The sequence below is a fragment of the Castellaniella daejeonensis genome (assembly GCF_039523555.1).
Taxonomy (GTDB): domain Bacteria; phylum Pseudomonadota; class Gammaproteobacteria; order Burkholderiales; family Burkholderiaceae_B; genus Castellaniella; species Castellaniella daejeonensis.
Map to the genome: position 1 here is coordinate 1 of NZ_BAAAFN010000008.1, position 55,983 is coordinate 55,983.

Genomic DNA, 55,983 nt, shown 5'->3' on the forward strand with positions numbered 1-55,983 from the left:
CTGCAGGCGCAGGCCGACACCCTGGCCCGCCTGGTCGCCACCTTCACCCTGAGCCAGGAAGAGAACGCCAGCACCGGCGCGAACGCCCGTGCCCAGGCGGGCGCCTCGGCATCGTCCGCCCAGGGTGCCGAAGCGGGTGCCGCGCGGCCGGCACAGCCGCCGCGCCTGCCCTCGGCTGCGCCCGAGAAGGTCGTCAGCCCCGCGCCGCAGCGCCCCCGCAAGAGCGCGCAAGCCGATGCGACGGCCGTCCATCCCGAGCCCAGGGCCGCCCTGCGCGCCCCCGGCAAGCCCGCGCCGGCCACGGCCGACACCGAGGAGTGGACCGAGTTCTGACGCGCCCGCTGGGGCAGGCAGCGGAGCGGTGCGGGATGGCCCGGCGGTCGGGCCCGTGCCGGCTGTCCTGCGTCAGCGGTCCCTGCCGGGAAGCATCCGCGTCAGGGTGCCGTCGCGGTCGATGAAATGGTGCCACAGGGCGCCGACGATGTGCAGCACGGCCAGGCCAACCAGGATCGGGCCGGCGAATCCCGCATGGACCGTATGGATGGCTTTGGCTGCCGCCTTGTCCTCGTCCATCCAGACCGGGATGGAGAACAGGCCGAAGACGCTCACGGATTGTTGTGCGAACTGCGACATCAGCAGGCCGGCGATCGGCAGGGCCAGCACCAGGACGACCATCGTCCAGTGGACCACCGCCGCCAGCCGCAATTGCCAGGCCTGTCCGATGGGTTGCGGCCGGCCGGTGTTCAGCCGCGTGATCACCCAGACGATCATCAGGGCCAGGGCGGTGACCCCGAAGCTCTTGTGGAAGAACATGAATTGCCCCTTGGCGGGGTCGCCGCGCTCGTAACCGCTGGCAATGATCACGCAGGTGACTGCCGCGGCGATGACGATGAACAATGCCCAGTGCAGGAATTTGAGTGGCGGGCTCCAGACAGTGATATTGGCAGGCATGTGGTCCCCCTGTCGGTCTCTGGCATCCGTGCGGACGGATGGCATTCCGGCCATCCGCGGGTGCGGATGCGCCGCTGCCGATGACAAGATACAGGATGGATCGCCGGAATGGAATGGCGATCCATCCCCGTTCATCCGGGCCGGGCGCGGACGCGGGTGCGCCTGGGGAGGGGGGCGGCGCGCCAGGCGTAAACACGCTACAATTCAGGGTTACTCTTTGCAGAGGCAGGCCTCTTTTTCCCATGGAAAGGCGGCGGGCCGCTGTAGAAAACATCCCGGTTTGACTGGATCGACGACACCAATGAGCCACACTCGCAAGCGCCTCGTCATGGGCAATTGGAAGATGCACGGCAGCCTCGCCGCCAATGCGGCGCTGCTTGAAGGCCTGGTCGCGGGCGCAACGCGCGCGGGCGATGCCCAACTGGCCGTGTGCGTTCCGTTTCCCTACCTGGCGCAGGCGCGCGACGCCCTGGCCGGCACGCCGGTGTCCTGGGGTGCCCAGGACGTCAGCGTCCACGCGCAAGGCGCCTACACCGGTGAAGTCGCTCCCGCCATGCTGGCCGACTTCGGCTGTGCCTGGACATTGTGCGGGCATTCCGAGCGCCGCGCCATGCACGGTGAATCCAGCGCCCTGGTCGCTGCCAAGGCGGCGTCCGCGCTGGCGGCGGGGCTGACCCCGGTCGTCTGCGTGGGCGAGACCCTGGACGACCGGGATGCGGGCCAGGTCGAATGCGTGATCGGCGACCAGCTCGATCCGGTACTGGCACTGGGCACCCAGGCCCTGGCCCGCATGGTCATCGCCTATGAGCCCGTATGGGCCATCGGCACCGGCCGTACCGCCACGCCCGAACAGGCCCAGGCCGTGCACGCCTTCATCCGCGCTTCCCTGACGCGGAGCGGCGCCGGGCAGACCCGCATCCTCTACGGCGGCAGCGTCAAGCCCGCCAATGCGGCGTCCCTGTTCGCCCAACCCGACATCGACGGCGCCCTGGTGGGCGGCGCATCGCTCGTCGCCGACGAATTCCTCGACATCGCGGCCGCAGCCGCCTGATCCGAGAACACCCATAAGGTCCGGAGTCCTATCATCATGCAATGGCTTTCCTCGATCCTGCTGACCCTGCAGGTCATTTCCTCGATTCTGGTCATCGTGCTGGTCCTTCTGCAGCAGGGCAAGGGCGCCGACATGGGCGCCGCCTTCGGCAGCGGCTCGGCCGGCAGCGTGTTCGGCTCCGCCGGCGCGGCCAACTTCCTGTCGCGCGCCACCAAGTGGGCGGCCATCGTCTTTTTCGTCACGACCGGCGGTCTGGCCTGGGTGGCCCACCATCCTGCCGGCTCGCCCCTCGAATCGGGTGTCATGCAGGGCTTCACGGCCCCGGCCAGGGAAGCCGCCCCGGCGGGTTCGGCCGTGCCCGATGTCGGCGGCAGCGCCGTCCCGTCCGTGCCCGCAGCGCCTTCTTCGGGTGCCGCGCCGTCCGCCCCGGCCGCTGCAGTGCCCACCGTGCCGTCCACGAACGATGCCTCGGTGCCGTCCGTGCCGGCTGCTCCGGCCGAAAAACAGTAAGTCGGCCCGCACCGGGCCCGGTGCATTCCCTGCAGCCGGACTGGGGCATTTTTCATGCTAGAATTCCGGTCTTTGCCGCAGGGCAAAATGCCGTCGTGGTGGAATTGGTAGACACGCTATCTTGAGGGGGTAGTGGCGAAAGCTGTGCGAGTTCGAGTCTCGCCGACGGCACCACCGAATCGCAAAACCCGCATGGGCCTGAACCATGCGGGTTTTTTCATTGGTGTTGGCGGATGCAGGCCGGGGGCTCGGAGCCATGCAGGATCTTGGGGCCTCAGGGCACGAGCAGCATGCTGCCGATGCTGCGCCCGGCCTCCAGGTCCGCATGCGCCCGCGCCACGTCTTCGAGCGCGTAGGCGGTGTCGATGGTACCGCCGATGCCTAGGCGCAGCATGTCCATGACCGCGGCAGCCGCCGTCCGGTAGGTCGACAGGTCGGCGGCATAGGCCATGAAACTGGGGCGCGCCAGCGATAGGGAACGTCGGGGGCCGATGTCCTCGAGATTGAGGGCGGGGATGGGGCCCGCCGCCTGGCCGATGCTGGCGACGGTGCCGAATGGCCGCACGCACGCGAGTGTCCGCGCCAGCATGCCGCCGCCGATGCCGTCATAGGCGACGTCGACGCCGCGTCCTTCCGTCAGGTTCCGGACCTCGCCGATGAGATCGGCGTCGCGGCCTACGATGACATGGTCGGCCCCCGCCTGGCGGGCCAGCTCGGCCTTCTCCATGGAACTCGTCGTGCCGATCACTGTGGCGCCCAGATACTTGGCCCAGCGTGACAGGAGCGCGCCTGTGCCGCCGGCCGCGGCATGGATGAGGGCCGTGGTCCCGGGGCCGACCGGGAAGATCAGGGTCAGCAGCATGTGGGCGGTGATGCCGCGCAGCATCGAGGCCGCGGCCGCATTCGCCGGAATGTCGTCCGGCAGGACGATGGCGCGTGTTTCCGGCAGCAGTCGCGTCGAGGCGTAGGCGCCGACGGGGGCGCCGGCGTAGGCCACGCGGTCGCCGGGCGACAGACGGGTGACGCCGGGACCGGTAGCCTCGACCACGCCGGCGCCTTCGACGCCGAGCGTGGAGGGCAGCGGCAGCGGATAGAGTCCCGTCCGGTGGTAGATGTCGATGAAGCTGACGCCGATCGCCTCGTGACGGACGCGGATTTCGCCCGGACCAGGATCGGCCGGAGCGTCGGCCGACACACGCAGTTGATCGATGCCGCCGGGGCGGGCGATCTGGATTTTCTTGTCCATCTGGATCTCTCCTGTGTTGGGATGGAGGGATCATTCCACACACATGAATGGAAATAAATTCCCTATAATTTTCCATTCAATGTGAAAAATTTGACATTCATGGACTGGGAAGATTTGCGATATTTCGCGGCGCTTGCGAACACCGGTTCACTGTCGGGCGCGGCGCGTTCGATCGGCGTCGAGCATGCGACAGTCGCGCGTCGCGTCGCTCGCCTGGAGCGGGAAACCGGGTTGAAGCTGGTGGATCGGCGTGGGCGTCGTTTCCTGCTCACCGCCGAGGGCGGGAAGATTGCGTCGATCGCGCGGGCGATGGAAAAGAACGCCGACGCGATCGAACGCGTGAAGGCCGCACGGTCGTTGGCGCTTGAAGCCGAGGTCGTGATCAGTGCGCCGCCCGCTTATGCCTCGGCGCGGCTGGCCGGACCGTTGGCGGACCTTCGCAAGCGGCACCCCGGCATCCGGGTCAGCATGATCGGCGAGAAGCGCCAGGCCTCGCTGGATCGCCGGGAGGCCGATCTGGCGATTCGCCTTTCCCGCCCCACGGCGGGCGATCTGACGGCGTTCAAGATCGGTGAGGCCCTGTTCCGGCTTTATGCCAGTCCTGCCTATCTCGCCGAGACGCCGGTTGGCGCATGGGCGTTCGTCGCCTATGAGCAGGGCATGGATGCCGCGCCTCAGCAAGCCGAACTCCTGGCGATGCTCAAGGGCAGGCCTATCGGACTGCGCGCCAGCACCCTGGAAATGCAGACGGCCTTCATCCTGGCGGGCGGCGGCGTCGGCATGCTGCCCGATTTTGCGGTAGAGGGCCTGGACGGGCTGGTCGTGGCGGATCCGGCCATGCTTCCTCTCGTCCGGGATATCTGGCTGGTCGTCCATACCGACATGCGGCATGCACCGGCCATCCGCGCGGTCATGGATTGCCTGGGCCGGTTTGCCCGTCCATCCCGACCAACGAATGAGGGTATGCAGACATGAGAACGACCTCCGAGCCGCCTCCTGCGCCGGGGTCACATTACCGGCCGGGCCAGGCTGGGCACGCGTTCAAGCCGGAAACGGTCCCCATCGCCGGTGAACAGGTCATCGCGAGACATCGGAACAGCGCGTTCATCGGCACCGAACTGGTGGCCGACGGCTGCTTCGCCTTCTCCGGGGCGGATTGGAACGGGACCGTCAGGAGCGCCGAAGAGGTGCACGCGATGTCGCTGGCCAACCTGGACGGAGAGTATTGCACGGTCGTTACGTCGGACGCGCTGCTGGGCCTTTAGGGGCCTGTTCGCACCAATTGCGGGGGCGCGCCGGAGGCGAGCCTTCGTGCGCTATAGTGGCGCTTTGCAGGCGAGGATGCCGAACCCGCCATGGCGGGCCTGCCACCCCCGGAGAAGCGCGACAGCTTATGTTCATCGAACTCGTCAAAGGAGTTTCCCTGCTGCTGGCGCTGTGCTTTCTCCATGGCGTGAACGTTCGGCTATGGCGTTCGCGGCCGCTCGTGGGGCAGGTGCTTTCGGGTGCCATCTTCGGCGGTATCTGCGTGATCGGCATGCTGACCCCCCTGGTGCTGAAGCCGGGCGTCATCTTCGATGCGCGCTCGGTGGTGCTCAGCATGGCGGGCCTGTTCGGCGGTCCGCTGGTGGCCGGGATCGCGGCGGCCATGGCGGCTGCGGTCCGGCTGCTGCTGGCGGGCGAGGGCGCGGCCGTCGGCTTGCTGGTGATCCTGCTGTGCGCCGCGTCGGGCCTGCTCTACCGCCATGCGCGCATGCGCGGGTGGCTGGGGGTGGATACGATCACGCTGGCGTGTTTCGGACTGCTCCTGCATGCCGCAGTGCTGGGGTTGTTCTAGTTCCTGCCGGCCGATGTGGCGCGGCACTTCAATGCGCTGGTGGCACAGCCTTTCCTGATCGCGTTCACGCTTGCGACGGCGGTGCTGGGCCTGCTGTTGCGCGACATCGAGGAACGGCTGTCCACCGAGCGGGCCCTGGCGGACACGGCAGCCCGGCTGCGGGCCATTTCGCGAGCCATTCCCGATGTGTTGCTGGTACTTGACAGCGAGGGGCGCTATGTCGAGGTGCTTTCCCGCGATGAGGGCACATTGATCGCCCGCGCCTCGGATCTCGTCGGCCGCCGGCTGCATGAAGTCCTGCCGCCCGAGCAGGCCGACGGCTTCATGGACCTGATCCGCGAGACGCTGCGGTCGGGCCGCACGCACAGTATCGAATATGAAATGCAGACGCGCTCGGGCCGGAATCACTTCGAGGGGCGCGTCCAGGCATTGGGCACCCTGGTGAACGGCTTGCCTGCCGTGGTCTTCCTTGCACGCGACATCACCGAACGCAAGCAGGCCGAAGGCGCGCTGCGCGAATCGGAACTGCGTTTCCGCTCGGTGCTGCTCAATATCCCCTCGATCGCGGTGCTGGGCTACCGTGCCGGAGGCGTGCTGAGCTACTGGAACCGCGCGGCGGAGCGGCTCTACGGCTACACGGCCGAAGAAGCCATGGGCAGGCGCCTGCCGGATCTGATTGCGCCTTCGGCCCTGCGCGGCCTGATGGGTGCGGACATCGACCGCATGTTCGCCACCGGCAGGGTGATCGCCGCGCGCGAGACGCGGTTGCGGCGCAAGGACGGGGCTCCGGTGGATGTGTTCTCCAGCCATGCGTTCGTCGAACTGCCCGGCCAGCCGCCCGAAATGTTCTGCTTCGATGTCGACATCTCGGATCGCAAGGCTGCGGAAGAGGAAGCGCGTCACCTGGCGTTCTACGACGCGCTGACCGGGCTGCCCAATCGCCGGCTGCTGGTGGAACGCCTGCAGCAGGCGCTGGCGGAAGGATCCCGCGCGGGCCTGATCACCGCGGTGTTCTTCCTGGACCTGGATGATTTCAAGACACTGAACGATACCCGCGGCCACGAGGTGGGCGATCAGTTGCTGCGCCAGGTGGCCGGCCGCCTGCGCGGCAGCGTGCGCGAGCGGGACACCGTCGCCCGCCTGAGCGGGGATGCCTTCGTGGTGGTGGTGCCGGGGCTGAGCGCCGGCGCGCAGGCTGCTGCGGACCAGGCGCGCGCGCTGGGCGAACTGCTCCTGGCCCGCCTGCGAGAGCCTTGCGATCTGGCAGGGCACGAATATCACTTTTCAGCCAGCATCGGCGTGGCGCTGCTCGATCGCGCCGCGGAGTCGGTGGACGAGGCGCTCAAGCAGGCGGACATGGCGATGTACCGCGCCAAGGATGCCGGACGCGATACGCTGCGTTTCTTCGATCCGGATATGCAGCAGGCCGTGACGCGCCGCGCGACGCTCGAGGCGGATCTGCGCGCCGGTCTGCGCCAGGAGCAGTTCCTGCTGCTCTACCAGCCCCAGGTGGACGGCGAGGGGCGCATCACGGGCGCCGAGGCGCTGGTCCGCTGGCAGCATCCGGAACACGGGCTGGTGCCGCCGTCCGAATTCATCCCCATGGCGGAAGAGTCGGGGCTGATCCTGCCGCTGGGTAACTGGGTCATGGAAACGGCGCTGAGGCAGCAGGCCCGCTGGCGGGAAGACCCCGTGCTCGGGCGCCTTGACCTGTCCATCAATGTCAGCCCACGCCAATTCCGTCAGGACGATTTCGTGGCGCGGATCCTGGCGCTGCTGCGAGATACCGGCGCCGACCCCGCGCGCATCAAGCTCGAACTGACCGAGAGCCTGCTGCTGCACAGCGTGGACAGCGCGATCGAGACCATGCGTGCGCTGCGGGCGCACGGACTGGGCTTTTCGCTGGACGATTTCGGCACGGGATACTCTTCGCTGAACTATCTCAAGCGCCTGCCGCTGTCGCAGATCAAGATCGACCAGAGCTTCGTGTGCGGCGTGCTGCGGGATCCCAGCGATGCCGCCATCGCCCGCTCCATCATCGCGCTGGCCGACAGCCTGGGGCTGGACGTGTTGGCCGAAGGCGTGGAAACCGAGGCGCACCGCCGTTTCCTGCTGGAACATGGCTGCCAGGCCTTCCAGGGGTTCCTCTTCGGACGGCCGATGCCGCTCGAGGCGCTCGAACGGCAGGTCCGCCAGGGCCGTTGAACCACGCCGCCGCCCGGCACCCGGCCGGGATGTCCGGTGGGTGCCGGGCGCCGCGAACGTGCGTCAGTAGTGGACCTTGCGCAATTCCACCGAGGGGATCTTCAATTGCCCCCGGTATTTCGTGACGGTGCGGCGCGCCACGAGAATGCCGTGGCGCGCCAGCCGCTGGGTCAGGTCCACGTCCGACAGTGGATGGGCCGGATCCTCCGCCTCGATCAGTTCCTGGATCAGCGCGCGCACCGCGCTGGCGGAGCAAGAGCCTGCGCCTTCCGTACCCAGTTCGCGGGAAAAGAAATGGCGGAATTCGTACAGACCCCGTGGTGTGATCATGTATTTGCCGGCCGTGGCACGGTGTGGACACGAAGATTGCCCGTATTTTCAACACCTATGGCCCGGGCATGGCGCTGGACGACGGCCGGCTGGTTTCCAATCTCGTCGTCCAGGCACTGACAGGCTGCTCGATGACCCTCTATGGAGATGGCAGCCAGACGCGTTCGTTGTGCTACGTGGATGACCTGATCGAAGGCCTGGTGCGCCTGATGGAGAGCCCGGCCACCTTCCGGGGGCCGGTGAACCTGGGCAATCCCAGCGAGACTCCGGTGCTGGAAGTGGCCGGCGTCATCAGGGAACTGACCGGAACATCGGCGTCCGTGGTGCATCTGGCCCTGCCGCCGGATGACCCCAGGCGCCGCTGCCCCGACATTACGCTCGCGCAGCACCACCTGGGCTGGTGGCCCGTGACCGGCTTGCGGGAAGGCCTGCGCAGGACAATCGCCGATTTCGTCGCGCGGATCAAGTCGGCTTGAGTCCTCCCGCGGTCCGGCTGCTCAGGCCCGTAGCGGCTTCAGCGCCGTCGCCCAGCGCAGCAGTTCGTCCAGCAGCGCGGTGGCGGATGCATCGATCAGATCGTTGGATGTGAAATCGCCGTTTTCCTGGATGTGTGTGGCCACCATGGGGATGGCGACGCCTTCGACCATGGGCATCATCTTCAGGGTGGTGACCTGCGGCTTGACCGACTGGACCGAGCGCAGGCCGCCCGAGACCCCGCCATAGCCGACGAAGCCGCAGGGCTTGTAGTTCCATTCCTTGTAGACGAAATCCAGCGCATTCACCAGTGATGGCGGTGCGCTGTAGTTGTATTCGGGCGTGACGAAGATATAGGCATCGGCGCTGGCCACGCTGGCGCTCCAGCGCTTGGTGTGGTCGTGCGTGTATTGCTGCATGCGGGGATGGACCGGCTCGTCGTAGAGCGGCAGATGGAAGTCGGCCAGATCCACCAGTTCGACGTCGAACTGCCCGTGATTGTGGGCGAATCCGTGAAACCAGCGTGCGACGGCGGGGCCGACGCGGCCCGGGCGGGTGCTGCAGATGATGACTTGAAGCTTGAGCGGCATCGTGTGTTTCCTTGCATGAAGCGTTGGAGAATGCTGGCAGTGGTTGTTTCCGAGAAGGATCGGGCGGTGGGTGGCAGCATCAGCCCGCGCCTTCCGGCAGCGGGATGAATTCACGGTCGTCGCCCACGGGCAGTTTCATGCGCTGGGCACGCCAGTCTTCGCGGGCCTGCTCGATCCGGTCGCGCGAGGATGACACGAAATTCCAGTGGATGAACCGTTCCCCGACGGGATCGCCGCCAAGCAGCATGACGGTGGACGGACCGTGGGCCTGGATCCGCGCAGCGCGGCCCGGTTCCAGGACCAGCATCCGCCCCTCGGACAGCCGGTAGCCGTCCAGTTCGATTTCTCCCCGGGCGACGTAGACGGCGCGTTCCGGATGGTCCGTGCCCAGGGAGCGGCGCGCGCCGTCGGCCATGTCCCAATGCAGGTAGAACAGGGGAGAATGCGTCTTGACGCGGGCGGTCGCGCCTTCGATGGTGCCGGCGATCAGCCGGCCGGAAACGCCGTCTTCGCTGAATTCCGGCAGCTCGGCCGCGCCTTGGTGATGATGGAATTCGGGTGCCGTTTCCTCGTGTTCGCGAGGCAGGGCGACCCAGGCCTGGATTCCGTGCATGGTGGCGCCGTGGGCTCGGGCGTATTCCAGTCGTTCGCTGTGGGTGATGCCGCTGCCGGCGGTCATCCAGTTGACTTCGCCGGGGCGGATTTCCTGGTTCGATCCCAGGCTGTCGCGATGAGTGACGGCGCCGCTGTACAGGTAGGTGACGGTGGACAGGCCGATGTGCGGATGCGGCCGGACATCCAGCTCGCGCGGTGCGCCGCGCGCCACTTCGAGCGGACCCATGTGGTCGAGGAAGATGAAAGGCCCGACCATGCGTCGCTTGCGGTAGGGAAGTACGCGTCCGACGATGAAACCGCCGCCCAGGTCGTGCGGGCGGCAGTCGATCAGCAGGGTGGCGGTCATGGTGTCCTCGCGCGGGCCGGTGGAGGCGGCCCCGCGATTACGATACTACAGCCTCGTGTTTGCGATGCCGATCGCTACTACATGTGGCTGGGCAGCCAGGTGGCCAGCCCTGGAAAGTACCACAGGGTGACCAGCAGCAGCACCATCAGGCTGAAGTAGGGGGCGCAGACCCGGGCCAGGTAGGTGATTTCCTTGCCGGTCATGCTCTGCAGCACGAACAGGTTGAATCCCACCGGCGGCGTGATCTGGGCGGTTTCCACCGTGATCACGAGGAAGATGCCGAACCAGACCGGATCGATGCCGGCTGCCTGGATGATGGGCAGCACGACGCCCATGGTCAGGACGATGGTGGAAATGCCGTCCAGGAAGCAGCCCAGCACGACGTAGAACAGGGCAAGCGCCACGATCAGCATGCCGGGCGACAGGTTCAGCCCGCCGACGAATTCCGCCAGCTGGCGGGGCAGGCCGATGTAGCCCATGGACAGGGTCATGAAGGCGGCGCCGGCCAGGATCAGGGCGATCATGCAGTACAGGCGCGTGGCGCCCAGCAGGGAATCGCGGAACGATTTCCAGGTCAGGGTCTTCTGCCAGGCCGACAGCAGGAAGGCGCCGATGACGCCGATGGCCGCCGATTCGGTGGCCGTGGCCACGCCGCTGTAGATGCTGAAGATCACGCCCAGGATCAGCAGGACCACCGGAATCAGCTGGCGCGACTCGCGCAGCTTTTCGGCCAGGGAAAGCCCGGCCGCCGATTCCGGCACGCGCTCGGGTCGCAGCAGGGCCCAGCCGGCGATCCAGCCGCTGAACAGCAGGGCGAGCAGCAGCCCCGGAATCACCCCGGCGATGAACAGCTTGGCGATCGAGGTTTCCGCCGCCACACCATAGACGATGAGGATGATGGACGGCGGGATCAGCAGCCCCAGGGTGGCAGGACCGCCCAGCGAGCCGATGATCTGCGCGTCGGGATAGCCGCGCTTCCGCAGTTCCGGCAGGTTCATGCGGCCCACCGTGACGCAGGTGGCGGCCGAGGACCCGCAGACCGAGGCGAAGATCGTGCAGCCCAGCACGTTGGTGTGCAGCAGGCGTCCGGGCAGCCGGTTCACCCAGGGAGCCAGGCCGCGGAACAGATTTTCCGAAAGATTGGTGCGATACAGGATCTCGCCCATCCAGATGAACAGGGGCAGGGCCGTCAGGGTCCAGCTGCTGGTGCTGCCCCAGATCGTGATGGCCATGGCGTCGCCCGCTGCGCGGCTGGAGAAGAACTCCATGCCGAACCAGGCCACGCCGGCCAGGGTCAGGCCGACCCAGACTCCGCCGCCCAGCAGCGCAAAGAGGACGACGATCAGGGCAATGCTGGCCGTGATCTCATTCATGGTGGAGCTCCTCGGTGGCGGCGGCCGGGCGCTTGCCCGACAGTTCCAGGACGAACTCGTCCAGGAAGGCGATGAAGAAGATCAGGGTGCCCACGGCCATGGGGATCTGGGGGATCCACATCGGCGTGGCGTCGATGCCCGTGGAGATGTCCTGGAAAGACCAGGATTGCCACACCAGGCGTACGGAGTACAGGGCCAGAAAGCCCGACAGTGCGACGGCAATGAGCAGGGCGATGATTTCGAGCGCCCGGCGTCCCTTGCCGTGCAGCATGCTCAGGACCAGGGTGACGCGGATGTGTTCGCCGTGCTTCAGCGTGCTGGCCAGTGCCAGGAATCCGGCGCCGGCCATGGCGTAGCCTGCGTAGGCGTCGGCGCCGCCGATCGGAAAGCCCAGCAGGCGGCCCAGGATCATCAGGGTCACCATCAGCAGCACGCCGATCATGCACAGGCCGGCCAGCCAGCCGCTGGCGGTGTAGAGTCCATCGAGAAAGCGGCGCATGGCAAGTTCCTATGGATCGGGGAACCGCGCGCCGTCCGGCGCGCGGTGGCGGCCCGACGGGCCGCCGGGGTGTGTATCAAAGGCTGGAACGGTAGGCGTCCAGGATCTGCTTGCCTTCGTCGCCGGCCTTGGCGGTCCATTCCTGGATGACGGTGTCGCCCACCTTGGCCAGGTCGGACTTGAGCTGGGCCGAAGGTTCGACGATTTCCATGCCGCCGGCCTTCAGCTTGGCGATGGAATCGGCGTCGACCTTGCGGGATGCTTCCCAGCCGCGCTGCTCGGCTGCGGCTGCGGCCTTCATCAGGGCCTCGCGCGAGGCGGGGGACAGGGCCTCGACGGCTTTCTTGTTGGCGACCACGGCGTTCTTCGGGATCCAGGCGCGCACGTTGGTGAAGTATTTCAGGTTCTCGTAGAGCTTGTTGTCCGCGCCGGTGGCGCTGGATGTGATCAGGCCTTCGATCACGCCGGTGGCCAGCGCCTGTGTCAGTTCGGCTTCCTGGATGGTGACGGGCTGGGCGCCGACCAGTTCGCCGATGCGGGCGGTGGTGGGGCTGTAGACGCGCCATTTCATGCCTTTCAGGTCGGCGCCGGAATTGATGGGCTTGTTGCTGTAGATGCTCTGCGGAGGCCAGGCCACGGCATACAGCAGCACCATTCCCTGCTGGTCCAGCTTCTTTTCCAGGGCAGGCTTCTGGGCCTGGTAGAGCTTCCAGGCTTCGTCGTAGTTGCTGGCCAGGAAGGGCAGGCCGTCGACGCCGAAGGGTTGCCATTCGTTCTGGAAGCTGACCATGAAGAATTCACCGGCCTGGGCCTGGTTGCCCTGCACGGCACGCTTGATTTCAGGCATCTTGAAGAGGGATGCGCCGGAATGGACGGTGATCTTCAGATCGCCCTGGGTGGCTGCATCCACGTCTTTCGCGAACTGGGCCAGGTTCTGCGAGTGGAAATTGAAGGCGGGATAGGCCGAAGCCAGGTCCCACTGTGTGGCGGCCTGAACCTGGGCGGTAAGGCCCAGACCGGCGACCAGGGCGGTGGCGAGGAAAATGCGACGCTTCATGGAGGGCTCCTGGAGAATGATCGGAAGGACATCGCGCGCGGCCGCGAGCCGGCCCGGACGATGGCTGTTGACAAAGATAGACCATTGACGGTCCTGCGTCGATCAGGGTTATCAACAATAATATGGAGTTTGTAGTTGATGTAGTCTCTGATCGTTGGTTTATTTTATATATATTGTTGAACAATCTTGAGCGAGGCATGTCCATGGACAGTCGGCCGGACACGCCGCGGGCAGGGGCCGGGTCATTCGACGTGAGCGGAATAGACGGACAGCACCATGCGTTCGGACTGAGTCAGGTAGTTTTCCAGGTGACGGGCCGCCGCCGCCGTGTCGCCGAGTTCGAACAATTCCAGCAGGCGGGCGTTCAGATCGACGAAAGGCGCATGCAGATATTCGGGATCATCCAGCAGGCCGAAGGCCAGCCGCAGTTCGGCCGAGATATCGGCGAACATGGTCGAGAGGCGCGCGCTGTCGGCCAGGGCCACGATGCTTGCGTGGAACAGCATGTTGGCCGAGCCGACTTCCAGCCAGTCGCCCGCATCACGCATGCGGCGCGCGTGCGCCAGGGCCTGTTCCATGCGCTTGTGCGCGGGGTGGCGTGGCCATGCCTGGGCCAGGGCCTGGCACTCGATCAGGCGGCGCACGCGGTAGATGTCGATGATGTCGGCGATCGACGGCACCACCACGGAGACCCCGCGGTTCGGTTCGTGCCGCAGCAGCCCTTCCTTGGACAGGATCCGGAAGGCCTCGCGCAGGGTGTTGCGCGAGACTTCCAGTTGCTCGCTCAACCCGGCCTCGGACAGCCGCTGCCCGGCCCGCAGCTGGCCCTGAATGAGTTGCTGGCGGATGGTTTCGGCGACCGTGTCGGTCAGGCTCGGTGTGGCGGCAGGGCTGGGATAATGACGGGAGTGCATGGTTATCCTGGAAATCGCGGCGCGGGCAGGGCTTCCTGCCGTGGGCCATCGGGGCTCGGCCCGGATGGAAATGAAACATGGGCCGGCGGATTGTTCAACGATTCGTCGTCCGTTTTGCAATCATAAGGAACGCACATGGACTTGAACAGCGATCTCGGCGAAAGCTACGGCGCATGGCGCATGGGCGATGACGCCGCCATGCTGGATATCGTCACCAGCGCCAACGTCGCCTGCGGCTTTCATGCGGGGGATCCGGCCGGCATTCTGGATACCCTGCGCGCCGCCGCGGAACGCGGCGTCGCCATCGGGGCACACGTGGCCTATCCCGACCTGGCCGGCTTCGGCCGTCGCAACATGGATCCGGCCAGCCGGGAACTGGTGGCCGATGTCATCTACCAGATCGGCGCGCTGCAGGGCCTGGCCGCCGCCGCCGACACCCGGGTGACCTACGTCAAGCCGCATGGCGCCCTGTACAACACGATTGCGCATGACAGGCGCCAGGCGGATGACGTCATGACCGCCCTGCTGGAGCTGGATCCGGGTCTGGTCCTGATGGGACTGGCCGGCTCGCCCCTGCTGGACTGGGCGCGGGAGCGCGGCCTGCGAGTGGTGGCCGAGGCGTTTGCCGACCGGGCCTACACGCCTGAAGGCGTACTGGTCTCGCGCCGCGAGGCGGGCGCCGTGCTGCACGACCCGGCCCAGGTCGCGGACCGCATGCTGGACCTGGTGCGCACGGGCGAGATCACTGCGATCGATGGCAGTCGCGTGCGCCTGCAGGCCGATTCCATCTGCGTGCATGGCGACAGTCCGGGGGCCGTCGCCATGGCGCGCGCCGTGCGGCAAAGGCTGGAAGCGGCCGGAGTCGATCTGGCGCCGTTCGCCGCTGCGCGGGCGTCATGATCGCGCCGGACCGCTGCCAGCCGTGCGTGCCGGTTTCCGGACCCGGTGTTCGGGGGACTGCATCGTGATTCCCCTTCGCTGCCTGCCTGCCGGCGATGGCGCCGTATTGGCGGAACTCGGGTCACTGGACGAGACCCTGGCGTTGTTCCAGGCGCTCGGCGAGCGCCCCGAAGGGGTGGACGACGTGATTCCCGCCGCCCGGACGCTGCTGGTGCTGTTTCGGCCTTCGGCCCTGGCGCCGCAAGCCGTGGCCGCCTGGCTGCGGCAGGCCGCCGCACGCCTGGAAACGGCGCTCACCGGAAAAGGGGATGACGGCCGGCCGCATCCGCCTGAGGTACCGGCCGCCGCCATCCGGCGAGTCGAAATTCCCGTGCGCTATGCGGGCGAGGATCTCGATGCCGTGGCCGAATTGCTGGGCCTGGGCCGCGCGGAACTGATCGAGCGCCATACCGGCAGCGACTATCTGGCGGCCTTTGCCGGTTTCGCGCCGGGCTTCGTCTACCTGGCGGGCGGCGACCCCTGTTTCCATGGCGTGCCGCGCCGCGCCGCGCCGCGCGTGCGCGTGCCGGCGGGGTCGGTGGCCGTGGCGGGGGATTTCAGCGCGGTCTATCCGTCCGACAGCCCGGGCGGCTGGCAGCTGCTGGGCGTCACGCCCCTGCGGATGTGGGACATGGGCCGGGCCGAGCCCGCACTGATCCAGCCCGGGTTCCGGGTCCGTTTCCGCGACCTGGCTGCTGCTGGCACTGTTTACAGTCTGCCGGAGCATTCCGGGTCCGCCGCAGATGCGGACGGGATGGCCGGAGATCTTGCCGGCGGCCGCCAGGCACCGGATCGCGAAACGCCTGCTTCGGCTGCGCCGCACGCCTGCTTCGAAGTCCTGGCCGCCGGTCTGCAGACCCTGGTCCAGGATCTGGGCCGGCCCGGCCTGACCGGCATGGGCGTGTCCTTGTCCGGGGCGCTGGACCGGGGTGCGCTGCGCACGGCCAACCGGATCGTGGGCAATCCGGCCACTGCGCCCGTGCTGGAGAACGCCCTGGGTGGACTGCGCCTGGTTTGCCGGGGGCGGGCCGTGGTGGCCGTCACGGGCGCCCGGGCAGCGCTGACACTGAGAACGGCGGCGGGAGAACGACTTCCGGCGCCGCTCTGCCGCCCGCTGGCGCTCGACGACGGCGACCAACTGCAGATCGGCGCGCCGGATGCCGGCGTGCGCTGCTATGTGGCCGTGCGCGGCGGCTGGGACGTGGCGCCCGTGCTGGGCAGTCGCGCCACGGATACCCTGGCGGGAATCGGGCCGGCGCCGTTGCGCCCGGGCGACCGCCTGCCGGTGGGCGCCGACCTGGAGGGGGTGCGGCTGGCAGCGGTACTGCCGTGTGGCGAAATCCCGCCGGTGCTGCCCGGCCGCGGCGATCTGGTCACCCTGGAGGTCGTCCTGGGACCGCGTGCAGACTGGTTCACTCCGGAGGCGCTGGTGCTGCTGGCTGGACAGGAATGGACAGTCACGCCGCAATCCGACCGGGTTGGCATGCGTCTGGCGGGGGCGGAACCCCTGGCGCGCAGCCGCCACGGAGAACTGCCCAGCGAAGGCACGGTGGCCGGTGCGATCCAGGTGCCGGCCGGTGGCCAGCCGGTCCTTTTCCTGGCCGATCATCCATTGACCGGCGGCTATCCGGTGATCGGGGTGGTTGCCGCCCGTCACCTGGATCTCGCTGCCCAGATCCCCGTGGGCGCCCGCCTGCGCTTCCGGCCCATCGGGCCATTCGAGGAAATCCTGCCATGATTCGTAAAGTCCTGATCGCCAACCGGGGCGAGATCGCCGTGCGCGTTGCGCGCGCCTGCGCCGATTATGGCGTGCGCTCCGTCGCCGTCTATGCCGACGACGATGCCGATGCGCTGCACGTGCGTCGGGCCGACGAGGCCTGGGCGCTGCAGGGGCGCCGTCCTTCCGAGACCTACCTGGATATCGGCAAGTTGCTGGCCGTTGCGCAGCGCGCCGGAGCCGATGCCGTGCATCCAGGCTACGGTTTCCTGTCCGAGCGCGCGGAATTCGCGCGCGCGGTCATTGATGCGGGCCTGACCTGGATCGGCCCGCCGCCCGGGGCTATCGAGGCGCTGGGCGACAAGGTGGCCGCCCGGCGAATCGCCCAGGCCGCGGGCGCGCCGCTGGTTGCCGGGACCGACGGGCCGGTCGCCAGTGCCGCTGAAGCACTGGCCTTTGCCGAGGCCCACGGCCTGCCCATCGCCATCAAGGCAGCGTTCGGCGGCGGCGGGCGTGGCCTGAAAGTCGCGTGGCGGCTGGACGAGGTTGCCGAGTTGTATGAATCGGCCGTGCGCGAGGCGACGGCTGCATTCGGCCGGGGGGAATGCTTCATCGAGCAGTTCCTGGACCGGCCCCGCCACATCGAGGCCCAGGTGATCGCCGACGCCCATGGGCGGGTGGTGGTGCTGGGCGATCGTGATTGTTCGCTGCAGCGGCGCAATCAGAAGCTGGTCGAAGAAGCCCCCGCGCCCTTCCTCACGCAAGAGCAGCGCGCCCGCATCCACGATGCCTCCCGCGCCATCTGCGCCCGTGCGGGCTATGTCGGCGCCGGAACGGTGGAATTCCTGCTGGCGCGCGACGGCCGCATTTCCTTTCTCGAGGTCAACACCCGCCTGCAGGTCGAGCACCCCGTGACCGAGGAAACTTCCGGCCTGGACCTGGTGGTCGAACAGCTGCGCATCGCCGACGGCCTGCCCCTGTCCGTCGAGTCCACCCCCGCTCCGCGCGGGCACAGCCTGGAATTCCGCATCAATGCGGAGGATCCGGGGCGTGGCTATCTGCCCGTTCCGGGCCGCGTCGTGCGTTTCGCGCCGCCCTCCGGGCCGGGCGTGCGGATCGACAGCGGCGTGGAGTCCGGCTCCCTGGTCCCGGGCGTGTTCGACTCATTGATGGCCAAGCTCATCGTCAGCGGCGCCACGCGGGAACAGGCATTGGCCCGTGCGCGCCGCGCCCTGAGTGAATTCGAGATCGAAGGGGTGGCCTCCGTGCTGCCTTTCCATCGCGCCGTGGTGGATCAGGACGATTTCGTCGGCGAAGACGGCTTCCGCGTGCACACGCGCTGGATCGAGACCGAGTTCACCGTCGATCTGGCCGATGCCCCCAGGCCTGCGGCACCCGGCACGCCGCCTCTATTGCGTACGTTCGTCGAGATCGACGGTAGGCGCGTCTCGCTGGGTCTGCCCGCGGGGGCAGTGCCGGCCTGGGGCGCGCTCGCGGGCGGGTCCGGCCCCGATCCGGATGACGCTGCTCCAGCGGCAAGCGGCCCGCAGGATGCAGGCCCGGGCGGGTTGGCGGCGCCGATCAGCGGCGCGCTGCTGGCCTGGAAAGCAGGCGACGGGTCGGCAGTCGAGGCCGGACAGGTGCTGGCCGTGATGGAAGCGATGAAAATGGAAACCCAGGTGCTCGCGCCCTTGGCCGGTGTCCTGCGTCAGGCGGTTGCGGAAGGCGCGTTCGTCGAGGCCGGCAGCCTGCTGGGGCGGGTCGAGACGGCGTAGCCGGGCGCGCCGCCCTTGGCGGCTTCTCCTGGCGGCTGGGGTAAAGACTCCGGCTGCCCGGCCGTAGATGACGGTGCGGGCGCGCCGGTTCGTTTTCGCGAGTCGGGGCCTGCGGCAGAGACGGTGCCATGGACTTGCTCGATCCCCTTTCTTCGGCCTTGCCCTCTGTGGCCCCCCTGACGCCCATGGGCGCCAAGGCGATGGCCGGTGGCGCCTTGGCGAATCCGCCATCCTCGGCCCAGCCCGCAATTTCCAGCCTGGGGCGAGCGTTGTTCGAAGCCGCTTCCGGGACGCAGTCGAGCGCCACGGGCCGCTACCAGGACATCGAGGACAGCGATCTGCCCGAGGCCGTCAAGAACCTGCTGCGGATGATCCGCGATTTGCGGGCCAAGCTGGCCCAGCTGATGCGGGAGCTGCGGGCGGTCCAGGCGGACGACAGCATGAATCCGGAAGCCAGGCGCATCCGCCTGCAGCAGATTCAGGCGCAGATGAGCGCGCTCAATGGCGCGCTGATCGCTGCCACCCAGAAGCTCGCCGCCCTGATGCGGGACATCAGGCTCGGCAAGGGGCAGCAGATGGCCGCCGCGCAACTGGCGCTGCGCTGAACGGCCGCTGAGTTGCCGCCGGGCGGCGCGCGGCCGCCATCGGCGTGCATGCCTTCAGGACGGCAATGCGGACAACACGGTCTCGATCGCATCCGTCAGCCGCCGCAGGTCGTCCGGCGTCGTCGTGAAGGCGGGCGTCAGGTAGACGATATTGCCGAAGGGGCGGATCCATGCGCCCGCCTCCAGGAATTGCCGGCACAGGGCGGCACGGTCTGGCGTGCTGTGCAGTTCCACCGCGCCGATGGCCCCCTTGACGCGAACCTCGCGCACGCAGGGCAGGGCCGCGCATGGCGCCAGGCCTTCGCGCAGTTGCCCTTCGATCGCCCGGACCTGGGCCAGCCTGGGTTCTCGCTCGAACAGGTCCAGGGAAGCCAGCGCGGCGGCGCAGGCAAGCGCATTGCCCATGTAGGTTGGCCCATGCATCAGCGCATGCGCGGGATCGTCGGACCAGAAACCCTCGAAGACGCGCCGGCTGGCCACCGTGGCGGCCAAGGGCAGGGTGCCGCCCGTCAGTGCCTTGGACAGTGTGATGATGTCCGGCTGGACGCCCGCCTGCTCGAAGGCGAACATCGTGCCGGTGCGCCCGAAGCCGGTGAAGATTTCATCGAAGATCAGCAGGACATCGTGGCGGTCGGCCAGTTCCCGCAGCCGCGCAAGCACGAAAGGTTCATGCATGCGCATGCCGCCGGCGCCCTGCACCAGCGGCTCGACCAGGATGGCAGCCATGTGGCCGGCGTGTTCGCGCAGCCATGCGTCCAGGGCATCGGAGGATGCATCGTCGAGGGGAAGATCGTGCAGGTCCTGGTGCGGGATGATGCCGTCGAAGGCGGCGTGCATGCCCACCCCGGGGTCGCAGACCGCCATGGTGCCGAATGTGTCGCCGTGGTAGCCGCCCCGGAACGCGACGATGCGGCGTCGTTGCGGCTCGCCCTGGTTGAACCAGTACTGCATGGCCATCTTCAGCGCCACCTCGACCGAGACGGACCCGGATTCCGTGAAAAAGGCGCGGTCCAGCCCCGGCCCCAGCAGGACGCACAGGCGCTTGGCGAGCTTCAGCGCGGGTTCGTGCGCGAGTCCGCCGAACATGATGTGCGGCAGGCGGTCGAGCTGGTCGTGCACGGCCCGGGCGATATGCGGATGGTTGTAGCCGTGGCAGGCGGTCCACCATGAGGCGATGCCGTCGATCAGGATGCGCCCGTCGGCCAATTGGATGCGGCTGCCCTGCGTGCGGACGACCGGTGCGGGCATGGCCGCCGTCTTCATCTGGGTGTAGGGCAGCCACACGTGGCGCTGGCCTTCGGTCAGCCAGTCTGGAAGGGGTGTTTTCATGTTTTGTTGCAATTGAGGTGAAATCGAGGCCGGTGCCAAGATGGCAGTCCGATGAAGTCCGCTTGAAGTGAGTTGGCGGAAAATCCACCCAAAACCGTTCTTCGCCTATCTTCTTTGTAAATGCAGTCAAAATAAGTTTACTTCATTCATTTTGATATTATCGCCTCCCGATGGGTTTTCATTCCGGGGGCGGGGCGACATGGCGCGGGACCGATTCGATCCTTTCTTCGAGCGCTATCTTCGCGCGGCGCAACAGGAGCACCTGCGGCGTTCGATACGTGTTTTCGGCCATGCATTCCCCGGGCGGCGCGTGCAGGGTGGGCGCGAGATCCTGGACTTCTGCAGCAACGATTACCTTGGGTTGTCCCTGCACCCGGACCTGATCGCCAGGGCATGCAGCTACGTCCGGAACCACGGGGCTGGGGCGACTGCGTCGCGGCTGGTCTGCGGGACGGGCCCGGCCTGCACCGAGGTCGAGGCCAGGATCGCGCATGCCAAGGGCACGCAGGCCGCACTGCTGTTTTCCTCCGGATGGCAGGCGAACGCGGCGGTCCTGCCGGCGCTGTTGCGGGTGCTGGGCAGCGATGCGCAGGTCTATGTCGACCGCCTGGCCCATGCCAGCCTGCACCAGGGATGCCGCGCTGCGGGGATCCGGCAGATCCGGTTCCGCCACAACGACCTGGACCACCTCGAGGCCCAGTTGCAGGCGCGGGCCGGGCAGCCCGGACAGCGCATGATCGTGACCGAAAGCGTGTTCAGCATGGATGGAGACCGCTGCGACGTGACGGCACTGGCCGGACTCGCGGAGCGGCACGGGGCCTTCCTCTACCTGGACGAAGCCCACGCCACGGGTGTGCTGGGACCGGACGGCATGGGGTTGTCGAGCCTTGCCGGGGGGCGGGTCGATCTCGCCATGGGAACATTCAGCAAGGCGCTGGGCAGCTTCGGTGCCTACGTCGCCGGATCCCGTGCGCTGTGCGACTACCTGATCAATGCCTGTTCAGGTTTCATCTACACGACCGCGCTGCCGCCGGCCGTGCTGGGCGCCATCGACGCCGCGCTGGATCTCGTGCCCGGGATGCAGGCCGAGCGCGCGTCGCTGATGGCCAAGGCCGACGCGCTGCGGCGCGTCCTGCAGTCCATGGGGCTGGACACGGGCGCTTCGAGCACCCAGATCGTGCCTGTCCTGGTCGGCGACGAATGCCGGGCGCTGGCCTTGAGCCAGGCTCTGGAAAGATGCGGCGTGCTGGTCACCGCCATCCGTCCGCCCACGGTGCCGCGCGGCACCAGCCGCCTGCGCATCGCACTCAGCGCGGCGCACAGCCACGCGGACATCGGCAGGTTGACCGATGCTTTGTCGCAGGCATTGGAGGCCACGGCATGAATCCGGCGGGTGCGCCGGACGGCCGTGGGCATGACCAACCGGGCGGCATGATCGCCGCGCCGCGCGTCGCCGGGGCGTTCTCGCCCACGACACCCACGCTTGTGTTCGTGCACGGCTGGGGGTTCGAGTCCGGTTTCTGGGATGTGCTGCGGGCCCGATTGCGCGCCTGGCCGCAGCATGCGCTGGAGCGCGGCTACTTTTCCAGCTTGCCGGAGAACGATGCCTTGCCCGGGGGGCCGTTCGTCGTGATCGGTCATTCGTTTGGCTGCATGCGCATGCTGGCCCGGTTTTCTCCGCCTGCGGGTGCCCTGCCGCGCGCCTGGGTGGCCATCAATGGGTTCGCCCGCTTCTGCGCCGGAAGCGATTTTCCGCAAGGCGTGGATCGCCGCATATTGCGCCGCATGGCAAGCCGGCTGCGTGCGTCGCCGGCCGCCGTGGTCGACGAATTCAGGCGGCGTTGCGGCGCAGGTCCGGCCGGCGCCTGCCCATGTCCGCCGACGCTTGTCCGCGATCTGCGGACGATGCAGGAACTCGACCTGCGCGATCGCCTGCCGGGGCCGGAGGCGCCATGGCTTGCGCTGTCGGGGGCCGAGGACCCCATCGTGCCTGCGTCAATGGCAGGAGAAGCCTTGCCCGGCAAACCCATCGATTGGCTTGCGGGTGGCGGGCATTTGCTGCCGCTGCAGGCCCCGGACTGGTGTGCCGAGCGCATTGCGGGATTCCTGGAGCGCAACGGTCTGGCGCCGCCGGCCGCCGCGCGCGCATTCTCCCCGGCCGCCGCGCCCGCTGCTTCCGGCCGCCTTGTCGGCACCGAACGGCCTTCCGGCGTGGGTGCGCGTTTCGGTGCAGCGGCGGCCCGCTACGATCGCCATGCCGAAGTGCAGCGCGAGGTGGCCGCCCGGCTGGCGGCCCGGATCGGCATGCTGGAGTTGCCGGAACGTCCCCGCATCCTGGAAATCGGCTGCGGCACGGGCTGTCTCACCCGCCTGCTGGGCGAACGCTTTGCCGAGGCGGACTGGACGGTCACGGATCTGTCCCCCGGGATGGTGGACCGGGCCCGGAGCCGGTTGCGCCTGGGCGGTACGGTCCGCTACCGGGTCATGGATGGCGAACATCCAGCGCTGGCAGAGGATGCCGGACGCTATGACCTGATCTGTTCCAGCATGGTCCTGCAGTGGTTCGCCGATCCCGCCGGGGGGCTGGCGCGGTTGGCGGCCTTGCTGGCGCCGGGCGGGCATCTGGCCGTTGCGTTGCCCGTGCATGGAACGCTTGCCGAGTGGGATCGGGCGCACGAGGTCCTCGGGTTGCGTTCACGGATGATTCGTTTTCCCCAGCCAGGTGCACTGCGCCTGCGGCGCAGTGAACTGGCGGGACGGGTGGGCCTGGAGCGCATTGTCGCCGAATGCGGCGGCGCTGCGGCCTTCCTGCGCGGGCTGAAAGGGATCGGGGCGACGGCGCCCAGGCCGGGGACGCGGCCATTGCCGCTGCAACTGCTGCGCCGCGTGTGTGCGGAATTCGACCGCACCGGCGCGCGCTGTTCTTACCGGATCGCATTCGGTCTGTGGCGCAGGACCGGTGTGCCGATGGAAGGGAGGACATCCGCATGAATCCGCATGAATCCGGACGAAGGGCGCGCCCGGGCGTGTTCGTGACGGGCACGGACACCGACGTGGGCAAGACCCTGGTCTCGGCGATCCTGGCCAAGGCGTGGGGCGCTGATTACTGGAAACCGTATCAGACGGGGATCGCCGCCGCGGCGGGCGATTCCGAAACCGTCGCGGCACTGCTCGGCCCGGGCGGCGGGCATGAGCTGCATGCGCCGGCCTGTATCCTGCGGGCGCCGCTGGCTCCGTGGGCTGCTGCCCGGGCCGAGGGTGTCGCACTGGATATGTCCGCTCTGCGCCTTCCCGGGACGAACGCGCCGCTGGTGGTGGAGGGCGCGGGCGGGCTGTATGTGCCGGTGGATGAACACAGCATGATGATTGATGTGCCCGCCCGCCTGGCATTGCCCGTGGTGCTGGTGGCGCGCAGCACCCTGGGCACGATCAACCACACGCTGCTCAGCCTGCATGCCCTGCGCGCGCGGGGCTTGCCCGTGCTGGGCGTGGTGATGAACGGGCCGCCGTCGCCCGGCAATCGCGAGGCGCTGGAGCGTTTCGGGGGCGTGCGCATCATTGCGGAAATTCCGCCTCTGGCCCGGGTCGATGCGGCCGCAGTCGCTGGCATGGCCCGGCGCATCCCTGCACTGGATGTCCTGATGCGCGGCGTCGAGATGCCGGATGCGCGGCCGGGCGCCTGACGGCGGAACGGGGCGCCCCGGCCTTCGTCAGGCGGCCTTGCCGGCCCCTGCCTGCGCGGTGCCGTTGCGGCGCCATTCCACCAGACCGATCGTGATGCCGCTGGCGCAGACCAAGGCGATTCCAAGCCATGACACCAGGTCGGGGAACTGGCCCCAGATCAGCCAGCCCAGGGCGGCGGCGCTGACGATCTGGAAATAGACGAAGGGCGCCAGCAGCGAGGCGGGCGCCCGCCGGTAGGCCTGGATCTGCAGGAAATGCCCCCCGCAGCCCCAGAAGCCCGTGCTCAGGAGCACCAGCCATTGCATGGGGGTGAGCCTGCCGACGAGCGCCGAGATGTCCTGCCAGTAGAGAGGCAGGGCCAGCGTCATCACCACGCTGCCCACGGCTCCGCTCCAGATCAGCGTCGTGTAGGGATCGTCGACCGCCACGCGGCGCGAGGCGATGTATTGAGAGGCCAGTGCGCAGGCCGTCATCAGGCCGAACAGCGTGCCTGCGGGGTCCAGGCCCGAACCCGGCCGCACCACCACCAGCACCCCGAGGAGCCCGATCCCTGCGGCGATCCAGCGCGACAGGAAGGGCGGCTCCTTGAGCGCCCAGGGCGCGATCGACAGCACGATCAGGGGCGCCAGGAAATTGATGGCGGTGGCCTGGCCCAGCGGCAGGAAGTGCAGGGTGGTGAAGAACAGCATGGTGGCGGCCAGCATGGACAGCCCGCGCGCCGCCTGCGCGCGCGGCCGGCGGCAGCGCAAGGCCTTCCAGCCCCGCACGGGGATGATGACGATCAGGGTCAGCGCCATGTGCACCCCGTAGCGCACCAGGCACACCACCCACAGCGTCACGCCGATGTCGGTGCCCATCAGGTACTTGCCGCTGGCGTCCAGGCCAGACAGCGCCCACATGGACGCAACCAGAAGGAGAACGCCCGCCAGTGTCTGGCGGGCGGGGGTTCCAGTGCAGGAAGGGGGCAAGATTCATCTCCGGCGTGGCGGTCAGCCTCGCTACTATAGGCCATTCCCGTACCTGGAATGGAACTTGCTGCCCCGTCCGGCCGCATCAACTGGAATGGGGGGCACTCATGGACGCAATCCTGCTCGCGCGCATCCAATTCGGGTTCACGATTTCATTCCACATTGTCTTTCCCGCCATCACGATCGGGCTTGCCAGCTATCTGGCGGTCCTGGAGGCCCTGTGGCTGGCCACGGGCAGGTCCGTCTACATGACGCTGTACCGCTTCTGGCTGAGGCCATTCGCCGTGGCATTTGCCATGGGCGTGGTGTCCGGCATCGTCATGGCCTACCAGTTTGGAACCCATTGGAGCGGATTCTCGTGCTTCGCCGGCGCGATCACGGGGCCCCTGCTGACCTATGAAGTACTGACTGCCTTCTTCCTGGAGGCCGGATTCCTGCGCGTCATGCTGTTCGGCCTCAAGCGGGTGGGGCCGGGATTGCACTTTCTTTCGACTTGCGTGGTTGCGCTTGGGACGCTGGTCTCGGCCACTTGGATCCTCGCTTCCAACAGCTGGATGCAGACTCCGCAGGGTCATGAAATCGTGAACGGCGTCGCGGTTCCGGTCGACTGGCTGAGGGTCATCTTCAACCCGTCCTTTCCTTTCCGGTTGAGCCACATGGTTACCGGCGCTTTTCTCGCCACGGCGCTCATCGTGGGCGGCACGGGCGCGTGGCACCTGCTCAGGCGTCCCGGCAATGCGCCGGCGCGGTCGATGCTGTCGATGGCGATGTGGATGCTGCTCGGCACGGCGCCCGCCCAGGCCGTGATCGGCGATCTGCACGGCCTCAACACGCTGGAGCACCAGCCCGCGAAACTGGCGGCGATGGAAGGGCATTGGGAACCGGGGGCGCCTGGCGAGGGCGTGCCGCTCATTTTGTTCGGCTGGCCCGACATGGATGCAGAGATGACACGCCATGCGGTCGAGATTCCCCGGCTCGGCAGCCTCATCCTCACGCACAGCTGGGATGCGCAGATTCCCGCGCTGAAGGATTTCCCGGCGGCCGATCGCCCCGATTCGACGAGCGTGTTCTGGACTTTCCGCATCATGGTCGGCCTGGGCCTGTTGATGATTGCGCTGGCCTTCTGGGGCGCGTGGCTGCGCCGGAGCGCAAGGTTGTACGGGCATCGGCGCTTCCTGAGGTGCACCGTGGCCATGTCGCCCGCGGGCCTCGCGGCCATCCTGGCCGGATGGTACACCACCGAGGCAGGACGTCAGCCCTGGGTCGTATACGGGCTGTTGCGCACCAGCGATGCCGCATCATCGCACCCCGCCGGCCAGGTCGCGTTCACCCTGGGCCTGTTCGTGGCGGTCTATTTGATGGTGTTCGGTGCCGGTACGGCGTACGGGTTGCATCTGCTGGCGGAAGATCCGGCGGATTCCGCGCCTGCCCCGGAAGGCGGGGCGGGCCAGTCCAGCCAGGCGATGCGGCCGCTGTCCGCGGCGCAGGAAGGGGACGGCCATGGGAATTGATCTGCCCATCGTCTGGGCCGTCATCATCCTGTTCGCGGTGATGATGTATGTCGTGATGGATGGCTTCGATCTGGGCATCGGCCTGCTGTTTCCATTCGTCCGGGACCGGGGCGGCCGTGATGTCATGGTCAATACCGTGGCACCTGTATGGGACGGGAACGAGACCTGGCTCGTCCTGGGAGGCGCCGGCCTGTTTGCGGCGTTCCCCGCCGCCTATTCCATCGTGCTGGAGGCCTTGAGCGTGCCGATCGTGCTCATGCTCGTCGGCCTGGTGTTCCGGGGCGTGGCGTTCGAATTCCGCTTCAAGGCACCGGTGGCGGCGCGGGCACGCTGGGATATCGCCTTCTGTGGCGGTTCTGCCGTGGCGGCCTTTTTCCAGGGCATCATCCTGGGGGCGTTTCTCGATGGCCTGGCCGCGCCCGGGAAGGATGCCGGAGGCAGCGTGCCATGGCTGTCGCCCTTTCCGTTGTTCACCGGCCTGGGACTGCTGGTGGAATACGGCCTGCTGGGCGCGACGTGGCTGGTCATGAAGACCGAAGGCCGTCTGCAGATGCGGTTCGCCGGCATTTCCGGCCTGCTCTCATGGGCATTCCTCGGCGTCATCGCCATCGTCAGCGTATGGACGCCGTTTGCCCATCCGCGGATCGCGGATCGCTGGTTCAGCTATCCCAACCTGCTCTGGTTCGCTCCCGTACCGCTGCTGGTGGGTATTGCGCTCCGGCGGCTGCGGGTCTCGCTCGGACGGGCGCCTGGCGCCGGCCCGTTCCTGTGGACCTTGCTGCTGGTCTTTCTCGGCTACAGCGGCCTGGGCATCAGCCTCTGGCCCTTCGTCGTGCCGCCCGTCCTGACGATCCGGGATGCGGCCGGCCCGCCTCAGAGCCTGGGTTTCACCCTGGTCGGCGCGCTGCTCGTCATACCCGTGATCCTGACCTATACCGGCTGGTCGTATTGGGTATTCAGGGGCAAGGTCCGGGCCGGGGAGGGCTACCATTGAATGCGCTGGCGAACTGGCTGCGCCGTGTGGCGTGGCTGCTGGCACTGTGGAGCGGCGGTGTCATCGTCGTGGCCGGATCGGCATGGCTGCTGCGCGCGGCGGCATCCTGGGCGATGTAGCCCCCGGAAAGGGACAAGGGCTTACAGACCGTAATCTGTAAGCCCTTGCTTGTGTATGGCGCGGCTGGCAGGATTCGAACCCACGACCCCTTGGTTCGTAGCCAAGTACTCTATCCAACTGAGCTACAGCCGCTAAAGAAGCGAAATTATAACGTGCTTTTTGAAGCTTGTCACATCGCTTTTGGCGCTCTTTCGAGAGCCCTTTCCAGTCACCCCAGGCGGATCAGCCCGCCGTCGCCCGGCGGTACCAGCCATGCCTGGACTGGAAAGCGCGAAATCATACCACGGATCGCGTGAACCGGCATCTGAGAAAAGGCCGTGGACAGCGCATCGGCGGTCGTCGCATCGGATGCGAGCACGCTGACGCTGCGCCAGCGCGGCACCGCCCCGCCCGTGAGCGGGTCGAACAGGTGTGTGAAGTGTCCCGCGGCGTCCAGCGGCGTGCCGTAGCCGCCGGATGTGGCCAGGGCCCGGTCGCCCAGGTCGATGGACTCGAGCACGCGGGATGGTTCACGGGGATCGGCGATCCCGGCGCGCCAGGGGCGGCCGGGGGCGGGCATGCCCAGGCCGCGTGCCTCGCCCAGGTCGATCAGGGCGTGCTCCAGTCCGTTGGACCGCAGCAGTTCGGTCACCCGGTCGGTGATGTAGCCCTGGGCGATGCCGTTCAGGGTCAGCGCCATGCCCTGGCGTTCCAGCACGATGGCGTCTTCCTCGATGCGGATGGCGCGGTAGTCCACCTTGGCCAGCACGGCCCGCAGTGCATCGGGCTCGGGAGGCAGCACCCCGCCGCCGAGCGCGCGGGCGGCATACAGGTCCCACAGCACTTGCACGGAGGGGTCGAAATGGCCATCGGTCCGCTCGCTGAAGGCGACGGACTGGGACAGCAGGCGGCTCAGGTCTGGCGGGGGGGCGTCCAGGCGGCCCGCGCGATTCAGGCGTACCAGGGCGCTGTCCTCGATATACAGGCTGAAAATCCGCTCCAGGCGGTGGATTTCGGCGACGGCCATGCGCACCAGCCGTTCGGCGTGGGCGCGGTCGGGATGCAGCAGCTGCAGCTGCGCGTCGGCGCCCAGGGCGATGCCGTTCCAGACGACCGGTTCGGGCAGTGCGGCGGGATCGCGCAATGCGGCGCGCAGGCTGCCTGGTCCGGCCAGGGCGGCGCTGGCCGCCAGAATGCCGAGGAACCGCCGGCGGCGGGGAAGGTGAGGGGTGTTCATGATGGAGCTCCGACGGGTTCGCGGTCTGCGCTGGGCACGAGTTCGGGGGCGCGCAGGACGTAGTCCTCCGGCATGTCCTTGAAGCTGGTGATGCGCCCGCCGTAGCGTTCGGCGTAGGCGAGTGCGTCTTCCATCCGTGCGAAGGGCAGGGCGTCTGGCGCGCCCATGCTGCCGACCGCGCTGCTTTCTATCAGGTAATGGGCGTTGCGGGCGTCGATCCAGGCGTCGGCCGGCGGGTTGCCGTCCGGTCCCGCGCGGCCCATGTCCTGCACGTAGATGGCGAGGATGGCCTTGGGCTCTTCGGGCAGCAGGGTGTAGGCGAAGACCTCGCGGATGGTGGAAAACCAGACCGGGATGTCGCGGTCGCGCAGGAGGATCTGGCCCTTGGGGCCGATGTGTTCGTAAAGGTTCATGCCGCAATAGTGGCCGACGGCGTCATCGGTCATCGCCATGGGAGAGGGGGGGACGGACGAAGTGCCGCCGCCGTTGCCGCAGCCGGCAAGGGCGGCGGCCATCAGGGCGGCGCCGAGCAGGTGCGCCGCGGACCGCCGGGTGATGCTCTTCGTGCGCACGGCACTGCGCAATGCATTCATAACGACCTCCGGTTGAAGGCCAGGGCCGCCAGGCCGAGCGGGACGGCGATCCAGAGGATCTGGGCCAGCAGCAGGAATCCGGTGGACAGCGAGGCCTGGTCGCTCAGCCCGGCCATGCCGGCAAACATGGCGATGTTCTCGTGGCCGGTCAGGTTCAGCAGGCGATAGACATCGGTCGGATTGAACAGCAGGATGCCGTTCAGCAGCGGTGCCGTGATGATGCGGCCCTGGTCGGCCACCAGCACGCCCAGCAGCACCATGTCGTAGATCACCACCAGGAACAGCCAGACGCCGATGGCCACGCCCGCGGCCGTGGCGCGTTCCTGGACCAGGGCGCTGATCAGGTAGCCCAGCGACAGGAAGCTGGCGCCCAGCAGGATGCTGGCGGCGATCAGCAGGGCAAAGGGCGTCCAGGCCGCGAGGTCCAGTCCGCCATGCGCCAGCTGCAGCGCCAGCCCCGCGATGCCGTAGCCGGCGATCGTGGCCAACGCCAGGATGGCCAGGTGGCCGAGGAACTTGCCCGCCAGGACCTGGCGCCGCGCGATGGGGTAGCTGAGCAGCAGGGCCATGGTGCCGCGATCGATCTCGCCGACGATGGCGTCATAGGACAGCAGCATGGCGATCAGGGGGATCAGGAAGATCGACAGGCTGGACAGGCTGACGACCGTGACGGTCAGGGGGTCGACCTTGACGGTGCCGGTCGGCGCGCTGCCCAGGAAGCCCAGCGACAGGGCCAGCATGGCCAGCAGCGCGGTGATCGCCAGCACCCAGCGGTTGCGCAGGCCATCGCGGATTTCCTTGCGGATCAGGATCAGGGTCGGATTCATGCGTCCTCCCGGCGCAGGAACTGCGCGTACATTTCATCGAGTCCGGGATGTTCGAGTTCGATGTCGCGGATGTCGGGCATGGCCTGGGCATCGCGCAGCCGGCGCAGCTTGTCGGCTTCGGAGCAAGTCGATTCGATGCGGCCGGCGCCGATGCGCCGCCAGCCTTCGGGAACCTGGATGGGGTCGTCGTCCAGTGTCAGGCGGATCCGGACCGGCAGGTCGGCCTCGCGGCGCAGTTCGCCCAGGGTGCCGTCGGCGATCTTCTGGCCCTTGCACATGACGATGACGCGGTCGGCCAGCCCTTCGAGCTCGGCCAGTGCGTGGGTGGACAACAGGATGGCGGCCCCTGCGTCGCGCAGTTCGCGGACGATGTCGTAGAACAGCAGCCGGGAAGCCGGGTCCAGGCCGGTCGTGGGTTCGTCCAGCAGCAGCACCCGGGGCGAGCCGAGCAGGGCCTGGGCGAGTGCCAGGCGCTGACGCATGCCCTTGGAATAGCCGCCGACCCGGCGCCGGGCGGCTTCGGCGATGCCCACGCGAGAGAGCAGGGCGGTGTTGCCGTTCGTGGACAGGCCTTTCAGGCGGGCGTAGAAGGCCAGAGTCTCGATGCCCGTCAGCGACGGGTGCAGGGCCACGGTTTCCGGCAGGTAGCCGATGTGGCGCCGGGCGCGGGCGGCGGCCGGCGTGCCGGCGGTCTCTCCCAGCACGCGCACCGAACCGGTTTCCGGGCGGATCAGGCCCAGGATCAGCTTGATCAGGGTGCTCTTGCCGGCGCCGTTGTGGCCGGCCAGGATGACGCATTCGCCTGGCTCGATGAACAGGCTGACGTTGTCCACGGCCCGCATCGCGGCGTAGCGTTTGGTGACGGATCGCAGTTCGATCGGGGGCGCTGTGACGGTCATGGCAGGGCCTCGAATTTTTTCAGGGTCGGCGTGGCCGGAATCCCCATGAGCGGGGCGCTGTCGATCACGCCGCCGGGCAGGATCGCGGGGAATTGGGACTGGGCCCAGCGAACGATGGAGACGGCCGGGCTGTTGAGCAGCAGCCGCGCGTTGGGTGCTCGCCAGACGACCTGGTCGATCAGGCCGTTGGGGCGGTAGGCGGTATCTGCAATGCCGTTGCCGTCCAGGTCGAAGGCGGACAGGTCGGACCAGTAGTTGCCTCGCCCGGCCTGCGACCATTCGAGATAGCGGGTGCCGACGTACTTCACCTGGTTCTGGTTGCCGACGAAGGCGTTGCCGTGGATGCGGTTGCCTTCGGAACCGGTGTAGTGGACGCCGATGCCGCAGTCCTGGAAATGGTTGTCGGCCAGCTCGTTCATGTTGGCGTTGTAGACGAACACGCACTTTTCGGCCCGCACGATGACGTTGCCGTCGACGATGGAGTCGTCCGTGGCGTTCAGCATCAGGCCCTGGTGCGTGCTGTCGACGGCGATGTTGTCGCGCACGGTCAGGCGGCGGGAGAACATGATGGCGTAGCCGATCTCGTTGCCGCGCGATACATTGCCGCTGACCTCGCTGTCGTTGGTGTACATGTAGTGCACCGCGTAGCGCAGGTTGTGGAAGACGTTGCCGCTGAATACGTTTTCGCGGCTGTTGTTGGAGAAGATCCCGTCGCGGCCTTCGGAAATGTCGTTGTCCAGCACCTTGGAGCCGGGTGCGTTCCAGACGGTCACGCCATTGCCGCGCTCGTTCACGCGCAGCCCGGTGTTGCCGACGATGCGGTTGCGTTCCACCAGGGCATCGCGCGCACCCCAGAGATAGACGCCGACGGAATTGTCGATGATGTCGTTTTCCGCGACGCGGGCGCGGGTGGCGGTCTTGTCGAGAAAGATGCCCGCGTCCATGTCGGGCAGGCTCAGGCCCGAGTGGCGGACGGTCAGGTGGCGCAGGGCGACGTCCTCGGCCTTGACCCAGATGGTGCGGCCCGTGCGCTCGCCCAGGATGCGGGCGCCGCGGTCGGGCGGCCCCTGAAGGGTCAGGGGCTTGTCGATGACCAGGTTGCCGGGATAGTCGCCCGGCGCCAGGTTCAGGACGTCGCCCGGCGCCGCCGCCGCGATCGCGGCCCGCAGGTCGGAACCCGCAGGCACGTCGATCACGGCGGCGCGCACCGCCCCGTGGGCGGCGATCAGGATCGCCAGCCCTGCGGCAAAAGAGATCGGGGCGGTCGGACGACGCATGGACATCAGGCCTTCTTGGGCTTGACGTACATCTGGCCGGACATTTCCATGTGCAGCGCGTGGCAGAACCACTGGCAGTAGTACCAGTGCACGCCCGGACGCGAAGCCGTGAAGGTGACCGAAGAGGTCGCCTGCGGCCCGATTTCCATGGCGATGCCGTAGCCGGTCAGCGTGAAGCCGTGGGTCAGGTCCTCGATGCGCTCCATGTTGGTGACCACGACGGTGACTTCGTCGCCTTCGTTGACTTCGAAGCTGGGCAGGCTGAACACCGGCGCCACGGCCACCATGTAGACCCGCACCTTGTTGCCGTCGCGGATCACGTTCGCGGCGGATTCCAGGGTGACGCCGTCCTTGGCGGCCATCTGGCGGACGTCCTCCCAGATCGGGTCGTTGCGGTCCCAGATGTGCTTGGGGCGGACCTTGGAGCGGTGCACCAGCAGCATGTCGTGCGGTTCCGCGAAGCTGGGGCCGTCGTGCACCAGCTTCATTTCGTCGCCGGAGATGTCGATCAGCTGGTCGTTTTCCGGCTTCAGGGGGCCGACATTCAGGAAACGGTCCTTCGAGAACTTGTTCAGCGACACCAGCCACTTGCCGTCCGCTTCCTTGGTTTCACCCATCGTGGTGTGGTTGTGGCCGGGCTGGTAGTGCACGTCGAGCTTCTGGATGATCGGATCGACCTTCTCGCCCTTGTAGGCCTGCTTGGCCTTCTCGATGTTCCACTTGCACATCTGGCTGTCGATGAACAGCGTGGTGTAGGCGTTGCCGCGGCCGTCGAAGGCCGTGTGCAGGGGGCCCAGGCCCAGCTGCGGTTCGGCCACGACCACGTCGCGTTCCTTGATCTTGTCATCGAACAGGTCGTCGAGCTTGCGCACGTCGATCACCGTGACGGTGGGCGAGAGCTTGCCATTGAAGACCACGTGGATGCCGTCGGGCGCGGCGTTGCAGCCGTGCGGCGAATTGGGCACCGGGATGTAGCGCGTGTACTTGGAGCCCTTGCGTCCGTCGATGACGGGCACGCCGTTCATTTCCTTGTAGTCGCCGTTCTTGACGGCTTCCTCGATGCGCTTGATGTTGAACACCACCGCCCAGTCCTGCTCGTTGGCGGACATCTCGGTGACGGACAGCCCCTTTTCGGAGTTGTAGCAGGTGGCAAAGGAGTACTTGCCCTGGTAGTCGGCGTCGCCGTTGTCCAGGTTGCCGTCCACCAGCACCTGCCAGGCCACCTTCATGGTTTCGCCGTCCACGGCGGTGTAGATGGCCCAGAAGTTCTTCTTCGGGTCGTCCATCACGGAACCGTCGTTGGGCAGCGGAACGATGTGCTCACCGTTGCAGAAGACGTAGCCGGTCTTCGGATAGCGCTGCGGACGCAGGCCGTGGATACCGTCGGCGTTGGGGATCTCGACGATCTTGTCGGTCTTCATCACGTCGCAGCGGATGCGGGCCACGCGGGTGTTGGCCTTGTCGTTGATGAAGATGTAGCGCCCGTCATAGGTGTTGTCCGTGAAGGACATGTGCGGGTGGTGCGCGTCGCCGTTGGGCAGCACCGGCATGTTGTTGTCTTCGAGGAACTTGCGCGTTTCGGGCGTCAGGCCTTCGTTCAGGATCCGGCGGCTTTCGTTGGTGCGGCCCCATCCCGTGGCGCTGCACATGTTGAAGACCGGGATGCGCATCAGTTCGCGCATGGACGGCAGGCCCAGGATACGCACTTCGCCCGACTGGCCGCCGGAGTTGAAGGCGTAGTATTCGTCCAGTTCACCGGGGGCGACCTCGACGCTTTGATGGCCTTTCTTCTTGTCGTCCTTGGCATTGGCCGTCAGGTGGGTTGCGCCGACGGCGGCGGCCCCCGTCAGTGCGGCAGTGCCGAGGAATCCCCGCCGGCTCAGGCCGGATTTGTCGCTGGTGTGGTCGGACATGGTGTTCTCCCAAGGGTTGTATGCATAGCGCGCCGGCTTACCGGCCGGTGTGGATCGCTATGGGTTCGACGAAACTGGTTGCGGTTCGGCAGACGGATCGCGCGGCCGCACGGTCGGCTTGCGGCTGGCGACGACCTCGCCGGGGATGCCGGCGTCGGGCGGCGGCGCCTTGTGGCGCTTGAGCTTGGCGTTCTTCTGGATCAGGTGCGGGCAGCGCTTCTCGTTGTTGTAGAGTTGCTGGCAGTTCAGGCACTGGATGCACTCGTTCGGGTTGATGTCGCCTTCCGGATTGATCGCCTGCACCGGGCAGTCCACGGCGCACAATTGGCAGGGGTTGCCGCAGGTCTTGTAGCGGCGCAGCCAGTCGAAGATCCGCAGCCGCGCGGGAATCGCCAGGGCTGCGCCCAGCGGGCACAGGTAGCGGCAGTAGAAGCGTTCGATGAACAGGCCTGCCAGCAGCAGCACGACGGCGAAGACGACGAACGGCCAGTCGCGCACGAACTTGAGGATGATCGCGGTCTTGAAAGGCTCGACTTCCGCGAATTTTTCCGCCGTGCCCAGCTCGTACAGCGAGATGCCGAACAGGATCAGGAAAATGATGTATTTCAGGCCGGCCAGGCGGGTGTTCAGGCCGTGGGGCACCTTGATCTGGGGCACATGCAGCTTCTGTGCGACCTGGCTGGTGAGTTCCTGCAAGGCGCCGAAGGGGCACAGCCAGCCGCAGAACGCGCCGCGGTTCCAGAAGATCAGTGACATCGCCGTGGCGATCCACAGGATGAACACGATCGGATCCATCAGGAAGTATTCCCAGCTGAAGTCCGTGCGCAGCGATGTGGTGAAGGTGAGCACGTTCACGACCGAGAGCTGTGCCTGGGCGTACCAGCCGATCCAGAACAGCGTGAAGAGCAGGAACACCGTGCGGAACCGCTTGTAGAAGACTTCGTGCTTGACGATCTGGTTCTGGAAGAAGAACACCGCGATCAGGGTCAGCAGCGCGATCGAGATGATGGCGATCTGCACGGTCTTGGCGATCCAGATCTGCTTCCACAGCGCGGGGGCGGCCTCGTCGCCGTCGGTGTCCGCGATCTGCGAGTCCGCCACCGGCGGCGTGCCGGCCGTGCCGTCGCCGCTCTGCGTGCCGGCCTGCGCGGCCTGGGTATCGACCTTGGTGTAGGTGCGGGGCAGGTCGTAGTTCAGCACGAATGCGGTGAAAGCCTTTTCCTTCACGCTGATCACGCGTTGCACGGTCAGCTGCAGGCGCCACGGTTCGACCGGATCGAAGACGGCGTCCGTCGGGACGGTGAACAGCGCCACTTCACGGAAGCCGGGTGCGCCGGCGGCCATCAGGTCGGCCAGGCGCTGGTGGTCCAGGTCGGTGAAGCGGAAGCTGTTTTCGTTCTGGATGACCTCGATGCGGTCGAACACACCGCCGCGCACATAGCCCGATCCCTTGAAGGAATAGCCGTTGCCGGCGATCAGGATGGCCTGCTGGCCCGGTGCGAGACGGTCGCGCAGGTAGCCGTACTCGGCATCGCCCAGCAGGCTGCGGCCGATCGACGGCACGCTGACCAGGGCGGCGTACAGGTCGATGAAGGTGTCCTCGGGGGCGCCGGGCTCGGGGTGGTCGATGGCACCCTGGCGGCCGGTCGCCTCGAAGGCCTTGTTGACATCGGCCACGGACAGGCGCAGGTGGCCGACGGCGCCCGATTTCAGCAGCGCGTCCCAGGATTCCGTGCTCTCCTGGGCCATGTCGACGACACGGTGCTCGGCGGTGGCGGCCTGGGCCTGGCCTTCCCGGCCGATGCCGTAGTGGCGTGCCACGGAAAGCACCGAGCGGGTCAGGCTGTCGCCGACGACCATCAGGGTGACGGTGGCGCCGCTGATGATGTCCACGGGCGGTGGCGCGCCGGGCCGGGGCGGCTCCTGGACGTAGTTCTTGCCGATGTAGCCGTCGATGAAGGCCTGGACCTTGGCTTCGGGGATGCCGATGAGCACGATGGGTTCGTGGTGCTCGACCAGCTTGGCGCCGACGATCTGGCCGTCCAGCGACAGGCCGACGACGATGTCGATCGGTTTGCTGGAATAGCCCCGGGTGTTGACGATGTCGGTGGTCAGGTAGACGTAGCCGACCATCCGGTCGCCCGTGTAGGCGCGGGCGACTGCGGGCTTGCCTTCCGGGGGGCCGATGCGGTCGGCACCGGGGAAGATGTCGCCGGGCCGGAGGTTCTTCAGGAATGCGCCCAGCCGGGGGCCTGCGCCGACGGGGGTGCCGCCCTGGCCGAATTTGAAGGCCTGCTGCGCGCCGCCCCCCTGGGGCGCGGAAGCGGCCACGGCCGGCGGGGCGATCAGACAGGACCACAGCAGGAGCAGGGCGGCGATCCCGAACAGGCTGAAGGATCGTGACTGTCGATGTGTGGCGAAGCGGCGCATGAAGAGGGCTGGACTGGTGACTGGAAGATGTCACCATCCTAGCCGTAGGGGTTAACCTGGGTCTTGCGCCGGATCAAGAAAGCCTTAAAAGCGACTGAACGTGATTTTGCCGGGAAATGGCCTGGGCCATGTCATGGAACGGGGACGCGCCCAAAAGGGTCGCGGACCGGGGCGAGCAGGGCAGCCCATGCGTGGCGGCGCTTGGGTTGCACCGCTGCTGCTCATGGGGTTGTACCCTGGTTCAGCGCGGCTTTTTCGCGCCCGGCGCCCGGCTGACGGCCGGATGGCCCGGCACGAAGAAGCGCAGCGGCTTCGCGGCCCATTCGCCCGCATAGTCCACGCCGATGCGCGGGCTGGCGGCGATGGCGGCGGGGCCGGGCGCGTCGTCCTGCGCGAGCCACAGCGTGTCTCCGCAGAGGTCGATGCCGTAATGATCTCGGGTCACGCCCATGGCGCGGCACAGGCGGCCCGGGCCGCTGGTGGATGCGTCCAGGCCCCGGACGGGCGCCAGTGCCCGCAGCAGCACGGCCGTGCCGCTGCCTTCGGGCCCCGTGACGACGTTCATGCAGTGGTGCATGCCGTAGATCAGGTAGACGTAGGCGTGGCCGGGCGGCCCGAACATGGCCCGGGTCCGGGCCGTTCGTCCGCGCGATGTATGGGCAGCCAGGTCGCCGGGCCCCAGGTAGGCCTCGACTTCGACGATGCGCCCCATCCTGAGGCCGTCCGGTGCGTCGTGCACCAGCAGACGGCCCAGCAGGTCGCGGGCAACGGTTTCGGCGGGGCGATCGTAGAAGGCGCGGTCGAGCCGCCGGCACTCGCCCTGGATCGGGTCGGCGGGCGTGATCAGACGGGAGATGCCGGATGCCATGGGCTCAATCCCGGCCCGCCGCGGCCCACAGCCGGTCAAGCAGCGCGTGTCGGCCGGCCGGGGGCAGGAACGACGCCTTCAGGCTGTTTGCCGCCAGCGTCACGAGTTCGTCGCGGGACAGGTCCAGGGCTTCGGCGCTGGCGATGTAGTTGTCCAGCACATAGCCGCCGAAATAGGCCGGATCGTCGGAATTCAGCGTGACCAGGGCCCCGGCCCGCAGCAGCCGGGCCAGGTTGTGTTCGCGCAGGTCGTGCACCACGCCCAGCTTCAGGTTCGACAGGGGACAGACCGTCAGGGGCACCTGACGGCGGATGATCTCCTGCAGCAGCGCGGGGTCTTCGCTGCTGCGCACCCCGTGGTCGATGCGGGCGACTTTCAGCGTATCCAGGGCGCCGCGCACGTACTCGGGCGGGCCTTCTTCTCCGGCGTGGGCGACCAGGCGGAAGCCCAGCTGGGCGCAGCGCGCATAGATCCGGGCGAATTTTTCCGGCGGATTGCCGCGCTCGGACGAGTCCAGACCTATGCCGATCCACAGGTCGGCATAGGTCTCGCGCAGCGGCAGGGCGGCTTCCAGGGTGGCGAAAGCGTCGTCCTCGGACAGGTGGCGCAGGAAACTGAGCAGCAGGCAGCTGCTCATGCCCAGGGTGTCGCGGGCCTCGCGCAGGGCGCGCGCCAGCCCGGCGAACACCGTGTCCAGCGCGATGCCGCGCGCCGTGTGGGTCTGGGGGTCGAACATGATTTCGGCGTGGACGACTCCGTCCGCATGGGCACGGCGCAGGTAGGCGGCGGCCAGGTCGTAGAAATCCTGTTCGGTCACCAGGACGCCTGCGCCTGCGTAATACAGGTCCAGGAAGGATTGCAGGTCGGTGAAGCGGTAGGCGTCCCGGACGGCCTGGACGTCTGCATAGGGCAGGGTGATGCCGTTGCGCCGGGACAGTTCGAACATCAGTTCGGGTTCGAGCGTGCCTTCGATGTGCAGGTGCAGTTCGGCCTTGGGCAGGGCGCGCAGCCAGTCGCGCCATTCATGTTCGGAAGAGGCAGCCATGGGATTTCCAGTGGGGCTAGGCAGGCTCCCATTATAGGCAGGGGAGGAATGCCCGGCCTTCAGACGTGCGGGCCGCGCCAGGCGGCCCAGGCGAGCGCCAGCCAGGACAGGATCATCATCAGCCCGCCGATCGGCGTGATGGCGCCCAGGGCGCGCACGTCCGTCAGCACCAGCGCATACAGGCTGCCGCTGAAGACGGCCAGCCCGGCCAGCATCAGCCCGCCTGCCCAGGCCGCGGGGCCGGTCGCCAGGTGCGGCCAGAGGGCAGCCACCAGCAGCAGCCCGGCGCCATGGATCAACTGGTAGTGGGCGGCCGTGCGCCAGATGTCGAGCAGGTCCGGGGCCACCAGGCGTTTCAGCCCATGCGCACCGAAGGCGCCGGCTGCCACGCCCAGCGCCAGGATCAGGGCGCCGCACAGGATCAGGGAACGGGGATTCACGTCGAGCCTCCGTGATGAGCGACGGATCGATTGTATCCGCGCCGTATCCGCGCCGTATCCGCGCGGCCTGTCCGCCGCCGGGAATCGCGGGTAGACTGGGACTGTGCTCGTGTCCGGGAGGACAGCGGAAATGGATCGCGTATACATGGCGCAATCGGTGCCTGTGGCCGAAAACCAGGTGCCGGACCTGCCCGATTGCAATCTGTACCTGATGGACGAAGCCCTGGTCGAAGGGGTGCGCCGCGAAGGCGCCGGCAGCCGGGAAGCCGGGCTCGAAACCTGGGGCGCCCGGCTGGGCCGCGCCGATCTGGCGCGCCTGGCGGCCGAAATCAACCGCCAGGGTCCGGTGCTGCGGTCGTTCGATCGCCGGGGCATGCGCATCGACGTGGTGGAATTCCATCCCGGGTGGTCCGAATTCCTGTCGCTGGCCTTCGCCCAGGGCATGCACGGCGGCGCCTGGACCGAGCCGGGGCAGGGTGCCCAGGTCGCCCGCGCGGCGCACTATCTGATGCATGGCCAGGTCGAAGCCGGTTCCCTGTGCCCGGTCACCATGACCAGCGCCGCGATCCCCCTGCTGATGCGCGAGCCCTGGTTCCACGAGATCCGGCCGCTGCTGGCCAGCCGCGAATACGACGACCGCGACGGCCCCCTGACCGGGAAGCGTTCCATGATGGTCGGCATGGGCATGACCGAGCGGCAGGGCGGATCGGACCTGCGCGCCAACCTGAGCCGCGCCGAGCCGCAAGGCAAGGGCTGGTTCCGGCTGACGGGCCACAAATGGTTTTTTTCCTCCCCCATGTCGGATGCGCACCTGGTGCTGGCGCGCGACGGCGACGGCCATTCCTGCTTCTATCTGCCGCGCTGGCTGGATGAAGGGCGCCGCAATCCGGTGCGGATCCTGCGGCTCAAGGACAAGCTGGGCAACCGCTCCAACGCCAGCGCCGAGGTCGAGTTCGAAGACGCGCTGGCGCGCCGGATCGGCGAACCCGGCCGAGGCATCGCCACACTGGTCGAAATGGCGTCCTACACGCGCCTGGACTGCGTGCTGGGCAGCACGGCCCTGATGCGCCAGGCGCTGGTCCAGGGTGTCCACCACGCCCGCCACCGGCGGGCCTTCGGCCGCCTGCTGATCGATCAGCCGTTGATGCGGCAGGTGCTGGCGGACCTGGCCCTGGAAAGCGAGGCGGCCACGGTCCTGGCGCTGCGGCTGGCGGGCGCCTTCGACCGTGCCGGGCAGCCGGCCGAACAGGCGCTGCGCCGGCTGCTGACGCCGGCGGCGAAATTCTGGATCTGCAAACGGGCCATCGACGTGACCGCCGAATGCATGGAAGTCTGGGGCGGCAACGGCTATGTCGAAGACGGCTCCATGGCCCGGCTGTACCGCGAGGCGCCCGTCAATTCCATCTGGGAAGGTTCGGGCAACGTCATGTGCCTCGATGTGCTGCGGGCCGCGCGCCAGGAACCGCAACCCGTTGCCCAGACGGTGGACGGGCTGGCCCGCGCCCATCCGGGCGAGCCGGCCCTGAGGGCGGCGGCAGACCGGCTGCTGTCGGCCCTGGCGCTCGATGCGGATGGCCAGCAGGCGATGGCCCGGATGGTGGCGCGGGATCTGGTCCTGCTGGTTCAGGCGGACCTGTTGCTGCGGTATGCGCCGGATTGGCTGTCGCGGGCCTTCGTGGACAGCCGCCTGGGTACCCCGGGCGGGGATGCGTTCGGCGCCCGGCCCGTGGCGCTCGCCTCGGATGCCTTGCTGCAGCGCGCCTGGCCCGGATAGGCCGAGGCGGCATCCGAAGATGTCCCGGGCGACGCGGGCGCCTGCGGCGCGCTCCCCATTACAATGGCCGGAAACAGCCGCGCATTCCGCAGCGGCCCTTCCCGTTTGTTCCATGCCGATTTCCGTTCGCCCCGCGTTCCATCCGGTCCGGTGCGCCATGCTGGCGCTGCTGTCTGTCACGCTGCTCCTGGCGCTGCCCATGTCTGCGGCGGCGTCCGGCACCTACTCTCTGTCCGGCCGGGTCGTGGATGTGTCCGACGGCGACACGCTGACGCTGCTGGCGGGGCGGGGCCGCCACCGGGTCCGCCTGGCAAGCATCGATGCCCCGGAAACCGGTCATGGCCGCCAGCGGCCCGGCCAGCCCTTCGGTCAGGCGGCGCGCAAGGCCCTGGCCGATCTGGTGGCCGGCAGGACGCTGACGCTGAATTGCTTCGAGCAGGACCGCTACGGGCGCGACGTCTGCGACGTGCCGCTGCCCGATGGCCAGACAGCCAACCGTGTGATGGTCGAACATGGCCTGGCCTGGGCCAACCGGCAGGGTGGCGGGAAATACCTGCGGGACGGTGCAATTGCGGGGCTGGAGCGCCGTGCGCGCGACCAGCGCCTGGGCCTGTGGCGCCAGGCCGGCGCCGTTGCGCCCTGGGACTGGCGCTGGCAATGCTGGGACGCGCTTGAAAACGGCCGATCGACCTCCATCTGCTGATCATGGCACTCAAAGTATTCGATCTCTCGTGCGAGCACGACCATGTCTTCGAAGGCTGGTTCTCGTCTCTGGACAGCTATCAGGACCAGCTCTCCCGTGGACTGGTGCGCTGCCCCGTCTGTCACAGCGACCAGATCACGCGCCGGGTCTCGGCGCCGCATCTGAACGTCAGCCATTTGCGCGCCGGATCGGCACCGCGCACGGCGCCGTCCGCCCCGGCCGGCACCGACGTCGCGGCCCGGGCGGCCGTCGCGGCGCCGTCCGGCGACCAGATGGCCCGCCTGCAGGCCGAGGTCCTGCGCCAGATCCGCCGCATCGTGCGCCAGACCGACGACGTGGGCGCGCGCTTTGCCGACGAGGCCCGTCGCATGCACAGCGGCGAGATCGAGGAGCGCCCCATCCGCGGCACGGCCTCGGTCGAGGAATGCCGTGAACTGGTCGAGGAAGGCATTTCCATCATGCCGATTCCGGACATCCTGGACGACGACCGGCTGCAGTAGGCGCCGTGCGCCCGTGCATGGGAAATCAGCGGGCGGAAATGAAAAAGACCGGGCAGGGCCCGGTCTTTTTTTCGCATGCGCGCTGGAAGATCACATCACCCGGCTGCGGTATTCGTTGGTGCGGGTATCGATCTCGATCTTGTCGCCGATGTTGCAGAACAGCGGCACGGCCAGTTCGAAGCCGGTGTTGATCTTGGCGGGCTTGAGCACCTTGCCGGACGTGTCGCCCTTGACGGCGGGCTCGGTGTAGGTGATCTCGCGCACGATGATGGTGGGCAGTTCCACCGAGATCGCGCGGCCGTCGTAGAACACGACTTCGACCGCCATGCCTTCTTCCAGGTAGTTCAGCGCGTCGCCCATGCTGTCGGCTTCGACTTCGTGCTGGTTGTATTCCTCGTCCATGAAGACGTACATCGGGTCGGCGAAGTAGGAATAGGTGCATTCCTTGTTCTCGAGCATCACCTGCTCGAACTTTTCGTCGGCCTTGTAGACGGATTCGCTGGCGCTGCCGGTGAGCAGGTTCTTGAACTTGAGCTTGACGACAGCGGCGTTGCGGCCTGACTTGTTGTATTCCGCCTTCTGGACGACGAGAGGGTCGTTGCCGACCATGACGACGTTGCCAACGCGCAGTTCCTGTGCGATTTTCATGGGAAAAACTCCGGGGATGTGTGCCCCGTGCCAAAACGCATTCCGAGGCAAAGCTGAAAAAAGTTAACTGTGCATTCTAGCGCGTTTGGCGGTGTCGCAGGCAAAAATCCAGTAAATCTTGACCCAGATCGGGTTGATTGGCCAGTTCCGCGCACCAGGCACGGCTGCGCGTTCGCCAATCGGTCCAGGCCGGTTCCCGCAGCGCGGCCGGCAGCGTCCGGGCCACAGCCTCGTCGTCGGACCGGTTCCAGGCGCGGATCAGCGCAGCGGCCGGGGCAGGCCACCGGGCCCGGTCCAGCCAGGCTTCCAGTTTGTCGAGGTGGGCATCCTGCGCCTGGCGGTAGATCTGCCAGACCAGGGGTTCGCCTGCCCAGAGCGCCCTGACCAGGGAATCCTCGCCGCGCACGAAATTCAAATCGCAGCACCACAGCAGTTCGTCGAAACGTGCCTGGGGCACGAATGGAATGGTTACCACGCGCAGGCTGCCCCGGTCGCGCAGCGCGGCGGCGGGGCGGCCGCCCGGGACCAGCAGCCAGACGGGCCGGTCCAGTTCGGCCAGCGCCGTCTGCAGGCCCGCCAGCGGTGCGTCGGGGTAGCAGAACAGCAGTGCGCACAGGGCGTCGCCCGGCGGCGCGGACGGCAGGCCGGTCAGGGACTGCAGCCGCTGGCCGCGGGCCTGTGCCTGTTCGGCGTCGCGGTGCGCCAGCAGGCCCGGTTCGCGCAGCAGCCCGCCGGTGGCCGGCGTGAAGCCGGGAAAGAAAAAGAACTTGGGTACGCCGTTTGCCTGGAGCGAGGGCAGGCCATGGCAGCCTTCCACCCAGGATTCGGCGCTGAGGTATTCCAGGTTGATCCACAGGCAGTCCTGCCCGGTCATGGCGTCCTGGTAGGCCGGCGGCAGGGCGCAGGCGAAAGCCTCGACGACCACGCCGCCGCGGGGCGGGGCGGCACGTTCCGCCCCGCGCCAGGTGCCGACCCGTACGCCGTCCAGCGTCTGTTCTTGCGCGCCGGCATCCAGCGCCGGCACCAGCCGCGCCAGGATGCCGGGCTGGTCGATCCACAGGCGCACCGGCTGACCCAGTGCCGCCAGCCGCCGCGCCAGCCGCCAGCACACGCCCGCATCGCCGAAATTGTCGACGACGCGGCAGAACAGGTCGAAGGACAGCGCATTCATCGGGCTGGGGCCGGGCACGGGTCAGTCCCTGCGGACCGGCCCGTGCCCGGCGAATGCGAGCCGCATGCGAGCGGCGGGGTGAAGGAATGCCACGCCCGGTCCGATGCTAGTGGAACTGGACGGGTTCCGGATCGATTTCTTCGGGCAGCTCGGGATGCTGCATGTCGCCCAGCATGTTGGGAAAGTAGGGTGTGCCGCAGTCTTCGCAGAATTCCATGGGCTGCAGCCCGGGCAGGCGGCGGATGTCCTGGATGCCGCATTCGCGCAGCAGGGCGGCGATCGTGTCCCAGGTGTCCACCTGGCCTTCGGCATCCGGTTCGGGCTGGGATTCCTCGCGGCTGAGCGCGGGCCAGACGCAGCCGTAGATCACGTCGTTGCTCTGGCGGGTGCAGAAACCGATGCGGTATTCCTCGACCGACTGTTCACCGCAGGCGACCAGCGCCGCCCGCAGGTCGGTGCCCGGGATCTGGGCGGCTGTCTGCAGCCAGGTGGCTGCTGCCTTGAGAGTGAGGGGGCGGATGCCCTGGTCGGCCTGGCGGGTGCTGGTGTAATAGGCCTCGGGGCGCAGATATTCCAGCTGGCAGCCGGTGAAGGCGGCTTCGAGGATGCGCGCGCAACCCTCGGCCCAGCGCCGGCTGACGTCGTCCTGGGCGGGGGCTTCGGCGGGCAGGGGAGATTGCCACTGGAACACGGGCTCGCCGCGCGGAACCACCACCGCGCCGACCAGGAAGAAGACGTCGGCCAGCAGGTCTTCGGGGGCGTCGGCGTCGCGCAGGACGGGACCTTCGCGGCGCAACCCCAGGGCGCGCATCGCCAGCGCCTGGGTCCAGGCGCGTGTTTCCTGGAACGATTGCGGCAGGCGGTCGAAGCGAACCAGCGAAGGCAGCATGGCGATCCGCGCCCGGGGATTCAGCACGGCTTCGGCCAGCAGGGATTCGAGCGCCTGCGCCTGGGCCGCGTTCAATTGGCCGGACGGCAGCCGGTAGCGGGTCCAGGCCAGGACCGGCGCCGAAATCAGCAGCGTGTCGCAGTCCTGGCCGTCCGGCCCCGGCATCAGCGATTCGGAGCGGGCCTCGGCCAGTTCGACGAGCAGTTCATAGGCCGCCGAGCGCTGTTCCAGCAGGACGTCCAGGGCGGATTCCACGGCGCGGCCGTGCCGGGCGCCCAGGGCCTTGTCCAGGGCTTCGCCCAGGCAGCCTTCCCAGTAGATGTCTTCCAGGTGGCTGCCGGAGCGCGACAGGGCTTCGGCCAGGGAGATCAGTGTCTGCGATGTGCGCGACAGGGAGGAGGAACGGGAACGAGGGGGCATGGTGTACCGGTGAACAGGGCAGACCTTAGTGTACCGCGTGCAGTGGTCGCCCCCGGCGGAGCCGGGGCATGAAAAACCCCGGGCCGGGGCCCGGGGTGGCAGGTGCCGTGCGCAAAGCCCGCCGGAACCGCCGAGACGGCCCGGACGCTTCGCAGGCGGATCAGGCTTCGACCGTGCTGGCCACCGCCGTGAAGTCCTCGATCTGGTCGAAGTTCATGTAGCGGTAGATCCGGTCGCCGTCCTTGGCGAGGACGCCCATGTCGGTCAGGTATTCCTCGCGCGTGGGGATGCGGCCCAGTCGCGAGCAGATCGCGGCCAGTTCCGCCGAACCCAGGAACACGTTGGAGTTCTTGCCCAGGCGGTTGGGGAAGTTGCGGGTGCTGGTGGAGAACACCGTGGCGCCTTCGCGCACCTGGGCCTGGTTGCCCATGCACAGCGAGCAGCCGGGCATTTCCATGCGCGCCCCGGCCGTGCCGAAGGTGCCGTAGTGGCCTTCCTTCGTGAGCTCGCTGGCGTCCATCTTGGTGGGCGGGGCGACCCAGAGCTTCGAGGGCAGGTCGCGCTTGCCTTCCAGCAGCTTGGCGGCTGCGCGGAAGTGGCCGATGTTGGTCATGCAGCTGCCGATGAAGACTTCGTCAATGGCCGTGCCGGCCACGTCGGACAGGGTCTTGACGTCGTCCGGGTCGTTCGGGCAGGCGACGATGGGCTCCTTGATGTCGGCCAGGTCGATCTCGATCACGGCCGCGTATTCGGCGTCGGCGTCGGGTTCGACCAGCTGCGGGTTCGCCAGCCAGGCCTCCATGTTCTTGATGCGGCGCGCCAGCGTGCGGGCATCCTGGTAGCCGTTGGCGATCATCCACTTGAGCAGCGTGATGTTGCTGTTCAGGTATTCGATGATCGGCTCTTTGTTCAGCCGCACCGTGCAGGCGGCGGCGGAGCGCTCGGCCGAAGCGTCGGACAGTTCGAAGGCCTGTTCGATCTTGAGGTTGGGCAGGCCTTCGATTTCGAGGATGCGACCGGAGAAGATGTTCTTCTTGCCCTTTTTCTCGACAGTGAGCAGGCCTTGCTTGATCGCGTACAGGGGGATCGCGTTGACCAGGTCGCGCAGCGTCACGCCGGGCTGCATTTCACCCTTGAAGCGCACCAGCACGGATTCGGGCATGTCCAGCGGCATGACGCCGGTGGCCGCGGCGAAGGCGACCAGGCCGGAGCCGGCCGGGAAGCTGATGCCGATGGGGAAGCGGGTGTGCGAGTCGCCGCCGGTGCCCACGGTGTCGGGCAGCAGCATGCGGTTCAGCCACGAGTGGATGATGCCGTCGCCCGGGCGCAGCGCCACGCCGCCGCGCGTGCTGATGAAGGCGGGCAGTTCGTGATGGGTCTTGACGTCCACGGGCTTGGGATAGGCCGCGGTGTGGCAGAAGGACTGCATCACCAGGTCGGCCGAGAAGCCCACGCAGGCCAGATCCTTCAGCTCGTCGCGGGTCATGGGGCCGGTGGTGTCCTGGCTGCCGACCGAGGTCATGCGCGGTTCGCAGTAGGTGCCCGGGCGCACGCCCTTGCCTTCCGGCAGGCCGCAGGCGCGGCCGACCAGCTTCTGCGCCAGGGAATAGCCCTTGCCGCTGTCGGCAGGGGCCTCGGGCAGGCGGAACAGGGTCGTGGGCGGCAGGCCCAGCGCGGCGCGGGCCTTGGCCGTCAGGCCGCGGCCGATGATCAGCGGGATGCGGCCGCCGGCGCGCACTTCATCGAGCAGCACGTCGGATTTCAGCTGGAATTCGGAGATCACCTGGCCGTTCTTCAGGGCCTTGCCTTCGTAGGGGCGCAGCTCGATGACGTCGCCCATGTTCATGGCGGACACGTCCAGTTCGATCGGCAGGGCGCCGGAATCTTCCATGGTGTTGTAGAAGATCGGGGCGATCTTGCCCCCCAGACAGACACCGCCGAAGCGCTTGTTGGGCACGTAGGGGATGTCCTCGCCGGTGTGCCAGATGACGGAATTGGTGGCGGACTTGCGCGAGGAGCCGGTACCGACCACGTCACCGACGTAGGCGACCAGATGGCCCTTGGCCTTCAGTTCGTCCAGCAGCTTGATCGGGCCGACCTGGCCGGGCGCGTCGGGCACGATGCCGTCGCGCGGGTTCTTCAGCATCGCCAGCGCATGCAGCGGGATGTCCGGGCGGCTCCAGGCGTCGGGGGCGGGCGACAGGTCGTCGGTGTTGGTTTCGCCGGTGACCTTGAACACGGTCAGGGTCATGCTCTGCGGAACTTCGGGGCGGCTGGTGAACCATTCGGCGTCGGCCCAGCTTTGCAGCACGGCCTGGGCGTGGGCGTTGCCGGCCTTGGCCTTTTCCTCGATGTCGTGGAAGGCGTCGAAGACCAGCAGGGTCTTCTTCAGGCCTTCGGCGGCGACCGGTGCCAGGTCGGCGTGGTCCAGCAGCTCGATCAGGGCGCTGATGTTGAAGCCGCCCAGCATGGTGCCCAGCAGCTCGGTGGCGCGGCGGGCGTCGATCAGGGGGCAGGATTCCTTGCCCAGCGCGACGGCGGCCAGGTAAGAAGCCTTGACCTGGGCGGCGTCGTCCACGCCGGCGGGGACGCGGTGCGTGAACAGGTCCAGCAGGAACTCGGCTTCGCCGGCCGGCGGGTTTTTCAGCAGTTCGATCAGGTCGGCCGTCTGCTTGGCCGTCAGGGGAAGCGGCGGGATGCCGATCGCCTCGCGGGCGGCGGCTTCGGTGCGGTAGGATTCCAGCATGGAGTGATGCCCCAGGAGTGAGGGTTGGAGAACGGCGCTATTTTACCGGTAAGCTCCGCGATCAGGCAATACTCTTATATAAGATATAAGACCGTGTGCCCGATCGGCCCTGTTCCGCACCTCCTTTCCCGCTTGCCGGGGGTGCGGGCATCCGGGCGGGCCGGGCATTGCCCGGCCCGAGGGGTACGGGCCGCTCAGAAGCGGTAGCCGACCCCGACGGTGGCGACCCAGGGATTGATCCTGGTCTTGCCGATGTCCGCGCCGTTCAGGCGGACGTTGGACGAGATGTCGATGTAGCGCAGGTCTGCGTTCAGGAACCAGCGGTCATTGAGCTTGTAGTCCACGCCGACCTGGGCGGCGACGCCCCAGGAATCGTCCAGGCTGAGATTGCCCAGCTTGCTGTTCGTATCGAAGAAGGTCGTGTAGTTCAGGCCCACGCCCACGTAGGGCTGGAACGCGGCGTCCGGCAGGAAGTGCCATTGCAGGCTGAGGGTGGGCGGCAGCTGCTGGGTCGAGCCGATGTCGCCCAGGCCCTTGGCGTTGATCGTGTGCTTGAAGGGGTAGGCGCCCAGCAGTTCAATGCCGATGTTGCGCGTGGCCATGTAGGTCAGGGTGAAGCTGGGGCGGGTGCTGCCGTCGATGTCCAGCTTGACGGCGCCGTTGGCCACCGTGCCGTTGTCGGACTTGGGTTCGACGTGCGTGACACCGACCTTCAGCAGGATGTCGCCCGCTTCGTGAGCCAGCGCGGGGCCCGCGGCCAGGGTGCCGGCGGCCAGGGTGCAGGCGAGGACGGTGTGACGAAGGCGGAATGCCATGAGGATCTCCCTATTTGCAGTGTGGGTATGGAAGATCCCATTGTGTCGGAATGCGGCCGACGGGCATTTAATCCCGATCAAGAAAACCGCACGGCCGCTGCTTTTCGGGGGGGAGGGGGTACGCGCGGATGGACGGCGCCCGCGCGTGCAGGCGCCATGTCCCCCATGCGCGGGCAGGCGCGGGAATGGTCAGTCGACCAGATCCTGGTATTCCGGGTGCCGGCGGATGAAGGCCGCCACGTACGAGCACAGCGGCCGGATCCGCCAGCCGCGCGCACGGGCCGTGTCCAGCCCGGTGCGCACCAGGTCCGCGGCGATGCCGCGCCCGCCCACCGCGGACGGGACGCCGGTGTGTGTGAACGAGGCGACCTTGCCGTCCAGCGTGTAGTCCAGCACGCAGAAGTGGCCGTCCTCCGTCCATTCGAAACGGTGGGCGGCTTCGTCGTGGCGGACCGCCCGGGTCGGCCGGGCCGCGGCGCGGGACTCAGATGACATACAGGTCCACGTACTCGTGCACCGGCATGGCTTCCAGCGTGGCCTGGTCCAGCGACGCGTCCAGGATGCGCTGCTGCTGGCGGGCGGGGAACTGGCGCGCCAGGTTGCGGCGGAACTTGGCTTCCAGGAGCGGGATGCCGTCCTTGCGGCGGCGCTTGTGGCCAATCGGGTATTCGCAGACGATCTCGTCGAGCTTGGTGCCGTCCGTGAATTCGACCGTCAGCGCGTTGGCGATGGAGCGCTTGTCCGGATCGTGGTAGTCGGCGGTGAAGGCAGGATCCTCCACGCAGACCATTTTGTCGCGCAGCGCGTCGATGCGCGGATCGGCAGCCACTTCGTCTTCGTAGTCGGCTGCGGTCAGGCGGCCGAACAGGACGGGCACGGCCACCATGTACTGGATGCAGTGGTCGCGGTCGGCGGGGTTGTGCAGCGGGCCCTTCTTGTCGATGATGCGGATGCAGGCCTCGTGCGTGCGGATCGTGATTTTCTTGATGTCGGCATCGGTCTTGCCCAGCGCCTTCATCTTTTCATGGATCTGCATGGCGCATTCCACCGCGGTCTGCGAGTGGAATTCGGCCGGGAAGGAGATCTTGAACAGCACGTTCTCCATCACGTAGGTGCCGTAGGGCCGCTGGAACTTGAAGGGCTGGCCCTTGAACAGCACGTCGTAGAAGCCCCAGACCGGCGCGGTCAGCACCGAGGGATAGCCCATTTCGCCGGTGCGGGCCATCAGGGCCAGGCGTACCGCGCGGCTGGTGGCGTCGCCCGCGGCCCAGGACTTGCGGCTGCCGGTGTTGGGCGCGTGGCGGTAGGTGCGCAGGCTCTGGCCGTCGACCCAGGCCAGGGACACGGCGTTGATGGCCTCTTCACGCGACAGGCCCAGCATCTGCGAGACCACGGCGGTGGAGGCGACCTTCACCAGCACCACGTGGTCCAGGCCGACCTTGTTGAAGGAGTTTTCCAGCGCGATGCAGCCCTGGATTTCGTGCGCCTTGATCATGCCTTCCAGCACCGTGCGCATGGTCAGGGGCGCCTTGCCGGCGGCCACTGCGTTGCGCGACAGCCAGTCGGCCACGGCCAGCACGCCGCCCAGGTTGTCGGACGGGTGGCCCCATTCGGCCGCCAGCCAGGTGTCGTTGAAATCCAGCCAGCGGATCATGCAGCCGATGTTGAAGGCGGCCTGCACGGGGTCGAGCTGGAACTGGGTGCCGGGGACCTTGGCGCCGTTGGGCACGACGGTGCCGGGCACGATGGGGCCCATGAGCTTGCGGCAGGCCGGGTATTGCAGGCCTTCGAGGCCGCAGCCCAGGGTATCGATCAGGCAGTTGCGGGCGGTCTCGAGCGCGAGCGCGCTGTCGATCTTGTAGTCGAAGACGTAGTCGACGATGTCCACCAGGACCTGGTCGGGCTGGGGACGGACGTTGGAAATGTGCGCGGACATGAGGGTTCCTGAAGAGATGCGCGGCTTACTTGCGCTTGGCCAGGGGGACGAACTTGCGATCTTCCGGACCGACGTAGTTGGCCGTCGGGCGGATGATCTTGTTGTCGATGCGTTGCTCGATGATGTGCGCCGACCAGCCGGCCGTGCGGGCGATCACGAACAGCGGGGTGAACATGGCGGTGGGCACGCCCATCATGTGGTAGGACACGGCGGAGAACCAGTCCAGGTTGGGGAACATTTTCTTGACGTCCCACATGACGGTTTCCAGGCGCTCGGCGATGTCGAACATCTTCATCGAGCCGGCCGACTTGGACAGGCGCCGGGCGACGGCCTTGATGACCTTGTTGCGCGGGTCGGACACGGTGTAGACCGGATGGCCGAAACCGATCACGACTTCCTTGGCCTCGACACGGCGGCGGATGTCGGCCTCGGCCTCGTCGGGGGTGTCGTAGCGCTTCTGGATCTCGAAGGCGACCTCGTTGGCGCCGCCGTGCTTCGGGCCGCGCAGCGCGCCGATGGCGCCGGTGATGGCCGAATACATGTCGGAGCCCGTGCCAGCGATCACGCGGCCGGTGAAGGTCGAGGCGTTGAACTCGTGTTCCGCGTACAGGATCAGCGAAGTGTGCATGGCGCGGACCCATTCTTCGGACGGGGTCTCGCCGTGCAGAAGATGCAGGAAATGGCCGCCGATGCTGTCGTCGTCGGTTTCGACGCTGATGACGCGCCCATTGTGGCTGTAGTGGTACCAGTACAGCAGGGCCGATCCCAGGCTGGCCATCAGGCGGTCCGCGATGTCGCGCGCGTCGGGCAGGTTGTGGTCATCCTTTTCGGGCAGCACGCAGCCCATCACCGAGGCGGCCGTGCGCATCACGTCCATGGGGTGGCTGGCGGCGGGCAGGGCTTCCAGGGCCACCTGGACCTGGGCAGGCAGGCCGCGCAGGCGGCGCAGCTTTTCCTTGTAGGCCTTCAGTTCGGCCGGGGTCGGCAGCTTGCCGTGGATCAGCAGGTGGGCGACTTCCTCGAATTCGCAGGTATCGGCGATGTCCAGGATGTCGTAGCCGCGGTAGTGCAGGTCGTTGCCGCTGCGGCCCACGGTGCACAGCGCGGTGTTGCCCGCGACGATGCCCGACAGGGCCACGGATTTCTTGGGCTTCGGACCGGCGGGCGCTGCGGAGGGGGCCGTGGCGGGGAGCGCGGACGCGGCCGTCTTGGGCGCGGCGGCCTTGCGGGCGGGGGTTTTCCGGGCTGCTGGGGTTTTCTTGGTCGCCATCAGGAGTCTCCTTGAGCGTGAGTGACGGATTTCGGTTCGGGTGCGGATCCCGCGGTCAGGATGCCTTGTTCTTGCCCTGCTGGAAAAGGGCGTCCAGCTGTTCCTCGTAGCGGTGGTAGCCGATCCGGTCGTAGAGCTCTTCGCGTGTCTGCATCAGGTCGAGCACCCGGTGCTGGTGGCCGTCGCGGCGGATGGCCTCGTAGACGGCCTCGGCCGCCTTGTTCATGGCGCGGAAGGCCGACAGGGGGTAGAGCACGATGCCCACGCCGGCGCCCTTGAGCTCTTCGACCGTGAACAGTGGCGTCTTGCCGAATTCGGTGATGTTCGCCAGGACCGGGACGTTCAGGCTGCTGGAGAACTTGCGGTAGGTGTCCAGGTCATAGGACGCTTCCGCGAAGATCGCATCGGCGCCGGCCTCGACGCAGGCGTGCGCGCGTTCCAGGGCGGCGTCCACGCCGCTGACGGCGATCGCGTCGGTGCGGGCGATGATGTAGAAGTCGCTGTCGGTGCGGGCGTCGACGGCGGCCTTCACGCGGTCGACCATTTCTTCGGTGCCGACGATTTCCTTGCCGGGACGGTGGCCGCAGCGCTTGGCACCGACCTGATCCTCGATGTGGCAGCCGGCGGCGCCGAACTTGATCAGGGATTTGACGGTGCGGGCGATGTTGAAGGCCGACGGCCCGAAGCCGGTGTCGATGTCCACCAGCAGGGGCAGGTCGCAGACATCGGTGATGCGTCGCACGTCGGTCAGGACGTCGTCGAGCGTATTGATGCCCAGGTCGGGCAGGCCGAGCGAGCCGGCAGCCACGCCGCCGCCCGACAGGTAGATGGCCCGGTAGCCGGCGCGCTGGGCCAGCAGGGCGTGGTTGGCGTTGATGGCCCCGATGATCTGCAGGGGGGATTCTTCGATCAGCGCCTGGCGCAGCAGGGCGCCTGGAGAGGCGGGACGAGTCATGATGGACGCTCCGGTGAGCCACCGGCATCCGGCTTGCCCGGATTCGCGGCAGCATTCGCCCCGTCGGGGGCGTGTTTCCAGTCGACGGCAGGGGCATTCTGGCCGCGGCGGGCCGGGCTGTCTGTCATCGGCTGGACATTCGGCGGCAGGCGCGGCGGGCGCGGCGGCCTCGCGGACGCGCCCGCCGCCGCCGGATTTACTTCAGCAGCTCGGCGATGCCGTCGCGCTCTTCGAGCAGTTCCTTCAGGGTGAAGTCCATGCGCTCGCGCGAGAAGGCGTCGATTTCCAGGCCTTCGACACGCGTGTATTCGCCGTTGGCCGTGGTGACCGGCACGCCGTAGATGATGCCTTCGGGGATGCCGTAGGATCCGTCGGAGGGCACGCCCATGGTGACCCACTTGCCGTTGGAACCCAGCACCCAGTCGTGGATGTGGTCGATGGCGGCGTTGGCGGCCGAGGCAGCCGAGGACAGGCCGCGCGCGGCGATGATGGCCGCGCCGCGCTTGCCGACGGTCGGGATGAAGGTGTCGCGGATCCAGGCTTCGTCGTTGATCAGGGACTGGACGGACTGGCCGCCGATGGTGGCGAAGCGCGTGTCGGGATACATGGTGGGCGAGTGGTTGCCCCACACGACGAGCTTCTCGATGTCGGCCACGGCCTTGCCGGTCTTGGCGGCGATCTGGGACAGCGCACGGTTGTGGTCCAGGCGCAGCATGGCGGTGAAGTTCTTGGACGGCAGGTCCGGGGCGGACTTCATGGCGATGTAGGCGTTGGTGTTGGCCGGGTTGCCGACCACCAGCACCTTGACGTTGCGGCTGGCGACTTCGTTCAGGGCCTTGCCCTGGGCGGTGAAGATCTGGGCGTTGACGTGCAGCAGGTCCTTGCGCTCCATGCCGGGGCCGCGCGGACGGGCGCCGACCAGCAGGGCGACGTCGGCATCCTTGAAGGCGGTGCGCGGGTCGCTGTGGGCACTCATGCCGGCCAGCAGGGGGAAGGCGCAGTCTTCCAGTTCCATCATCACGCCCTGCAGGGCCTTCTGGGCCTTTTCGTCGGGAATTTCGAGCAGCTGCAGGATGACGGGCTGGTCCTTGCCGAGCATTTCGCCCGAAGCGATGCGGAACAGCAGGGCGTAGCCGATCTGGCCGGCGGCGCCGGTGACCGCGACGCGCATGGCGGGTTTGGACATGGTGATTCTCCGATTGAGTGAGAGGATATCCGGGGGGTGTGCGAAATTGCGGGAAAGAGTAGTTTATTTCATCGGCCAGCGTCAAGAGTCTTATATCTTATATAAGACAGAAGAGTATTAGACATCCGGCCCCGGAAGTGCGAAAATGCGCCGTCTCATCCTGTAGCATGGTCACAAGGCCGTCTCTCCTGACCGACATGTCCGATTCCCCCCCCATCGATCGCCCGCAGACGCCGAGCCGCGCGCCCCACAGCGCCGCGTTCAGCCCTCTGTACCAGCAGATCAAGGGCCTGATCCTGCAGGGGCTGGACCGGGGCGAGTGGAAGCCCGGTGAAGCGATCCCCAGCGAGCTCGAGCTGGCCTCCCGGTTCCAGGTCAGCCAGGGTACCGTGCGCAAGGCCATCGACGAACTGGCCGCGGACAACCTGCTGATCCGCCGCCAGGGCAAGGGCACTTTCGTGGCCACGCACAACGAAGCCAAGGTGCGCTACCGTTTCCTGCGCCTGGCGCCCGACGACGGCCGCACCGGTGTGTCTAGCAGCCAGATCCTGGATTGCCGCCGCGCCAAGGCTTCCGCCGAAGTCGCTGCCGCCCTGGACCTGCGCGCGGGCGATGCGGTCGTGAACATGCGCCGGGTGCTGTCCTTCGACGAGGTGCCCACCATCCTGGACGACATCTGGCTGCCGGGCAGCGTCTTCAAGGGCCTGACCCTGGAATCGCTGCTGCGCTACCGGGGGCCGGTCTACGCCCTGTTTGAAACCGAGTTCGGCGTCAGCATGGTGCGCGCCGAGGAAAAAATCCGTGCCGTGAGCGCGACCGATGTCCAGGCCGAATTGCTGCGGATACAGCCGGGCAGCCCGCTGTTGCAGGTCGAGCGCATCGCCTACACCTACGGCGACCGACCCATGGAATTGCGCCGCGGCCATTACGTCACGGAACGCTACCACTACCGCAACAGTTTGAATTGACTCGCGGATGGGCGAAAATGCCGAGTGAGTCCCGAATTCCTTCCATCTTCCAACTACGAGGCCATCATGTCTGAATCAGCCACAAAGCCGCGCCCGCAGTTTCGTAACCTGGGGTTGAGCGACCTCATGAGTTACCGACTGCCTCCGGCGGCCAAAGCATCCATCATGCACCGGATCAGCGGAGCGCTGCTGTTCCTGGCGCTGCCGCTGGTGATCGTGCCGCTGTTCGCGCAAAGCGTCCAGTCGCCCGAAACCTTCGCCGCCATGAAGGAATGGGTCGCCAGCCCGGCCTGTAAGATCGTGCTGCTGGTCCTGATGTGGAGCTACTTTCATCATTTCTGCGCCGGCATCCGCTACCTGACGCTGGATCTGCACGTCGGCAATGCGCGCGAGCCTTCCCAGCGCTCCGGCGCCCTGGTGATCGGCGTGGCCCTGGCACTGACCGTGGTCTTCGGTCTCAAACTCTTTGGAGCATGGTAATGGCTCAAGAACGCATCGGTCGCAAGCGCCTGGTCGTGGGCGCCCATTACGGTACCCGCGATTTCATCGTCCAGCGCGCCACCGCCGTCATCATGGCGGTCTACACCCTGGTCCTGATCCTGTACGCAGTCCTGACGCCCAGCCTGGATTTCGAATCCTGGCGCGCCTTCTTCGCCTTCACCGTCGGCACGCTGCCGGTCGGGCAACTGCTGGCCACGGTGGCCTTCCTGTCGCTCGCATGGCATGCCTGGGTCGGCGTGCGCGACATCTGGATGGATTACGCCCATTCCGACGGCCTGCGCCTGTTCCTGCAGGTCCTGACCATCCTGTGGCTGGTGGCCGCAGTGGTCTTCTTCGGTCAAATTCTCTGGAGT

Annotated in this window: 53 protein-coding genes, 2 tRNA genes and 2 pseudogenes (1 of these 57 only partly in view); 25 read left to right on the plus strand and 32 right to left on the minus strand. The window is 67.5% G+C overall.

The genetic code is table 11. From position 1 onward, the window contains the following. A pseudogene (locus tag ABD022_RS04865) lies at positions 1-333 on the plus strand (hypothetical protein); the annotation flags it as partial. A gap of 72 nt (positions 334-405) precedes the next feature. On the opposite strand, the gene ABD022_RS04870 reads toward ABD022_RS04865, so the two are convergent. Continuing rightward, entirely contained in the window at positions 406-951 is a 546-nt protein-coding gene (locus ABD022_RS04870; protein WP_343820290.1) for a cytochrome b, read from the minus strand. Between the two features lie 301 nt (positions 952-1,252). Between ABD022_RS04870 and tpiA the strand changes: the two genes are divergently transcribed. From tpiA to ABD022_RS04885, 3 genes are all read left to right on the plus strand, one after another. Then, on the plus strand, positions 1,253-2,002 hold the full coding sequence (gene tpiA / locus ABD022_RS04875; protein ID WP_325126083.1) for a triose-phosphate isomerase: 750 nt from the start codon (positions 1,253-1,255) through the stop codon (positions 2,000-2,002). Between the two features lie 36 nt (positions 2,003-2,038). Next, complete coding sequence (gene secG, locus ABD022_RS04880; protein ID WP_325126085.1) at positions 2,039-2,512, plus strand: preprotein translocase subunit SecG; 474 nt, start codon at positions 2,039-2,041, stop codon at positions 2,510-2,512. Between the two features lie 89 nt (positions 2,513-2,601). Further along, positions 2,602-2,686: transfer RNA gene (locus ABD022_RS04885), tRNA-Leu, on the plus strand. 100 nt (positions 2,687-2,786) lie between these two features. On the opposite strand, the gene ABD022_RS04890 is transcribed toward ABD022_RS04885, so the two are convergent. Beyond that, positions 2,787-3,758 carry a quinone oxidoreductase family protein gene (locus tag ABD022_RS04890; RefSeq protein WP_343820293.1) on the minus strand — a complete coding sequence of 324 codons (972 nt, stop codon included), beginning with the start codon at positions 3,756-3,758 and terminating at the stop codon, positions 2,787-2,789. Positions 3,759-3,857: 99 nt separating this feature from the next. Between ABD022_RS04890 and ABD022_RS04895 the strand changes: the two genes are divergently transcribed. The 4 genes from ABD022_RS04895 to ABD022_RS04910 all read left to right on the plus strand — a co-directional run bounded on the left by ABD022_RS04895 (position 3,858) and on the right by ABD022_RS04910 (position 7,800). Then, a complete protein-coding gene (locus ABD022_RS04895) occupies positions 3,858-4,733 on the plus strand; it encodes a LysR family transcriptional regulator (protein ID WP_325126089.1) in 876 nt (291 codons plus the stop codon). Beyond that, positions 4,730-5,023: a hypothetical protein gene (locus ABD022_RS04900; RefSeq protein ID WP_325126090.1), complete on the plus strand. Its 294-nt coding sequence runs from the start codon at positions 4,730-4,732 to the stop codon at positions 5,021-5,023. Before ABD022_RS04895 ends, ABD022_RS04900 begins: the two co-directional genes overlap by 4 nt. Positions 5,024-5,151: 128 nt before the next feature. Beyond that, positions 5,152-5,595 carry a LytS/YhcK type 5TM receptor domain-containing protein gene (locus ABD022_RS04905; RefSeq protein WP_343820295.1) on the plus strand — a complete coding sequence of 148 codons (444 nt, stop codon included), beginning with the start codon at positions 5,152-5,154 and terminating at the stop codon, positions 5,593-5,595. Positions 5,596-5,634: 39 nt separating this feature from the next. Beyond that, positions 5,635-7,800: a putative bifunctional diguanylate cyclase/phosphodiesterase gene (locus tag ABD022_RS04910; protein ID WP_343820298.1), complete on the plus strand. Its 2,166-nt coding sequence runs from the start codon at positions 5,635-5,637 to the stop codon at positions 7,798-7,800. Positions 7,801-7,863: 63 nt separating this feature from the next. Here the strand turns inward: ABD022_RS04910 and ABD022_RS04915 are convergent. Continuing rightward, positions 7,864-8,151, minus strand: a pseudogene (locus ABD022_RS04915) (RNA polymerase factor sigma-54); the annotation flags it as partial. A 2-nt stretch (positions 8,152-8,153) separates the two neighbouring features. On the opposite strand from ABD022_RS04915, the gene ABD022_RS04920 reads away from it, so the two are divergent. Beyond that, positions 8,154-8,606, plus strand: coding sequence for an NAD-dependent epimerase/dehydratase family protein (locus ABD022_RS04920; protein WP_343820300.1), 453 nt, complete (start codon positions 8,154-8,156; stop codon positions 8,604-8,606). Between the two features lie 21 nt (positions 8,607-8,627). On the opposite strand, the gene ABD022_RS04925 is transcribed toward ABD022_RS04920, so the two are convergent. The 6 genes from ABD022_RS04925 to ABD022_RS04950 form a co-directional block, all read right to left on the minus strand. Beyond that, positions 8,628-9,194, minus strand: a complete 567-nt coding sequence (locus tag ABD022_RS04925) for an NADPH-dependent FMN reductase (protein ID WP_325126101.1) — start codon at positions 9,192-9,194, stop codon at positions 8,628-8,630. 79 nt (positions 9,195-9,273) lie between these two features. Beyond that, positions 9,274-10,155 carry a pirin family protein gene (locus ABD022_RS04930; RefSeq protein WP_343820303.1) on the minus strand — a complete coding sequence of 294 codons (882 nt, stop codon included), beginning with the start codon at positions 10,153-10,155 and terminating at the stop codon, positions 9,274-9,276. A 77-nt stretch (positions 10,156-10,232) separates the two neighbouring features. Beyond that, complete coding sequence (locus ABD022_RS04935; protein ID WP_325126105.1) at positions 10,233-11,528, minus strand: TRAP transporter large permease; 1,296 nt, start codon at positions 11,526-11,528, stop codon at positions 10,233-10,235. Then, a complete protein-coding gene (locus ABD022_RS04940) occupies positions 11,521-12,027 on the minus strand; it encodes a TRAP transporter small permease (RefSeq protein ID WP_325126106.1) in 507 nt (168 codons plus the stop codon). Before ABD022_RS04940 ends, ABD022_RS04935 begins: the two co-directional genes overlap by 8 nt. A gap of 76 nt (positions 12,028-12,103) precedes the next feature. Next, positions 12,104-13,084, minus strand: coding sequence for a TRAP transporter substrate-binding protein (locus tag ABD022_RS04945; RefSeq protein ID WP_325126109.1), 981 nt, complete (start codon positions 13,082-13,084; stop codon positions 12,104-12,106). 242 nt (positions 13,085-13,326) lie between these two features. Then, the gene (locus tag ABD022_RS04950; RefSeq protein WP_325126111.1) at positions 13,327-13,998 is read right to left on the minus strand and encodes a GntR family transcriptional regulator; all 672 of its coding nucleotides are present in this window, start codon (positions 13,996-13,998) and stop codon (positions 13,327-13,329) included. 135 nt (positions 13,999-14,133) lie between these two features. Between ABD022_RS04950 and ABD022_RS04955 the strand changes: the two genes are divergently transcribed. From ABD022_RS04955 to ABD022_RS04970, 4 genes are all read left to right on the plus strand, one after another. Beyond that, positions 14,134-14,898, plus strand: a complete 765-nt coding sequence (locus ABD022_RS04955) for a LamB/YcsF family protein (protein ID WP_325126113.1) — start codon at positions 14,134-14,136, stop codon at positions 14,896-14,898. A gap of 64 nt (positions 14,899-14,962) precedes the next feature. After that, the gene (locus ABD022_RS04960; protein ID WP_325126115.1) at positions 14,963-16,675 is read left to right on the plus strand and encodes a 5-oxoprolinase subunit B/C family protein; all 1,713 of its coding nucleotides are present in this window, start codon (positions 14,963-14,965) and stop codon (positions 16,673-16,675) included. Continuing rightward, entirely contained in the window at positions 16,675-18,429 is a 1,755-nt protein-coding gene (locus ABD022_RS04965) for an acetyl/propionyl/methylcrotonyl-CoA carboxylase subunit alpha (protein ID WP_414647466.1), read from the plus strand. Before ABD022_RS04960 ends, ABD022_RS04965 begins: the two co-directional genes overlap by 1 nt. A gap of 128 nt (positions 18,430-18,557) precedes the next feature. Next, complete coding sequence (locus tag ABD022_RS04970; RefSeq protein WP_343820307.1) at positions 18,558-19,034, plus strand: hypothetical protein; 477 nt, start codon at positions 18,558-18,560, stop codon at positions 19,032-19,034. Positions 19,035-19,088: 54 nt separating this feature from the next. On the opposite strand, the gene ABD022_RS04975 is transcribed toward ABD022_RS04970, so the two are convergent. Further along, on the minus strand, positions 19,089-20,363 hold the full coding sequence (locus ABD022_RS04975) for an adenosylmethionine--8-amino-7-oxononanoate transaminase (protein WP_343820309.1): 1,275 nt from the start codon (positions 20,361-20,363) through the stop codon (positions 19,089-19,091). 199 nt (positions 20,364-20,562) lie between these two features. Between ABD022_RS04975 and bioF the strand changes: the two genes are divergently transcribed. From bioF to bioD, 3 genes are read left to right on the plus strand one after another with little or no spacing between them, the layout of a single operon-like run. Further along, positions 20,563-21,747 carry an 8-amino-7-oxononanoate synthase gene (bioF, locus tag ABD022_RS04980; RefSeq protein ID WP_343820311.1) on the plus strand — a complete coding sequence of 395 codons (1,185 nt, stop codon included), beginning with the start codon at positions 20,563-20,565 and terminating at the stop codon, positions 21,745-21,747. Next, the gene (locus ABD022_RS04985) at positions 21,744-23,354 is read left to right on the plus strand and encodes a methyltransferase (protein ID WP_343820313.1); all 1,611 of its coding nucleotides are present in this window, start codon (positions 21,744-21,746) and stop codon (positions 23,352-23,354) included. Before bioF ends, ABD022_RS04985 begins: the two co-directional genes overlap by 4 nt. Further along, entirely contained in the window at positions 23,351-24,046 is a 696-nt protein-coding gene (gene bioD, locus ABD022_RS04990; RefSeq protein ID WP_343820315.1) for a dethiobiotin synthase, read from the plus strand. The genes ABD022_RS04985 and bioD overlap by 4 nt, the downstream gene beginning before the upstream one ends. Before the next feature lie 27 nt (positions 24,047-24,073). Here the strand turns inward: bioD and ABD022_RS04995 are convergent, their stop codons facing one another. Beyond that, positions 24,074-25,015 (minus strand): DMT family transporter, encoded by a 942-nt coding sequence (locus tag ABD022_RS04995; RefSeq protein WP_486303426.1) that lies wholly within the window; start codon positions 25,013-25,015, stop codon positions 24,074-24,076. A 107-nt stretch (positions 25,016-25,122) separates the two neighbouring features. On the opposite strand from ABD022_RS04995, the gene ABD022_RS05000 reads away from it, so the two are divergent. From ABD022_RS05000 to ABD022_RS05010, 3 genes are read left to right on the plus strand one after another with little or no spacing between them, the layout of a single operon-like run. Beyond that, positions 25,123-26,526 (plus strand): cytochrome ubiquinol oxidase subunit I, encoded by a 1,404-nt coding sequence (locus tag ABD022_RS05000; protein WP_343820425.1) that lies wholly within the window; start codon positions 25,123-25,125, stop codon positions 26,524-26,526. Then, positions 26,516-27,520 (plus strand): cytochrome d ubiquinol oxidase subunit II, encoded by a 1,005-nt coding sequence (cydB, locus tag ABD022_RS05005; RefSeq protein WP_343820317.1) that lies wholly within the window; start codon positions 26,516-26,518, stop codon positions 27,518-27,520. The genes ABD022_RS05000 and cydB overlap by 11 nt, the downstream gene beginning before the upstream one ends. Continuing rightward, positions 27,517-27,639 carry a DUF2474 domain-containing protein gene (locus ABD022_RS05010; protein WP_325126132.1) on the plus strand — a complete coding sequence of 41 codons (123 nt, stop codon included), beginning with the start codon at positions 27,517-27,519 and terminating at the stop codon, positions 27,637-27,639. The genes cydB and ABD022_RS05010 overlap by 4 nt, the downstream gene beginning before the upstream one ends. A 56-nt stretch (positions 27,640-27,695) precedes the next feature. Here the strand turns inward: ABD022_RS05010 and ABD022_RS05015 are convergent. From ABD022_RS05015 to ABD022_RS05065, 11 genes are all read right to left on the minus strand, one after another. After that, a tRNA-Arg gene (locus ABD022_RS05015) sits at positions 27,696-27,772 on the minus strand. Positions 27,773-27,848: 76 nt separating this feature from the next. Beyond that, a complete protein-coding gene (locus ABD022_RS05020) occupies positions 27,849-28,856 on the minus strand; it encodes an FAD:protein FMN transferase (protein ID WP_325126134.1) in 1,008 nt (335 codons plus the stop codon). After that, the gene (locus tag ABD022_RS05025; protein ID WP_325126136.1) at positions 28,853-29,449 is read right to left on the minus strand and encodes a nitrous oxide reductase accessory protein NosL; all 597 of its coding nucleotides are present in this window, start codon (positions 29,447-29,449) and stop codon (positions 28,853-28,855) included. Before ABD022_RS05025 ends, ABD022_RS05020 begins: the two co-directional genes overlap by 4 nt. After that, a complete protein-coding gene (locus tag ABD022_RS05030) occupies positions 29,446-30,276 on the minus strand; it encodes an ABC transporter permease (RefSeq protein WP_325126139.1) in 831 nt (276 codons plus the stop codon). Before ABD022_RS05030 ends, ABD022_RS05025 begins: the two co-directional genes overlap by 4 nt. Continuing rightward, a complete protein-coding gene (locus ABD022_RS05035) occupies positions 30,273-31,175 on the minus strand; it encodes an ABC transporter ATP-binding protein (protein WP_325126140.1) in 903 nt (300 codons plus the stop codon). Before ABD022_RS05035 ends, ABD022_RS05030 begins: the two co-directional genes overlap by 4 nt. Next, positions 31,172-32,458 (minus strand): nitrous oxide reductase family maturation protein NosD, encoded by a 1,287-nt coding sequence (locus ABD022_RS05040; protein WP_325126143.1) that lies wholly within the window; start codon positions 32,456-32,458, stop codon positions 31,172-31,174. Before ABD022_RS05040 ends, ABD022_RS05035 begins: the two co-directional genes overlap by 4 nt. Further along, on the minus strand, positions 32,458-34,365 hold the full coding sequence (gene nosZ / locus ABD022_RS05045) for a TAT-dependent nitrous-oxide reductase (protein ID WP_325126145.1): 1,908 nt from the start codon (positions 34,363-34,365) through the stop codon (positions 32,458-32,460). The genes ABD022_RS05040 and nosZ overlap by 1 nt, the downstream gene beginning before the upstream one ends. 57 nt (positions 34,366-34,422) lie before the next feature. Next, a complete protein-coding gene (locus tag ABD022_RS05050; protein ID WP_343820321.1) occupies positions 34,423-36,795 on the minus strand; it encodes a 4Fe-4S binding protein in 2,373 nt (790 codons plus the stop codon). A 241-nt stretch (positions 36,796-37,036) separates the two neighbouring features. Further along, positions 37,037-37,663: a DNA-3-methyladenine glycosylase gene (locus ABD022_RS05055; RefSeq protein ID WP_325126149.1), complete on the minus strand. Its 627-nt coding sequence runs from the start codon at positions 37,661-37,663 to the stop codon at positions 37,037-37,039. Between the two features lie 4 nt (positions 37,664-37,667). Then, entirely contained in the window at positions 37,668-38,708 is a 1,041-nt protein-coding gene (locus ABD022_RS05060) for an adenosine deaminase (RefSeq protein WP_325126151.1), read from the minus strand. Between the two features lie 59 nt (positions 38,709-38,767). Then, entirely contained in the window at positions 38,768-39,148 is a 381-nt protein-coding gene (locus tag ABD022_RS05065) for a DUF423 domain-containing protein (protein ID WP_325126153.1), read from the minus strand. 130 nt (positions 39,149-39,278) lie between these two features. Here ABD022_RS05065 and ABD022_RS05070 point away from each other — a divergent pair, with 130 nt between their 5' ends. From ABD022_RS05070 to ABD022_RS05080, 3 genes are all read left to right on the plus strand, one after another. Next, a complete protein-coding gene (locus ABD022_RS05070) occupies positions 39,279-40,922 on the plus strand; it encodes an acyl-CoA dehydrogenase family protein (protein WP_343820323.1) in 1,644 nt (547 codons plus the stop codon). 112 nt (positions 40,923-41,034) lie between these two features. Beyond that, positions 41,035-41,625 (plus strand): thermonuclease family protein, encoded by a 591-nt coding sequence (locus ABD022_RS05075; RefSeq protein ID WP_343820325.1) that lies wholly within the window; start codon positions 41,035-41,037, stop codon positions 41,623-41,625. Between the two features lie 2 nt (positions 41,626-41,627). Continuing rightward, a complete protein-coding gene (locus ABD022_RS05080) occupies positions 41,628-42,125 on the plus strand; it encodes a DUF1178 family protein (RefSeq protein ID WP_325126159.1) in 498 nt (165 codons plus the stop codon). Positions 42,126-42,215: 90 nt separating this feature from the next. On the opposite strand, the gene efp is transcribed toward ABD022_RS05080, so the two are convergent. The 10 genes from efp to ABD022_RS05130 form a co-directional block, all read right to left on the minus strand. Continuing rightward, positions 42,216-42,773 (minus strand): elongation factor P, encoded by a 558-nt coding sequence (gene efp / locus ABD022_RS05085; protein ID WP_325126161.1) that lies wholly within the window; start codon positions 42,771-42,773, stop codon positions 42,216-42,218. A 76-nt stretch (positions 42,774-42,849) separates the two neighbouring features. After that, positions 42,850-43,935, minus strand: coding sequence for an elongation factor P maturation arginine rhamnosyltransferase EarP (earP, locus tag ABD022_RS05090; protein WP_325126220.1), 1,086 nt, complete (start codon positions 43,933-43,935; stop codon positions 42,850-42,852). 115 nt (positions 43,936-44,050) lie between these two features. Further along, on the minus strand, positions 44,051-45,253 hold the full coding sequence (locus tag ABD022_RS05095) for a DUF2863 family protein (RefSeq protein ID WP_325126163.1): 1,203 nt from the start codon (positions 45,251-45,253) through the stop codon (positions 44,051-44,053). A 160-nt stretch (positions 45,254-45,413) separates the two neighbouring features. Next, on the minus strand, positions 45,414-47,999 hold the full coding sequence (gene acnB, locus ABD022_RS05100) for a bifunctional aconitate hydratase 2/2-methylisocitrate dehydratase (protein WP_325126165.1): 2,586 nt from the start codon (positions 47,997-47,999) through the stop codon (positions 45,414-45,416). A gap of 194 nt (positions 48,000-48,193) precedes the next feature. After that, complete coding sequence (locus ABD022_RS05105) at positions 48,194-48,814, minus strand: OmpW/AlkL family protein (RefSeq protein WP_414647465.1); 621 nt, start codon at positions 48,812-48,814, stop codon at positions 48,194-48,196. A 189-nt stretch (positions 48,815-49,003) separates the two neighbouring features. Next, positions 49,004-49,309: a GNAT family N-acetyltransferase gene (locus ABD022_RS05110; protein ID WP_325126168.1), complete on the minus strand. Its 306-nt coding sequence runs from the start codon at positions 49,307-49,309 to the stop codon at positions 49,004-49,006. Beyond that, on the minus strand, positions 49,299-50,750 hold the full coding sequence (locus ABD022_RS05115; protein WP_325126170.1) for a bifunctional 2-methylcitrate dehydratase/aconitate hydratase: 1,452 nt from the start codon (positions 50,748-50,750) through the stop codon (positions 49,299-49,301). Before ABD022_RS05115 ends, ABD022_RS05110 begins: the two co-directional genes overlap by 11 nt. Before the next feature lie 25 nt (positions 50,751-50,775). Beyond that, complete coding sequence (gene prpC / locus ABD022_RS05120; RefSeq protein ID WP_343820327.1) at positions 50,776-52,020, minus strand: bifunctional 2-methylcitrate synthase/citrate synthase; 1,245 nt, start codon at positions 52,018-52,020, stop codon at positions 50,776-50,778. 55 nt (positions 52,021-52,075) lie between these two features. Continuing rightward, a complete protein-coding gene (gene prpB / locus ABD022_RS05125) occupies positions 52,076-52,975 on the minus strand; it encodes a methylisocitrate lyase (protein ID WP_325126175.1) in 900 nt (299 codons plus the stop codon). A 196-nt stretch (positions 52,976-53,171) separates the two neighbouring features. After that, on the minus strand, positions 53,172-54,161 hold the full coding sequence (locus tag ABD022_RS05130; protein ID WP_325126178.1) for a malate dehydrogenase: 990 nt from the start codon (positions 54,159-54,161) through the stop codon (positions 53,172-53,174). Between the two features lie 197 nt (positions 54,162-54,358). On the opposite strand from ABD022_RS05130, the gene ABD022_RS05135 reads away from it, so the two are divergent. The 3 genes from ABD022_RS05135 to sdhD all read left to right on the plus strand — a co-directional run. Continuing rightward, entirely contained in the window at positions 54,359-55,129 is a 771-nt protein-coding gene (locus tag ABD022_RS05135) for a GntR family transcriptional regulator (protein WP_325126180.1), read from the plus strand. Positions 55,130-55,195: 66 nt separating this feature from the next. Continuing rightward, positions 55,196-55,609 (plus strand): succinate dehydrogenase, cytochrome b556 subunit, encoded by a 414-nt coding sequence (gene sdhC / locus ABD022_RS05140; RefSeq protein WP_325126182.1) that lies wholly within the window; start codon positions 55,196-55,198, stop codon positions 55,607-55,609. Further along, positions 55,609-55,983 carry the 5' portion of a succinate dehydrogenase, hydrophobic membrane anchor protein gene (gene sdhD, locus ABD022_RS05145; protein WP_325126184.1) on the plus strand. Its footprint extends 6 nt past the window's final position, so the window shows 375 of its 381 coding nt (coding positions 1-375); it begins with the start codon at positions 55,609-55,611; its stop codon lies off the right edge, out of view. The genes sdhC and sdhD overlap by 1 nt, the downstream gene beginning before the upstream one ends.

Coding starts and splice junctions, on each gene's coding strand:
- ABD022_RS04870 (WP_343820290.1), bottom strand. CDS start 951: ATGCCTGCCAATATCACTGTCTGGAGCCCGCCACTCAAATTCCTGCAC.
- tpiA (WP_325126083.1), top strand. CDS start 1,253: ATGAGCCACACTCGCAAGCGCCTCGTCATGGGCAATTGGAAGATGCAC.
- secG (WP_325126085.1), top strand. CDS start 2,039: ATGCAATGGCTTTCCTCGATCCTGCTGACCCTGCAGGTCATTTCCTCG.
- ABD022_RS04890 (WP_343820293.1), bottom strand. CDS start 3,758: ATGGACAAGAAAATCCAGATCGCCCGCCCCGGCGGCATCGATCAACTG.
- ABD022_RS04895 (WP_325126089.1), top strand. CDS start 3,858: ATGGACTGGGAAGATTTGCGATATTTCGCGGCGCTTGCGAACACCGGT.
- ABD022_RS04900 (WP_325126090.1), top strand. CDS start 4,730: ATGAGAACGACCTCCGAGCCGCCTCCTGCGCCGGGGTCACATTACCGG.
- ABD022_RS04905 (WP_343820295.1), top strand. CDS start 5,152: ATGTTCATCGAACTCGTCAAAGGAGTTTCCCTGCTGCTGGCGCTGTGC.
- ABD022_RS04925 (WP_325126101.1), bottom strand. CDS start 9,194: ATGCCGCTCAAGCTTCAAGTCATCATCTGCAGCACCCGCCCGGGCCGC.
- ABD022_RS04930 (WP_343820303.1), bottom strand. CDS start 10,155: ATGACCGCCACCCTGCTGATCGACTGCCGCCCGCACGACCTGGGCGGC.
- ABD022_RS04935 (WP_325126105.1), bottom strand. CDS start 11,528: ATGAATGAGATCACGGCCAGCATTGCCCTGATCGTCGTCCTCTTTGCG.
- ABD022_RS04940 (WP_325126106.1), bottom strand. CDS start 12,027: ATGCGCCGCTTTCTCGATGGACTCTACACCGCCAGCGGCTGGCTGGCC.
- ABD022_RS04945 (WP_325126109.1), bottom strand. CDS start 13,084: ATGAAGCGTCGCATTTTCCTCGCCACCGCCCTGGTCGCCGGTCTGGGC.
- ABD022_RS04950 (WP_325126111.1), bottom strand. CDS start 13,998: ATGCACTCCCGTCATTATCCCAGCCCTGCCGCCACACCGAGCCTGACC.
- ABD022_RS04955 (WP_325126113.1), top strand. CDS start 14,134: ATGGACTTGAACAGCGATCTCGGCGAAAGCTACGGCGCATGGCGCATG.
- ABD022_RS04970 (WP_343820307.1), top strand. CDS start 18,558: ATGGACTTGCTCGATCCCCTTTCTTCGGCCTTGCCCTCTGTGGCCCCC.
- ABD022_RS04975 (WP_343820309.1), bottom strand. CDS start 20,363: ATGAAAACACCCCTTCCAGACTGGCTGACCGAAGGCCAGCGCCACGTG.
- bioF (WP_343820311.1), top strand. CDS start 20,563: ATGGCGCGGGACCGATTCGATCCTTTCTTCGAGCGCTATCTTCGCGCG.
- ABD022_RS04985 (WP_343820313.1), top strand. CDS start 21,744: ATGAATCCGGCGGGTGCGCCGGACGGCCGTGGGCATGACCAACCGGGC.
- bioD (WP_343820315.1), top strand. CDS start 23,351: ATGAATCCGCATGAATCCGGACGAAGGGCGCGCCCGGGCGTGTTCGTG.
- ABD022_RS05000 (WP_343820425.1), top strand. CDS start 25,123: ATGGACGCAATCCTGCTCGCGCGCATCCAATTCGGGTTCACGATTTCA.
- cydB (WP_343820317.1), top strand. CDS start 26,516: ATGGGAATTGATCTGCCCATCGTCTGGGCCGTCATCATCCTGTTCGCG.
- ABD022_RS05020 (WP_325126134.1), bottom strand. CDS start 28,856: ATGAACACCCCTCACCTTCCCCGCCGCCGGCGGTTCCTCGGCATTCTG.
- ABD022_RS05025 (WP_325126136.1), bottom strand. CDS start 29,449: ATGAATGCATTGCGCAGTGCCGTGCGCACGAAGAGCATCACCCGGCGG.
- ABD022_RS05030 (WP_325126139.1), bottom strand. CDS start 30,276: ATGAATCCGACCCTGATCCTGATCCGCAAGGAAATCCGCGATGGCCTG.
- ABD022_RS05035 (WP_325126140.1), bottom strand. CDS start 31,175: ATGACCGTCACAGCGCCCCCGATCGAACTGCGATCCGTCACCAAACGC.
- ABD022_RS05040 (WP_325126143.1), bottom strand. CDS start 32,458: ATGTCCATGCGTCGTCCGACCGCCCCGATCTCTTTTGCCGCAGGGCTG.
- nosZ (WP_325126145.1), bottom strand. CDS start 34,365: ATGTCCGACCACACCAGCGACAAATCCGGCCTGAGCCGGCGGGGATTC.
- ABD022_RS05050 (WP_343820321.1), bottom strand. CDS start 36,795: ATGCGCCGCTTCGCCACACATCGACAGTCACGATCCTTCAGCCTGTTC.
- ABD022_RS05055 (WP_325126149.1), bottom strand. CDS start 37,663: ATGGCATCCGGCATCTCCCGTCTGATCACGCCCGCCGACCCGATCCAG.
- ABD022_RS05060 (WP_325126151.1), bottom strand. CDS start 38,708: ATGGCTGCCTCTTCCGAACATGAATGGCGCGACTGGCTGCGCGCCCTG.
- ABD022_RS05070 (WP_343820323.1), top strand. CDS start 39,279: ATGGATCGCGTATACATGGCGCAATCGGTGCCTGTGGCCGAAAACCAG.
- ABD022_RS05075 (WP_343820325.1), top strand. CDS start 41,035: ATGCCGATTTCCGTTCGCCCCGCGTTCCATCCGGTCCGGTGCGCCATG.
- ABD022_RS05080 (WP_325126159.1), top strand. CDS start 41,628: ATGGCACTCAAAGTATTCGATCTCTCGTGCGAGCACGACCATGTCTTC.
- efp (WP_325126161.1), bottom strand. CDS start 42,773: ATGAAAATCGCACAGGAACTGCGCGTTGGCAACGTCGTCATGGTCGGC.
- ABD022_RS05095 (WP_325126163.1), bottom strand. CDS start 45,253: ATGCCCCCTCGTTCCCGTTCCTCCTCCCTGTCGCGCACATCGCAGACA.
- acnB (WP_325126165.1), bottom strand. CDS start 47,999: ATGCTGGAATCCTACCGCACCGAAGCCGCCGCCCGCGAGGCGATCGGC.
- ABD022_RS05105 (WP_414647465.1), bottom strand. CDS start 48,814: ATGGCATTCCGCCTTCGTCACACCGTCCTCGCCTGCACCCTGGCCGCC.
- ABD022_RS05110 (WP_325126168.1), bottom strand. CDS start 49,309: ATGTCATCTGAGTCCCGCGCCGCGGCCCGGCCGACCCGGGCGGTCCGC.
- ABD022_RS05115 (WP_325126170.1), bottom strand. CDS start 50,750: ATGTCCGCGCACATTTCCAACGTCCGTCCCCAGCCCGACCAGGTCCTG.
- prpC (WP_343820327.1), bottom strand. CDS start 52,020: ATGGCGACCAAGAAAACCCCAGCAGCCCGGAAAACCCCCGCCCGCAAG.
- prpB (WP_325126175.1), bottom strand. CDS start 52,975: ATGACTCGTCCCGCCTCTCCAGGCGCCCTGCTGCGCCAGGCGCTGATC.
- ABD022_RS05130 (WP_325126178.1), bottom strand. CDS start 54,161: ATGTCCAAACCCGCCATGCGCGTCGCGGTCACCGGCGCCGCCGGCCAG.
- ABD022_RS05135 (WP_325126180.1), top strand. CDS start 54,359: ATGTCCGATTCCCCCCCCATCGATCGCCCGCAGACGCCGAGCCGCGCG.
- sdhC (WP_325126182.1), top strand. CDS start 55,196: ATGTCTGAATCAGCCACAAAGCCGCGCCCGCAGTTTCGTAACCTGGGG.